General features: G+C 71.0%; 38 protein-coding genes (1 of these 38 only partly in view). 26 read left to right on the top strand and 12 right to left on the bottom strand.

The genetic code is table 11. From position 1 onward, the window contains the following. A protein-coding gene (gene ngg / locus QSG27_RS00510; RefSeq protein ID WP_306703158.1) for an N-acetylglutaminylglutamine synthetase crosses the window boundary here: on the top strand, positions 1–1,459 show its 3' portion. 332 nt of this gene lie to the left of the window's left edge; 1,459 of the gene's 1,791 nt are visible here — the last part of the coding sequence; its start codon lies off the left edge, out of view; its stop codon occupies positions 1,457–1,459. A gap of 17 nt (positions 1,460–1,476) precedes the next feature. Next, on the top strand, positions 1,477–2,640 hold the full coding sequence (locus QSG27_RS00515; protein WP_306703159.1) for an osmoprotectant NAGGN system M42 family peptidase: 1,164 nt from the start codon (positions 1,477–1,479) through the stop codon (positions 2,638–2,640). A 15-nt stretch (positions 2,641–2,655) separates the two neighbouring features. Here the strand turns inward: QSG27_RS00515 and QSG27_RS00520 are convergent, their stop codons facing one another. From QSG27_RS00520 to hutG, 3 genes are read right to left on the bottom strand one after another with little or no spacing between them, the layout of a single operon-like run. Next, a complete protein-coding gene (locus tag QSG27_RS00520; protein ID WP_306703160.1) occupies positions 2,656–3,444 on the bottom strand; it encodes an IclR family transcriptional regulator in 789 nt (262 codons plus the stop codon). After that, positions 3,441–4,829 (bottom strand): formimidoylglutamate deiminase, encoded by a 1,389-nt coding sequence (locus tag QSG27_RS00525; RefSeq protein WP_306703161.1) that lies wholly within the window; start codon positions 4,827–4,829, stop codon positions 3,441–3,443. Before QSG27_RS00525 ends, QSG27_RS00520 begins: the two co-directional genes overlap by 4 nt. 20 nt (positions 4,830–4,849) lie before the next feature. Further along, positions 4,850–5,650, bottom strand: coding sequence for an N-formylglutamate deformylase (gene hutG / locus QSG27_RS00530; RefSeq protein WP_306703162.1), 801 nt, complete (start codon positions 5,648–5,650; stop codon positions 4,850–4,852). Between the two features lie 287 nt (positions 5,651–5,937). On the opposite strand from hutG, the gene QSG27_RS00535 reads away from it, so the two are divergent. From QSG27_RS00535 to QSG27_RS00555, 5 genes are all read left to right on the top strand, one after another. Then, complete coding sequence (locus QSG27_RS00535; RefSeq protein WP_306703163.1) at positions 5,938–6,747, top strand: glutamine ABC transporter substrate-binding protein; 810 nt, start codon at positions 5,938–5,940, stop codon at positions 6,745–6,747. 31 nt (positions 6,748–6,778) lie between these two features. Next, complete coding sequence (locus QSG27_RS00540; RefSeq protein WP_306703164.1) at positions 6,779–7,441, top strand: amino acid ABC transporter permease; 663 nt, start codon at positions 6,779–6,781, stop codon at positions 7,439–7,441. Between the two features lie 4 nt (positions 7,442–7,445). Next, entirely contained in the window at positions 7,446–8,255 is an 810-nt protein-coding gene (locus QSG27_RS00545; RefSeq protein WP_306703165.1) for an amino acid ABC transporter ATP-binding protein, read from the top strand. Positions 8,256–8,268: 13 nt separating this feature from the next. Next, positions 8,269–9,462, top strand: a complete 1,194-nt coding sequence (locus QSG27_RS00550) for an MFS transporter (protein WP_306703166.1) — start codon at positions 8,269–8,271, stop codon at positions 9,460–9,462. A gap of 64 nt (positions 9,463–9,526) precedes the next feature. Continuing rightward, positions 9,527–10,723, top strand: a complete 1,197-nt coding sequence (locus tag QSG27_RS00555; RefSeq protein ID WP_306703167.1) for an ATP-dependent DNA helicase — start codon at positions 9,527–9,529, stop codon at positions 10,721–10,723. Positions 10,724–10,767: 44 nt separating this feature from the next. On the opposite strand, the gene QSG27_RS00560 is transcribed toward QSG27_RS00555, so the two are convergent. From QSG27_RS00560 to bla, 4 genes are all read right to left on the bottom strand, one after another. After that, positions 10,768–13,875 carry a molybdopterin dinucleotide binding domain-containing protein gene (locus QSG27_RS00560; RefSeq protein ID WP_306703168.1) on the bottom strand — a complete coding sequence of 1,036 codons (3,108 nt, stop codon included), beginning with the start codon at positions 13,873–13,875 and terminating at the stop codon, positions 10,768–10,770. A gap of 14 nt (positions 13,876–13,889) precedes the next feature. Then, positions 13,890–15,026, bottom strand: a complete 1,137-nt coding sequence (nrfD, locus tag QSG27_RS00565; RefSeq protein ID WP_306703169.1) for an NrfD/PsrC family molybdoenzyme membrane anchor subunit — start codon at positions 15,024–15,026, stop codon at positions 13,890–13,892. Beyond that, entirely contained in the window at positions 15,023–15,766 is a 744-nt protein-coding gene (gene dsrO, locus QSG27_RS00570) for a sulfate reduction electron transfer complex DsrMKJOP subunit DsrO (RefSeq protein WP_306703170.1), read from the bottom strand. The genes nrfD and dsrO overlap by 4 nt, the downstream gene beginning before the upstream one ends. Before the next feature lie 157 nt (positions 15,767–15,923). Further along, complete coding sequence (bla, locus tag QSG27_RS00575) at positions 15,924–16,814, bottom strand: class A beta-lactamase (RefSeq protein WP_306703171.1); 891 nt, start codon at positions 16,812–16,814, stop codon at positions 15,924–15,926. A 108-nt stretch (positions 16,815–16,922) separates the two neighbouring features. Here bla and QSG27_RS00580 point away from each other — a divergent pair, with 108 nt between their 5' ends. After that, positions 16,923–17,798: a LysR family transcriptional regulator gene (locus QSG27_RS00580; RefSeq protein WP_306703172.1), complete on the top strand. Its 876-nt coding sequence runs from the start codon at positions 16,923–16,925 to the stop codon at positions 17,796–17,798. 9 nt (positions 17,799–17,807) lie between these two features. Here the strand turns inward: QSG27_RS00580 and QSG27_RS00585 are convergent, their stop codons facing one another. Further along, complete coding sequence (locus QSG27_RS00585) at positions 17,808–18,794, bottom strand: aldo/keto reductase (RefSeq protein WP_306703174.1); 987 nt, start codon at positions 18,792–18,794, stop codon at positions 17,808–17,810. A 323-nt stretch (positions 18,795–19,117) separates the two neighbouring features. Between QSG27_RS00585 and QSG27_RS00590 the strand changes: the two genes are divergently transcribed. The 17 genes from QSG27_RS00590 (at position 19,118) to fes (ending at position 48,517) form a co-directional block, all read left to right on the top strand. Beyond that, on the top strand, positions 19,118–21,145 hold the full coding sequence (locus QSG27_RS00590) for a methyl-accepting chemotaxis protein (protein ID WP_306703175.1): 2,028 nt from the start codon (positions 19,118–19,120) through the stop codon (positions 21,143–21,145). A 350-nt stretch (positions 21,146–21,495) separates the two neighbouring features. Next, complete coding sequence (locus QSG27_RS00595) at positions 21,496–22,635, top strand: SbmA/BacA-like family transporter (protein ID WP_306703176.1); 1,140 nt, start codon at positions 21,496–21,498, stop codon at positions 22,633–22,635. A gap of 89 nt (positions 22,636–22,724) precedes the next feature. Then, the gene (locus tag QSG27_RS00600) at positions 22,725–23,897 is read left to right on the top strand and encodes an HPP family protein (RefSeq protein WP_306703177.1); all 1,173 of its coding nucleotides are present in this window, start codon (positions 22,725–22,727) and stop codon (positions 23,895–23,897) included. A 126-nt stretch (positions 23,898–24,023) separates the two neighbouring features. Beyond that, positions 24,024–24,311 carry a hypothetical protein gene (locus tag QSG27_RS00605; RefSeq protein WP_306703178.1) on the top strand — a complete coding sequence of 96 codons (288 nt, stop codon included), beginning with the start codon at positions 24,024–24,026 and terminating at the stop codon, positions 24,309–24,311. 3 nt (positions 24,312–24,314) lie between these two features. After that, positions 24,315–24,638, top strand: coding sequence for a hypothetical protein (locus QSG27_RS00610; protein WP_306703179.1), 324 nt, complete (start codon positions 24,315–24,317; stop codon positions 24,636–24,638). Positions 24,639–24,687: 49 nt separating this feature from the next. Then, positions 24,688–26,340, top strand: a complete 1,653-nt coding sequence (locus tag QSG27_RS00615; protein WP_306703180.1) for a PepSY-associated TM helix domain-containing protein — start codon at positions 24,688–24,690, stop codon at positions 26,338–26,340. A 202-nt stretch (positions 26,341–26,542) separates the two neighbouring features. Then, the gene (locus tag QSG27_RS00620) at positions 26,543–28,489 is read left to right on the top strand and encodes a TonB-dependent receptor plug domain-containing protein (RefSeq protein WP_306703181.1); all 1,947 of its coding nucleotides are present in this window, start codon (positions 26,543–26,545) and stop codon (positions 28,487–28,489) included. Positions 28,490–28,604: 115 nt separating this feature from the next. Continuing rightward, on the top strand, positions 28,605–29,867 hold the full coding sequence (gene entS / locus QSG27_RS00625) for an enterobactin transporter EntS (RefSeq protein WP_306703182.1): 1,263 nt from the start codon (positions 28,605–28,607) through the stop codon (positions 29,865–29,867). After that, positions 29,864–30,949, top strand: a complete 1,086-nt coding sequence (locus QSG27_RS00630; protein WP_306703183.1) for an efflux RND transporter periplasmic adaptor subunit — start codon at positions 29,864–29,866, stop codon at positions 30,947–30,949. The genes entS and QSG27_RS00630 overlap by 4 nt, the downstream gene beginning before the upstream one ends. 215 nt (positions 30,950–31,164) lie before the next feature. Then, positions 31,165–34,320 carry an efflux RND transporter permease subunit gene (locus QSG27_RS00635; RefSeq protein ID WP_306703184.1) on the top strand — a complete coding sequence of 1,052 codons (3,156 nt, stop codon included), beginning with the start codon at positions 31,165–31,167 and terminating at the stop codon, positions 34,318–34,320. Between the two features lie 403 nt (positions 34,321–34,723). Beyond that, a complete protein-coding gene (locus QSG27_RS00640) occupies positions 34,724–35,968 on the top strand; it encodes an isochorismate synthase (protein ID WP_306703185.1) in 1,245 nt (414 codons plus the stop codon). Further along, the gene (locus QSG27_RS00645) at positions 35,965–37,596 is read left to right on the top strand and encodes a (2,3-dihydroxybenzoyl)adenylate synthase (protein WP_306703186.1); all 1,632 of its coding nucleotides are present in this window, start codon (positions 35,965–35,967) and stop codon (positions 37,594–37,596) included. Before QSG27_RS00640 ends, QSG27_RS00645 begins: the two co-directional genes overlap by 4 nt. After that, complete coding sequence (locus tag QSG27_RS00650) at positions 37,593–38,468, top strand: isochorismatase family protein (RefSeq protein ID WP_306703187.1); 876 nt, start codon at positions 37,593–37,595, stop codon at positions 38,466–38,468. Before QSG27_RS00645 ends, QSG27_RS00650 begins: the two co-directional genes overlap by 4 nt. Next, a complete protein-coding gene (dhbA, locus tag QSG27_RS00655; protein ID WP_306703188.1) occupies positions 38,465–39,220 on the top strand; it encodes a 2,3-dihydro-2,3-dihydroxybenzoate dehydrogenase in 756 nt (251 codons plus the stop codon). The genes QSG27_RS00650 and dhbA overlap by 4 nt, the downstream gene beginning before the upstream one ends. A 25-nt stretch (positions 39,221–39,245) precedes the next feature. Beyond that, the gene (locus QSG27_RS00660) at positions 39,246–39,428 is read left to right on the top strand and encodes an MbtH family protein (protein ID WP_306703189.1); all 183 of its coding nucleotides are present in this window, start codon (positions 39,246–39,248) and stop codon (positions 39,426–39,428) included. A gap of 52 nt (positions 39,429–39,480) precedes the next feature. Beyond that, positions 39,481–46,722 (top strand): non-ribosomal peptide synthetase, encoded by a 7,242-nt coding sequence (locus QSG27_RS00665; protein WP_306703190.1) that lies wholly within the window; start codon positions 39,481–39,483, stop codon positions 46,720–46,722. Positions 46,723–46,948: 226 nt separating this feature from the next. Then, positions 46,949–48,517: an enterochelin esterase gene (gene fes, locus QSG27_RS00670; RefSeq protein ID WP_306703191.1), complete on the top strand. Its 1,569-nt coding sequence runs from the start codon at positions 46,949–46,951 to the stop codon at positions 48,515–48,517. Positions 48,518–48,579: 62 nt separating this feature from the next. On the opposite strand, the gene QSG27_RS00675 is transcribed toward fes, so the two are convergent. From QSG27_RS00675 to QSG27_RS00685, 3 genes are all read right to left on the bottom strand, one after another. Continuing rightward, a complete protein-coding gene (locus tag QSG27_RS00675; RefSeq protein ID WP_306703192.1) occupies positions 48,580–49,464 on the bottom strand; it encodes a ParB/RepB/Spo0J family partition protein in 885 nt (294 codons plus the stop codon). Next, a complete protein-coding gene (locus QSG27_RS00680) occupies positions 49,454–50,488 on the bottom strand; it encodes an AAA family ATPase (protein WP_306703193.1) in 1,035 nt (344 codons plus the stop codon). Before QSG27_RS00680 ends, QSG27_RS00675 begins: the two co-directional genes overlap by 11 nt. Positions 50,489–50,652: 164 nt before the next feature. Next, entirely contained in the window at positions 50,653–51,426 is a 774-nt protein-coding gene (locus tag QSG27_RS00685) for a M48 family metallopeptidase (protein WP_306703194.1), read from the bottom strand. Positions 51,427–51,645: 219 nt separating this feature from the next. On the opposite strand from QSG27_RS00685, the gene QSG27_RS00690 reads away from it, so the two are divergent. Further along, positions 51,646–52,365, top strand: a complete 720-nt coding sequence (locus QSG27_RS00690) for an RNA polymerase sigma factor sigma-70 region 4 domain-containing protein (protein ID WP_306703195.1) — start codon at positions 51,646–51,648, stop codon at positions 52,363–52,365. 10 nt (positions 52,366–52,375) lie between these two features. Here the strand turns inward: QSG27_RS00690 and QSG27_RS00695 are convergent. After that, on the bottom strand, positions 52,376–52,909 hold a 534-nt coding region (locus QSG27_RS00695), incomplete at its 5' end, for an AbrB family transcriptional regulator (protein WP_306703196.1).

Genomic DNA, 52,909 nt, shown 5'->3' on the forward strand with positions numbered 1-52,909 from the left:
GTTCCGACCGGGCATCGAGACGCGCGGCTTCACCATCGAGAAGCCGCGCCGCCGCCAGGACGCCGACGCCGTGAACCGCATCTACGGCGCCCGCGGCATGGTCACCATGGACCCGGAATTCTGGTGGGCGGAGCGCGACAGCCGCGTGCTGACCCACCTGATCGCCACCGATCCGGTCAGCGGGGCGGTCATCGGCTCGGTCACCGGGGTGGACCACGCCCGCGCCTTCAAGGACCCGCAGAACGGTTCCTCCCTCTGGTGTCTGGCGGTCGACCCGCAAGCCGCCTATCCCGGCATCGGCGAGGCGCTGGTCCGCGCGCTGGCGGAGCATTTCCGGGAGCGCGGGCGCAGCTTCATGGATCTGTCGGTCCTGCACGACAACGCCAACGCCATCGCGCTTTATGAAAAGCTGGGCTTCCGGCGGGTGCCGGTCTTCGCGCTGAAGACCAAGAACCCGATCAACGAGAAGCTGTTCGCCGGTCCGGCGGTGGAGGCCAGCCTCAACCCCTACGCCATGATCATCATCAACGAGGCCCGGCGCCGCGGCATCGGGGTGGAGGTGGTGGACGCGGACTCCAACCTGTTCCGCCTCAGCTTGGGCGGGCGCAGCATCCTGTGCCGCGAAAGCCTCAGCGAACTGACCTCGGCGGTGGCGCTGTTCCGCTGCGACGACAAGGCGGTGACCCGGCGCACGCTGCTGCGGGCGGGGCTGTCCGTCCCGGACCAGATGACCGCCGGCGGCATGGACGACAACGCCGCCTTCCTGGAACGCCACGGCAGCGTCGTGGTCAAGCCCGCCCGCGGCGAGCAGGGCCAGGGCATCACCGTGGACGTGCGCGACGCGGAAACCCTGTCCTGGGCCATCGGCAAGGCCCGGACGGTCTGCGACACGGTGCTGCTGGAGCGGTTCGTTCAGGGCCAGGACGTGCGCATCCTGGTCATCGATCACCGCGTGGTCGCCGCCGCGGTCCGCCGTCCGGCGGAGATCGTCGGCACCGGCGACCGCAAGATCGCCCAGCTCATCGAGGCGCAGAGCCGCCGCCGCGCCGCCGCCACCGGCGGGGAAAGCCGCATCCCGATGGACGATGAAACGGAACGCTGCGTGCGCGACGCCGGTTTCTCCATGGACTCGGTCCTTCCGGAGGGGCAGGCGCTGGCCGTGCGCAAGACGGCCAACCTGCATACGGGCGGCACGCTGCACGACATCACCGACCGCCTGCACCACCGCGTGGTGGAAGCGGCGGTGGAGGCGGCGCGCGCCCTCGACATTCCGGTGGTCGGGCTGGATCTCCTGATCCCCGACCTGCTGGGGTCCGACTACGCGATCATCGAGGCGAACGAGCGGCCCGGCCTTGCCAACCACGAACCGCAGCCCACCGCCGAACGCTTCCTCGATCTTCTTTTCCCCTATTCCGCGCCCTATTCGGCGCCCTATTCGGCGAACGATCCGCGGGCGTGATGCGTGCAGGAGGTGGCATGGAGCAGGCAGCCTTGACGCGGACCGGGATCGTCTGCCCGGTCATCGACATGGAGTATCTGACCGGCCTTCTCCGCCGCCTGCTGGAGATCCCGAGCCCGACCGGATACACCGACCAGATCGTGCATTTCTGCGGCGACGAACTGCACCGTCTGGGCATTCCCTTCGAGCTGACCCGGCGCGGCGCCATCCGCGCCGATCTGGCGGGGCGGCAATACAGTCCCGACCGCGCCGTGGTCGCCCATCTCGACACGCTGGGCGCCCAGGTGAAAATGCTGAAGCCGAACGGGCGGCTGGAGGTCGTGCCCATCGGCACATGGTCGGCGCGCTTCGCGGAAGGGGCGCGCTGCACCGTCTTCACCGACAAGGGCAGCTACCGCGGCACCATCCTGCCGCTGAAGGCGTCCGGCCACACCTTCAACGAGGAGATCGACAGCCAGCCGGTGGCCTGGACCAACCTGGAGATCCGGGTGGACGCCCGCTGCGAGACGCTGGAGGAGCTGTGCGGCCACGGCTTCAACATCGGCGACTTCGTGGCCATCGACCCGCAGCCGGAGTTCGACGCCGGCGGCTTCATCAATTCCCGCCACCTCGACGACAAGGCCGGCGTGGCGGTGATCTTCGCCGCGGCCAAGGCCATCCTCGACGCCAAGCTGCCGCTGCCGGTGGACTGCCACCTGCTGCTGACCATCTCGGAGGAGGTCGGGTCCGGCGCCTCGTCGGTGCTGCACAAGGACGTGGCGGAGATGGTGACCATCGACAACGGCACCACCGCCATGGGCCAGAACAGCCGCGAGTTCGGCGTGACCGTCGCCATGGCCGACAGCACCGGCCCCTTCGATTATCACCTGACGCACAAGCTGCTGTCGCTGTGCCGGGACCATGACATCGAGCACCAGCGGGATGTCTTCCGCTATTACCGCTGCGACAGCGCCGCCGCCATCGAGGCCGGCAACGACATCCGCACGGCCCTGGTCTGCTTCGGCATCGACAGCTCCCACGGCTACGAGCGCATCCACGCGGACTCGCTGCGCTCGCTGGCCGAACTGATCGCCCTCTACATGCAGAGCGACGTCGCGATTCCGCGCGACCGTGTCGGCATGGGACCGATGGGCGCCTTCCCCTGGCAGCCCACCGCCCCCGCGGCGGTTCCGGAGGAATAGCCGGCGGACCGTGCCTCAGCCCCGCGGCAGGTAGCCGAGCTGGTGCGAGATCGCGTCCGCCGTCTCCACCACCTTGGCCCGCAGATGGTCGAGCGTGGCGGGCTGGTCCATCACGGCGCTGGGGCCGGACAGGTTGATGGCGGCGATGACCTCCCCGCGGTGGTCGCGGATCGCCGCGGCGATGGCGACGATCCCCGACACGAAGGAGGAGCGGTTCATCGTCCAGCCGCGCTTGCGGTCCTCCGCCACCTCCTGGATCAGCGAGGTCAGCGTGACCGCGGTGGTGTCGCTGTAGCGGTCCAGCCGCACGCCGGTGTAGAGCTGCGCGATCGCCTCGTCGCCGAGCCCGCTCAGCAGCATCCGGCCCATCGCGGTGGCGTGGGCCGGCAGGCGGTAGCCGACCGCGATGTTGCTGGACAGCGTCATGTGCGAGTGGGCGCGGTAGACGTAGACGATTTCCGTCCCGTCGCGCACCGCCATGTGGGCCGAGATCTGCGTGCTGTCGCGCAGCCCGTCGATGTAGGGGATCGCCACCTCGATCCCGTCCAGCCCCGACAGGTAATGGTAGCCGAGCTGCATCGACCGCGGCGCCAGCCGGTAGGACTTGCCGTCCCCCGCCCGCCCGATGTAGCCGAGATGCTCCAGCGTGAAGACCAGCCGGTAGGCCGAGGCCCGCCCGATCCCCAGCGCCTTGGCGATGTCGGTCAGGGACAGCGTCCGGCGCTGCGGCGTGAACAGCTCCAGGATGGCCAGCCCGCGTTGCAGCGCCGGGGCGATGTAGGTGTTCGGATCGGTCTCGCTCATGTGTCCCGGCGCAACCCCTCGATGGCGCGCCGGTAGGCGGCCCGGATGGCGTCCTCCCGGACGTGGCGGCCCTCGCGCACCACGGTCCGCCCCGCGGCGACCACGTCGCGCACGGCGTGCCCGTCGCTTGCGAAGACATACGCGTCGAGGAGGCTGTCGTCGGCGCGAGAAAGCAGTTTCGGGTTGTCGGCGTCAAGCACCACGAGATCGGCGGGCTGGCCCACCCGGATGCCGCCGCCCGCCACCGGCTGTCCCAGCGCCTGCGCGCCGCCGGACAGCGCAGCCCGGTACAGGCCGCCGCCGATGGACGGGCCGTCCCCGGCGCGCAGCACGTTGCGCCGCCGCTGCACCAGCCGCTGGCCGTATTCCAGAATGCGCAGCTCCTCCGCCGCCGACACGCTGATGTGGCTGTCCGATCCGACGCCGAACCGCCCGCCCTGCGCCAGGAAGGGAATGGCGGGGAACAGCCCGTCGCCCAGGTTGGCCTCCGTCGTCGGGCAGAGGCCGGCGACGGCTCCGCTCGCCGCCAGCCCGTCCACCTCCGCCGGGGTCAGGTGCGTGGCGTGGACGAGGCACCAGCGCGGCCCCACCGGGGCGTTCTCCAGCAGCCATTCCACCGGGCGCCTGCCGCTCCAGGCGACGCAGTCGTCCACCTCCGCCGTCTGCTCGGCGATGTGGATGTGGATGGGCGCGCCGGGGTCGAGCGCGTCGAGACCGGCCAGCGCATCGCGCATCTCCTCCAGCGTCACCGCGCGCAGGGAATGCAGGGCGAGCCCGACGCGGCGGCCCGCCCGCTCCGCGCCCATCGCCCCTTGCATGGTCGAGACGATGGACAGCAGCCCGTCCACGTCGTTGATGAAGCGCTTCTGCCCGTCGGACGGCGGTTTTCCGCCGAAACCGCTGTGGGCGTAGAGCACCGGCAGATGGGTCAGCCCGATCCCCGCCGTGTCGGCGGCGGCGAGGATGCGGCGCGACATCTCCGCCCGGTCGGCGTAGGGCCGCCCGTCCGCGTCGTGGTGGAGGTAGTGGAACTCCGCCACCGCCGTGTAGCCCTGCTTCGCCATCTCCATGTAGAGCAGCGCCGCGACGGCCTCCGCCGCCTCGGGCGTCATGCGGCGGACGAAGCCGTACATGGCCTCGCGCCACGTCCAGAAGCTGTCCTCCGCGGGGCCGGCGTGCTCCGCCAGCCCGGCCATGGCGCGCTGGAAGGCGTGGCTGTGCAGGTTCGGCATGCCGGGGATCACCGGCCCGGCGGCCTGCGGCAGACCGTTCGCCGCCGCGTCCCGCTCCACCGCGGTCAGCGTCCCCCGCGCGTCGAAGCGCAGCGCCACGTTCGAGGCCCAGCCCTCGGGCAGCAGCGCCCGCCCGCAAAAAAGCCCGCTCATGCCGTCCATCGCCGCCTCCGTCACGCCCGGTCCTCCGCCCAATCCAACATAGCTTCGACGAACCGCCGCAGATGCGGGCGGACCCGCGCGGCGCGCTCCCCGGCAAAGGCGAAGGGCGCATCCTCGTTCATGTAGGTCACCTGCGCCATCTCAAGCTGCACGGCGTGCCAGTTCTCATCCGGGCGCCCGAAATGGCGGGTGATGTGGCCGCCCTTGAAGCGCCCGTCGCGCACATGGGTGAAGCCGTCCGCTCCGGCGGCGTCGCAGACGGCCTTCAACCGGTCGCTCAGGGCGGGGTCGAGGCTGCGCCCCTCGTTGGTGCCGATGTTCAGGTCGGGCAGCCGCCCGTCGAACAGCCGCGGCACGGCGGAGCGGATGGAATGGGCGTCGAACAGGACCGCGCGCCCGAACCGGTCGCGCAGCCGGGTCATCTCCGCCGTGATGGCGTCGTGATAGGGCGTCCAGTAGCGGGCGATCCGCTCCGCCACCTCCGCCGAGTCGGGCTCGGCGCCCGGCTGGTACAGCGGCGTCCCGTCGAACAGGGTGGTGGGGCACAGGCCGGTGGTGGCACCGCTGTAAAGCGGCGTGTCGTTGCTGGGGCGGTTCAGATCGACGACGTAGCGCGAAAAGCGCGCCTGGATCACCCCGACGCCAAGCTCCTCCAGGAAATCGTAGAGCCGCGGCAGGTGCCAGTCCGTGTCGGGCAGTCCCTGCGCCGCCGGCACCAGCCGGCCGACGAATCCGTCCGGCAGCGCGGTGCCGGCGTGGGGCAGGCTGACCAGCACCGGACGGCGCGCGGCGCGGAACCCGAAGACCTCCATACCCTCTCTCCCCTGCGACATCTGTTTTGTCTGCAAAACTTTCAGCATCCCTGTTGTCGCCCCACCGGCACCCCGCCGCGAGCGCGGTGTGGAACCGCAACGCCGGCGTTGCCATAAGGCGTCCGTCATGCTCCAGTATGACAAACGGCGTTGACGCAGCTGTTTTCCCTGGGCAACATATGTTTTATAGGCAAAACACGGCGCTGCCAAGCCGGTCGCTGCGCAGGGGCTCCTCCCGGCCTTCGGACATGGCAACGCGGGCGCAACGAACAGGGAAAAGCTGATCCATGAAGCCCATTGGGAAGTCCATCGGTAAGTTTCTCGCCGCCGCCACCTTCGCCGCCGCCGCGGTCGTCACCGTGGTCGGCGCCGGCTCCGTCCCGGCGCGCGCCCAGGACGCGGTGATCGCCTCCATCAAGCAGAACGGCACCTTCCGCGTCGGCGTGGACGCCACCTTCGCGCCCTTCGAATTCTCGCAGGACGGCAAGAAGACCGGCTTCGACATCGAGCTGGTCGAGGCCATCGCCAAGGAGCTGGGCGCCACCAAGGGCGTCGAGTGGGTGGACATCGACTTCAAGGGCCTGATCCCCGGCCTGCTCGCCAACCGCTTCGACATGATCGCCTCGGCCATGTACATCACCGAGGAGCGCCGCAAGGTCGTCGGCTTCTCCGACACCTACTATCCGGGCGGCCTCGTCATCATGGTCAAGGCGAACAACACCGCCGTGAAGGGTCCGTCCGACCTCGAAGGCAAGACCGCCGCCGTGCAGATCGGCACCAAGTCGGTCGCCCACCTGAAGGAGCACTTCCCCAAGACGAAGATTGTCGAGGTGGAGACCAACGCCGAGATGTTCGGGCAGGTCGAGACGGGCCGCACCGACGTTGCGGTGACCGGCAAGCCCGCCGCCAAGCTCTACGCCCAGACCCACCCGACCGTGAAGGTGCTGGACGAGCAGCTCACCACCGAAGACTACGGCTTCGCCATGCGCAAGGAAAACACCGAGCTGGTGACCAAGGTGAACGCCGCCATCGCCAAGCTGAAGGCCGACGGCACCTATCAGAAGCTCGTGGACAAGTGGTTCGAAGCCAAGAAGTGATTGTTATTTTTGTGAACGGAGGACCCCTCCCGTGACGCTCGACTTCGCCCCCGTCTGGGGAGGGTTGCCGGAGCTTCTGAAAGGCACCGTGGTCACCATCGAGGTGACCGCGGCGGCCTTCCTGCTCAGCGCCGTGCTTGGGCTGCTTGTCGGCATCATCCGCCTCAACCCGGCGCGGCGCGTGCTGTACGGCATCGCGTCGGCCTATGTCGCCTTCATCCGCGGCACGCCGCTGCTGGTGCAGCTGTTCCTGCTGTTCTTCGGCCTGCCGCAGTTCGGCATCCTGCTGCCGGCGTGGCTGTGCGGCGTGATCGGGCTCGGCATCTACAGCGGCTCCTACGTGTCGGAGGTGGTGCGCGGCGCGATCCAATCCATCGACCGCGGCCAGATGGAGGCAGCCCGCTCGCTCGGCATGTCCTACCGCGAGGCGATGTGGGAGGTGGTTCTGCCGCAGGCGTTCCGCCGCATGCTGCCGCCGCTGGGCAACGAGACCATCGCGCTGATCAAGAATTCGGCGCTGGTGTCTCTGCTGACCATCGACGACGTGATGCGCGAGGGCCAGCGCATCATCTCCACCAGCTTCCGCGCGCTGGAGGTCTACATCGCAGTGGCGCTGATCTATTTCATCCTGACCAACGCGGCCACCTGGATTCTGCGCCAGCTTGAAAAGCGCATGACCGTGGAAAGAGGGTAAGCCGGTGATCGAGATCCGCAACGTCTACAAGAGCTTCGGCAGCACCGAGGTGCTGAAGGACGTCAGCCTGACCGTCCCGCCGTCGCGCACCACCGTGGTCATCGGCCCGTCCGGTTCGGGCAAGAGCACGCTGCTGCGCTGCTGCAACTGCCTGGAGATCGCCGACCGCGGCGAGATCCGCATCAACCACCGCACCATCATCGCCGACGGCAAGCCCCTCCCCGACAAGGAGCTGAACGCGCTGCGCGCCGAGACCGGCATGGTGTTCCAGTCCTTCAACCTGTTCCCGCACATGACCACGGTGGAGAACGTCATGCGCGCCCCCGTGGTGGTGCGCCGCATGGCCAAGGCCGAGGCGCGGGAACTGGCCATGGAGCTGCTGCGCAAGGTGGGGCTGGGCGACAAGGCCGACGTCTATCCGTCCACCCTGTCGGGCGGGCAGAAGCAGCGCGCCGCCATCGCCCGCGCGCTCGCCATGAAGCCGAAGGTGATGCTGTTCGACGAGCCGACCTCCGCGCTCGACCCCGAACTGGTGGGCGAGGTGCTCCAGGTCATGAAGACGCTGGCCGAGGAAGGCATGACCATGATGGTGGTAACCCACGAGATGGGCTTCGCCCGCGAGGTCGCCGACACGGTGGTCGTGATGGCCGACGGACGCATCGTGGAATCCGGCCCGCCGGAGCAGATCTTCACCAACCCGACGCAGGAGCGCACCCGCGGCTTCCTGCGCGCCCTGGTGGACGGCCATCTGGCCGGCGCCCGCCCGCAGCCGCCGGCGGACGATCCGCTGGAGGCCCTGCCCGGCAACCACTGACCTTCCCGCGATCTTGCCCCACACCCATCGGGCGCCCGCCTCGCCGCTCACGGTTCTGGCCGCGCTGATCGTCGGCGTCTGCGTCATCCAGGTCGCCAACGGCATCCTGCAAATCCTGCTGCCGCTCCGCCTCGCCGAGGCGGCGGCCCCGCCGCTGGTCGTCGGGGCGGTGGCGTCGGCCTATTCGGTCGGCTTCGTGCTGGGCTGCTGGGCGGCGCCCTGGATGATCCGGCGGGTGGGCGGGGTGTGGTCCTTCGCCGCCTTCGGGCTGCTCGCCGCCGCCGCCACGCTGCTGCTGAACCTGCTGCCCGACGCGCGGGCCTGGGTGGCCCTGCGGGTGCTGATGGGGGTGTCCTACGTCGGGATGCTGACGGTGGCGGAAAGCGGGCTGGCCACCCTGTCCCCGCCGGGATCGCGGGGCAGCGTCTTCTCCCTCTACATGATCGCCTGCAAGGTGGCGGTGATCGGCGGGCAGATGCTGCTCGCCAACCCGGACCTGTCGGCCCTGTGGCTGACCGTTCTGGCGGCGGGCTGCTACGGCCTGTCGCTGGTGCCGGTGGCGGTGATCCGCCCGCCGGCCAGCGCCGCTCCGAAGGGGCCGGCGCCCTCGCCCTGGCAGTATGTGCGGCGGGCGCCCGTGGCCTTCGCGGGCTGCCTGATGGTGGGCCTGTGCAACACGGCGGTCACCGGCATCGGCCCGGCGTGGCTGGCCGGGCTGGACCTGCCCGCCGCGGGGGTCGCCCTGATCATGTCGGGCATCCAGGTGGGCAGCGTGGTGCTGCAATGGCCGATCGGGCGGCTGTCGGACCGGCACGACCGGCGGCTGGTCATCTGCGTGGTGTCCGCCGTGGCGACGGTCGCCGCCGTCCTGATCGCCGCCTTCGCCGACCCGCCCGGCGGAGCGGCGCCGCAGACCGTCCTGCTGGGGCTGTTCACCCTGTGGGGAAGCGCCGCCCTGTCGCTCTACGCGATCTGCGTGGCCCACGCCAACGACCATGTGACGGCGGAGGAAACGGTGCCGCTGGCGAGCGCGCTGCTGCTCGCCTGGGCGCTGGGCGCGGCGCTCGGGCCGCTGGTGGCGACGGCGGCGATGGAGTGGTTCGGGCATGACGCGCTGTTCGTCTATGTCGGGGTGGTGTCGGGCGGGCTGACGCTGTTCGCCGGACTGCGCCGCGTCATCAGCGGGCCGTTCCGGATGGAGCCGTAGGGCTTGGCCGCGGGGCGTGGGCGGGCTACTGTGCCCCGCCCAGCAGCCCCCTCCCCCGCGCTCCATGCCCAGCACCTCCGACACCCCGACCGACGAGCAGTTCCGGGCGATCCAGGCCATCGACGCCTGGTACGCCGACCCCGCGGCCCCCCAGATGTTCTGGCTGGCCGGAGAGGCCGGGACCGGCAAGACCAAGACGACCGTCTTCGCGCTGGACCATCTCCAGGAGCGCCGCCATCTGGAGAATTTCGTGGTCGGGGCGCCCACGGGGAAGGCCGCGCAGGTGCTCCGCCGCAAGGGCATCGACCGGGCGGCGACCCTGCATTCCCTGATCTACGCCCCGCAGCAGGACGACGACACCGGCGAGCTGTTCTTTGCCCGCCGCTCGCAGGGGAAGTTCGCCGAGGCCGACCTGATCGTCTGCGACGAGGGCTCGATGGTCGGGGACGACGTGGCGGGCGACCTGCTGCGTTCCGGCAAGAAGATCCTGATGATCGCCGACGACTACCAGCTTCCCCCGGTGACCGGACAGGGCACGCTGACCCGCGGCGAACCGGATTTCCGGCTGGTCGAGCCGCACCGCACGGCGCGGGAAAGCCCGGTGATCCGGCTGGCCCATCTGCTGCGCCGGCAGGAGCTGCCGCGGCGCTTCGGCACCGCCGGGAACGCCCATGTGCTGCCGCTGAACCGGGTGACCGAGCCGCTGGCCCTGCGGGTGGACACCCAGACCATCTGCGGCACCCACCGCGTCCGCACCGACTTCACCCGGCGCATCCGCACCCGCCACGGCTTCGACACGGTGATGCCCCAGGCCGGAGAGCGGGTGATCTGCCGCCGCAACGACCGCGAGGAGGGGCTGTTCAACGGCATGATCGGCACGCTGACCCGCCCGGCGGCGGAGGGGCGGGGCCGGCAGGACGGGCTGTGGTCGCTCGGCGTCCATATGGAGGACGAGGTGCGGCCCCGCGGCAAGCTGATGGTCCATCCCTGGATGTTCCAGGCCCACTACAACGGCGAGACCAAAGCCCCGCGGGTGGAGCGGGACGTGCAGCAGTTCGATTGGGCCTGGATGATCACCTGCCATTCCGCCCAGGGGTCGGAGTTCCCGTCGGTCACCGTGCTCGACGATTCCGCCGCCTTCCGGGAGCACCGGTGGCGCTGGCTCTACACCGCCGTCACCCGCTCCCAGGACGAGCTGTTCCTGCTGCTGCGCAACGCCGATCTGGGCGGGAACTGGCGGATGCCCGACCTCGGCGCGTGACGGATGGGGGATCGCGGCGTCCTTGCATCGCGCCCCCCAATGGATCACACCGCCGCGGCGACCCGCTCCAGCTTTGCGGGAAGCCCCTGGCGCACCGCCGTTCCCGCGATGGGGTCGAGCCAGACCGACGCGCCCGGACGGGTCGGGTCGGGCAGGCCCAGGTCGTTGATGTTCACCCCGGCACCGATCTCCGGCACCGCCGGCTGGCTGTGGCCGCCGATGACGTGGGGACGCGCGCCGAACTCCTTATGGCCGAAGCCGTGTTCGACGGCGAGCACGCCGGGCATCACGCCGTGCCGGACGATGGCCGTCGCCAGCTCCGCCCCGCCCGGCGTGGCGATGCGGATGCGGTCGCCGGTGGCGATGCCCAGCCGCCGCGCGTCCTCCGCGTTGATGCCCACCGGGTTCTCCGGGTGCAGATGGCGCAGGCGGCTGGCCGCAATGGTGTAGGCGCTGACCAGCACGGACTTCGAGCTGACGAGCTGGAAGGGCCAGTCCTCCACCCTGTGGACCTGCCGCATCGGCGTGCCGTCGGCGAAGGCCGGGGGCGTCCAGGCGGCGGTTCCGGTCCAGCGCTTGCCGGTCACGCTGCTCTTCGCTGCGCCGACCGCCTCGTTGTAGACCAGCAGCCCGTCCTTGAAACGGTGGGTGGCCTTGTCGCCCTCGAAGCCCTCCGACTGGTTCTGGTAGCGCCCGCCGCGCGCCAGGACGAAGGCGACCTTGCGCCACTCCTCCTCCTTCAGCGTTGCCTGGAGCGCCGGGAGGACGCGGGCCACGCCGGACAGGGCGATGTCCTCGTCCGTGGCGTCGGGCACCGGCTGCTTGCCCAGCCACGCGATGTTGGCGCCGCCGCGCAGGTACCAGTCCTCGGGCCGTTCCAGCGGGTAGGTCCTGCCGTCCATGTCGGCGATGGCGTCCGGGCCGAAGCCGGGCAGACCCAGCCGCTTCGCCAGAGCGATCAGGAAGCTTTCCATCTGGACGTGCCGCCCATCCGGCAGAGTGTCCGTGCGCGGCGTCACCACCGGCCAGCGGGCCGTGGAGGTCTTGGTCGGCACGCCCGCCCAGGGGGACGCCCAGCCCCAGGTCTCGTACAGCACCGTGTCCGGCACGATGTAGTCGGCGAAGGCCGTGGATTCGTTGATGAAGGGGTCGATGGCGACGATCAGCGGCAGCGCCTTCGGGTCGCGCAGCTTCGCCTCCACCTGGGCGCGGACGCCGGGGATGCCGTAGACCGGGTTGCTGTTCCACAGGAACAGGGCCTTCAGCGGGTAGGGATAGCCGTCCACGACGCCGCTGGTCAGATACTCGGTGGTGAGCTGCGGCGCGTTGGGGTACCAGGGCGCCTTGGCAGGATAGGGCTTGCCGGCCTCCTTCTTCGCCTTGAACTCGCTGGACTTCTCATAGGGGACGGGGCGGCTGATGGCGGTGCCGGAGGGCTTCACCTGACCGGGGAAGCTCGCCAGCCTGTAGCGCGGGCCGTCCTGCTCGTCCGGGAAGCGCCCGCCGCCGAAGATGGTGCCGCCCTTCCAGTTCAGGTTGCCGATCAGCGTGTTCAGCGTGACCACGCCGAAGGCGTTGTAGAAGCCGTTGCCGGCCATCATGCCGCCATGGGCGTTGGCGGCGGCCTTCTTGCCGTGGCTGGTGAATTCCTGCGCCAGACCGGCGATCACGTCGGCGGGGATGCCGCAGGCGTCGGCGTAGCCGCGCAGGTCGAGCCGCATCGCCTCCTCGCGCAGCAGGGTCAGGCCGGTCTTCACCGCCACGTCCCCCGCCGGGGTCGCCACCGTCCCGTCGTGGAACAGCGCGGCGGGTCCCATCAGGGCGTCGTGGGCCACCGGTGTCCCGGCGGGGTCGAGCACGACGAAGGCGTCCTTGGCGCCGTAGCGCTCCTTTTCATCCAGGGTCACCCAACCCAGGTCGGAGGCGCGCAGCATCCGCCCGTCGCGCGGGTGGCCCGCCTGCCGGATCACCAGATGGGTGGCGTTGCACCAGCCGGCCTCGCCCGCGGCTTCCGCCGCCTTGCCGTTGGGCTGGGACAGGTAGTTGGCGTCGATGCGCCCGTTCTCGAACATCCAGCGCATCATGCCCATGACGAGCGCGCCGTCGGTGCCGGGCCGGATGGGAATCCAGTTGGACCGCTCCGCCGCCGCGCGGTTGTCGGCGTTGGTCAGCACCGGATCGACGACGACGTAGTTCAGAACGCCGTCCGTCCGCCCCTTGGCGAGCAGCATGGCCTGCCGCTTGAACGGGTTGCCGGCGTTCGACGGGGCGGTGCCGATGAACAGCACGAACTCGGCGTTCTGCAGGTCCGGCTTGGCGTGCGGCATCTTCTTGGCGTCGCCGAACACCGCCCCCGACCCGGAGCGGTAGGCGCCGCCGCAATAGGAGCCGTGGCCGACGAAGTTGATCGTCCCCAGCGCCTGGTTGAAGAACCGCCGCACGAAGGGCTCCCGCCCGTCGTTGACCGAGGACAGCAAAGCCACCTGGTTGACCTTCGGCCCCAGCTCCGGCGCCGCCGGGTCGATGGGCGTCTTCAGGTCGCGCAAGGCCCGCAGGCCGGGCACCGGGCCTTCGCCGAACAGGTCGCCGCCCTCCGCGATCTCCTCCACGAGCCTGTCGAAGGCGATGGGTTCCCATTGGCCGGAACCGCGCGGGCCGACCCGCTTCATCGGCGTGGCGACGCGGAAGGGCGAGGTCAGCATCTCCAGCGCCGCGTTGCCCCGCCCGCAGGCGGTCGAACGGCCATTCAGCCCCTTCTCGTCCAGCCGCGACAGGGACTTGAAGCTTTCCTTGATCGGCGTGCCGTAGGGCAGGAACGGGTCGGTGGACAGCGGGCTGTAGGGGTTGCCGGCGACGCGCAGCACCTTGTTCTTCGCCACATCCACCCGGACGCGGACGCCGCACAGGGTGGTGCAGCCGAGGCAGGCGACGTTGGCGACGATCTGGCCCGGCGTCGGGACAAGGTCGCCGGTCGCGGGATCGACGCGGAATTCCGGGGCCGGGGCGTTGCCGGAGATGGCGTGGTCGGGCTTGTCCCCGGCCCAGGCGCCCTTCACGAGCTTGCGCCCGGTGTCGGAGAAGCCACCCGCGAAGGCGGCGAGCGCGCCGCCCGCGGCGCTGGTCTTCAGAAGAAGGCGACGTGACATGGACATGACGGTTGCTCCGTTCACTCGGCGGCGGCCACGGTTCCGGCGGGCGCGTAGGGCGCGCGGGCCGGACCGGGCGCCGGGCGGCGCGGGGAAGGCAGGATGGCGGTGATCGCGATCAGCAGAAACAGCCAGAGTCCCGCCGTTCCGGCGATCCCCAGCAGCCCGTCCGGACCGGCGGGCAGCGCGTATTCGTAGAAGCCGGCGCCGGTCTTCGGCACGGTCTGGCCGCCGATGAACACGGTCCAGCGGAACATCCAGGCGCCATGGATGGCGATCAGCCCGGTCAGCAGCCCCGTTCCGGCGGGCCTCGCGACGGCGATGACGAAGGGCAGAGCGGTGGCGGCGACGGCCCAGACGGCGGTGACGCGCCACGCCTCCGACCCGGCGACGCTGCCCAGCGCCTCCGCATGGATAGCATCGAGCCCGGACAGGCCCAGCGCCAGCCACAGCGCGCCGACCAGCATGACGGCGCCGAGGACGCCGGCGAGCAGCCGGTTCCCCCGCACCTCCACCGCGCGGTCGTTGCCGGCGGCGAAGCGGTTCAGCACCAGCACCAGACCGGCGGCGCCGGCCAGCGCGGTCAGCAGGAACTGCACGGGCAGGAAGGGCGTGTGCCACAGCGGGCGCGCCTTGACCACCGCGACCTCCGCCCCGGTGTAGAGGGCGACGAGAAGCGCACCGGCCAGGGCGAACAGGCCGGCGGCGCGGATCAGCGCGTCGTTGCGCCCGCCGTTCAGAGCGGCCAGCCGGTAGAGCGGGGCGAGGCGGCTGTCCACCCGGCCATGCGCCTGCAACTCCTCGCGGAAGCACGCCCAGGCGTAGAGCAGCAGGCCCGTGACGTAGAAGGGAATGAAGACGGAACCCCACCACATCCAGGAGGTCGGGCGGAACACGACGTAGAAGTGCCAGAAGCGGCCCGGCTGGTGCAGGTCCGACAGCAACGCCACCGGAGCGGCCAGCCCGCAGGTCAGCGCCACCAGCAGGGCGGTGCGCCCCAGCCTGCGCCAGTCCTCCCGCGCGAAGGCGTAGCCGGGCAGGCTGAGCAGCAGGCCGCCGACCGACAGGCCGATCAGGAAGAAGTATTGAACGGCCCAGGGAAGCCACGCGACCTCGCGGGTCACGTTGATGACCTCGACGATGTGGTTGTCCATCATGCGTGCTCCTTCTCCGCGTGGGATTGGCCGCTGGGCCGCCAGAGGGTCGGCGTGCCGTCCACCTTCCCCTGGAAGCGGGGGTCGAGGCCGACGTAGAAGACGCGCGGCCGGGTCCCCTGCTCCGGCTTCAGCACCTTGGGGCTCTCCTCGCGCACCAGGGTGGAGACGGCGCTGTCCGGGTCGTTCAGGTCACCGAAGACGCGGGCGCCGCCGACGCAGGTCTCCACGCAGGCGGGCAGAAGACCAGCCTCCACGCGGTGGACGCAGAAGGTGCATTTGTCGGCGGTCTGGGTCTCGTGGTTGATGAAGCGCGCGTCGTAGGGGCACGCCTGGACGCAATAGGCGCAGCCGACGCAGACCGTGTTGTCCACGACCACGATGCCGTCCCGGCGCTGGAAGGTGGCGCCGGTCGGGCAGACGGGAATGCAGGGCGGGTCCTCGCAGTGGTTGCACAGGCGGGGCAGCATGTAGCTCCCGGCCTTGCCCCGCTCCGTCACCTCATAGGTGGAGACGATGGTGCGGAAGCTGTTTTCCGGAACATCGTTCTCCATGATGCAGGCGACCGTGCAGGCTTGGCAGCCCACGCATTTGCCCACATCCACCACCATCGCCCAGCGGTGCGCCGGATCGCCGTCCCGGCGGCCCGGCGTCGCGTCGCCGGGTGCGGCGGCGGCGGGCATGGCCGCCCCTATCGTCGCGGCACCGGCGCCGAGGCAGAAGTTGCGCCTTGATCGGTCCATGGCTGGCCTCTTCGCACCTGAATCCTTCGGCCGCGACGAACCGCGGCCCCATGGTGCGAAGGGTACCGGCGCCTTCCTCCCCCTCCCATTGGGAGCATCCCTAGACTTCTTAGGGCAAACCCCAGCGACGACATGCCGCAGGCGGCCCGGACGGCGGTCAGCCGTCGAGGGCGTCGGCGACCGCGCGCGCCACGCCGGCGTGGATGGCGTCCCGTTCCTTGAAGCCGTCCGCCGTCTGGGTCAGGTAGCTGGCGATCAGCAGCGGCGCCCGCCCCTCCGGCCAGACGATGGCGATGTCGTTGGCCGTCCCGCGCACGCCCGTGCCGGTCTTGTCGCCGACGCGCCAGCCCTTCGGCAGGCCGGCGCGCAGCCGCTTGTCGCCGGTCCGGTTGGCGACCATCCAGGCGATGAGCCGCTCGCGCGAGGCCGGGGCCAGCGCGTCGCCCAGCATCAGCCGCTCCATGCTGTGCACCATCGCCGCGGGCGTGGTGGTGTCGCGCGGGTCGCCGGGGATGGCGCTGTTCAGCGACGGCTCGTTGCGGTCCAACCGGGTCTGCGCGTCGCCCAGGGTCCGCAGGAAGGCGGTCAGCCCGGCGGGGCCGTCCACCGCCGGCAGCAGCAGGTTCGCCGCCACGTTGTCGCTGAGCGTCATCGTCGCCTCGCACAGTTCGGCCACCGTGGGGGGTGGGCCGTCGAGGCGGGTTTCGGCGAAGGGCGCGTGGGGAACCAGGTCCGCCCTGGTCACCGGAACGCGCCGGTCCAGCCGCTCGCGCCCCTCGTCCACCCGCTTCAGGATGGCGCCAGCCAAAAGAAATTTGAAGGTGCTGCACATCGGGAACCGCTCGTCCGCGCGCCGCCCGAAGCGCTGCCCGGTGCCGGTGTCGAGCACCGCCACGCCCAGCCGCCCGCCGCTGCGCGTCTCCAGCGCGGCGATCGCGTCCGCCAGCCGTTTGCCGCCGAATTTCCTGGGTTTTTCCGCCCTCGCACCGGTCGCCGCAAGCACCGTCACGCCGCCCGCCGCGGCCAGGAAGGCCCGCCGTCCGATCATCGCATCCCTCGTTCCATGCCGTGTCGATGGGGGGACGATAAAAAGCTCCCGGCGCCGGAACAAACGATGATAGTTTTCACGAGCCACAAGAAAAACTAATGGTTCTCCATGGCCCGTCCGCAGCTTCCGCTCAACGCGCTCCGCGCCTTCGAGGCGTCGGCCCGCCATCTCAGCTTCACCCGCGCCGGGCTGGAGCTGTGCGTCAGCCAGGCGGCGGTCAGCCAGCAGATCCGCACGCTGGAGGCGCGGCTGGGCGTCACCCTGTTCCGCCGCCTGCCGCGCGGCCTCGCCCTGACCGACGAGGGGGCGGCGCTGGTCCCGGTGCTGATGGACGCCTTCGAGCGGATCGGCGCGACGCTCGACCGCTTCGCCGAGGGGCGCTATCACGAGGTGCTGACGGTCGGGGTGGTCGGCACCTTCGCCACGGGCTGGCTGCTGCCGCGCCTGCCCGCCTTCACCGCCACCCATCCGGCGGTCGATCTGCGCATCCTGACCAACAACAACCGCGTCGATCTGGCCGGCGAGGGGTTGGATTTCGCGATCCGCTTCGGCGACGGTTCCTGGCACGGGGTGGAGGCGGCGCCGCTGCTCGACGCCCCGCTGACCCCGCTCTGCGCCCCGGCGCTGGCGCAGCGGCTGGCCGCGCCCGCCGACCTCGCGCGGGAAACCCTGCTGCGCTCCTACCGGGTCGAAGAATGGCAGCGCTGGTTCGCGCTGGCCGGTGTGCCCTGCCCGGCCATCCGTGGGCCGGTCTTCGATTCCTCCCCGACCATCGCCGCCGCCGCCGCGATGGGCGCCGGGGTGGCCTTGCTGCCCGCGCGCCTGTTCGGGCACGACCTCGCCACCGACCGGCTGGTCCGTCCCTTCGCCGTCGAGGTGCCGGCGGGCCGCTACTGGCTGACCCGGCTGCAATCCCGCCCGGAGACGGCGGCGATGCAGAGCTTCCGCCACTGGATCGCCGCCGCCGCCCGCGCGGAGGACTAGGCCGGCGCTTCAGGCCGGTGTCGGAGCCTGCTCGGGCAGGACGCCCGCCTGCTTCAGCTCCCGCCAGAAGTCCGCCGGGATGGGCTGCTTCATCAGCGCCACATTCTCCTGCACGCGCGGCGGATTCTTGGTGCCGGGAATGACCGAGGCGACGACCGGATGCGCCGCGCAGAATTGCAGCGCCGCCGCCCGCAAATCCACGCCGTGCCGCCGGGCGATGTCCGCCAGCCGGTCGCGCGCCGCCACCTTGTCCGGCGGGGCCTCCTGATACTCGAAGGTCCTGCCCCCGGCGATGAGGCCGGAGTTGTAGGGGCCGCCGACCACCACATGGACGCCGCGCTCCCGGCAGCGCGGGAACAGCGTGTCCAGCGCCGGCTGGTTCAGCAGGCTGTAGCGCCCGGCGAGCAGGAAGACGTCGGGATCGGCCCGCTCCAGCGCCATCACGCAGGGCTCGACCCGGTTGACGCCCAGGCCCCAGCCGCGGATGACGCCTTCCTCCCGCAACCGGGTCAGCGCCACGGCGGCGCCGGTCATGGCGGTGTCGAAGACCTCCAGCCAGCGGTCGCCATGGGCGTCCTCGGCGCAATCGTGGATGTAGGCGATGTCGATCCGCGCCATGCCCAGCCGTTGCAGGCTGTCCTCGATGGAGCGGCGCACCCCGTCGGCGGTGTAGTCGTAATCCACGCGGAAGGGCAGCCCCTTCACGAAGGGGCCGTGCTTGCCGCCCTTGCTGGAATCGGCGCGCAGCAGGCGTCCGACCTTGGTGGACAGGACGAAATCGTCACGCGGACGGTTGCGCAGGGCATGGCCGAACCGGTGCTCCGAAATGCCGGGGCCGTATTCGGGGGCCGTGTCGAAATAACGGATGCCGGCGTCCCAGGCGGCGGCCAGGGTGGCCTCCGCCACGTCGTCCGGCACCTCCTCGAACATGTTGCCGAGCGGGGCGCCACCGAATCCGATGGGTCCGGGCGGAGCGAAATGCGGGCTGTCCGGCATGGTCGACCTCTCGTTGTTCCGTGCCTGCGCGGGGCTTCGTTCGGCGCGCCGACGGCGCTCCCCTCGACACCGGCCCTCAACATGGCGATGGCCGCGGCGTTCCCGCGCGCCGCCGCCCGCGTGGCGGATTGCAAAGCGGATGGGAGCGCGTTGGCATTTTGCAACGGGATTGGAAGGAACAACCGCGCCGTTTGCTCGGGAATTTTGCTGGGTGGAACAGCAATTGCGCAGGGATTGGGAGTTGGTACGATTTTTGAGAATGATCGTGTCCGGTGCGGGCAACCGCCGCCGAACCAGGAAAGCCCAAGTCAGGACATCCCATCATGACAACCCCCCTTCGCGCCTTCGCCAACTTGCGCACCGCAACAAAGATCTACACCGGCTTCGGGGTTACGCTGGCCCTTCTGGTCACGCTGGGGGCGGTGTCCTGGAGCGGTCTTCGGTCCAGCGACGATGCACTGCACAACTACGCGGCCCAGTCCGACGTGACACTGACGCTGGCCGAGGCCGACACCGCGCTGTCCGACGCGCTGGGCGCCGCGGACGAATTCCTCGTCTCCGGGTCGCCGGGGGCGGCCAACCGGTTCCGCACCACCGCCGGAGACTTCCGCCGGCATCTGGACAAGGCGGCCCCCGGCATCGGCGACGCCGCCGACCGGCAGGCGGTGGAGGAGATCCGCGGGCTGGAACAGGATTTCCTGACCGGCTTCGACCGTCTGGTCGCCCTGCGCACCGAACGCGACGGCATCGTGGCGGAGGTGGTGAACAAGCTGGGCGCCGACATCCGCCGGACGCTGAGCGAGCTGGTGGCCGCGGAACGGGAAACCGGCGACCTCGACCACACCATCCAGGCCGCGGGCGTCAGCGAGCAGTATCTGCTGGTGCGCGTGCTGGTCGCCCGCTTCGTGGCCGAAACCAAGGCGGAGGATCTGGTGCGCATCCGCCAGGATCTCGCGGCGGTCGTCCGCGACGTCCGGACGGAAGCGACGAGCTGGACCGACAGCCCCGGCTCCGCGAAGCGCGCGGAGGTCCTCGCCAAGCTGCCGCAGTACAGCGCGGGAATCGAGCGCATCGCCGCCATCGCCGAGGAGATGGGGCGCGTCCACACCGACACGCTGGCCCGGGCCGGCGCGCAGATCAACGGAAAGATCGGCGCGATCCGCAAGCACTCCACCGGCATCCTGAAGGAGCTGGAGCGCAGCGCCGCCGCCGCGGTGGCCGCCGCCGAGCGGAAGGGGGCCGTCGTGACCGCCTCCGCCCTGGCGCTGGGCCTGCTGCTGGCCTGGATGATCTCGCGGGCGATCACCCGCCCGCTCGGCACCATCACGGGGGCAATGGGCCGGCTGGCCGAAGGCGACCGGACGGTGCGGGTGGACGAGGGCTGGCGGACGGATGAGATCGGGGCGCTGGCCCGCGCGCTCCTGGTCTTCAAGTCCAACGCCGAGGAGATGGAGCGCATGCGCAAGGCCCAGGAGGAAGCCGAACGGCAGGCCGCCGAGCAGCGCCGTGCCACCATGATCCGCATGGCCGACACCTTCGAGGCGACCGTCCAGGGCATCGTCGAGACCGTGGCCAGCGCCGCGGGCGGCATGCACGACGCCGCCAGCACCCTGTCCGGCACCGCGGCGGACGCCAGCGAGCGCGCGCTTCTGGTCGCCTCCGCGTCCGAACAGGCGTCGGCCAACGTGCAGACCGTCGCCACCGCGACCGAGGAATTGTCGGCCTCCATCGCCGAGATCGGCCATCAGGTGGACATCTCCACCCGCATCGCCGATCAGGCGGTGACCGACGCCGAGGGCGCCGACCGCACCATGCGCGCCCTGGTCGCCGCCGCGGACCAGATCGGGCAGGTGGTGGAGATCATCAGCGGAATCGCCGCCCAGACCAACCTGCTGGCGCTGAACGCGACCATCGAGGCGGCCCGCGCGGGCGAGGCCGGAAAGGGCTTCGCCGTGGTGGCGGGCGAGGTCAAGGCGCTCGCCAACCAGACCGCCAGGGCGACCGACGAGATCCAGTCGAAGGTGCAGGAGATCCAGCAGACCACCGGCGGCGCCCAGAAGGCCATCGGCAGCATCGGCCAGACCATTGGCCGCATGAGCGAGATCGCCACCACCATCGCCGCCGCCATCGAGGAGCAGGCCGCCGCGACCCGCGAAATCGCCAGCAGCGTGACCCAGGCCGCCCAGGGGACGGAAGAGGTGTCGCGCAACATCGCCGGCGTCAGCACGGCGGTGCACGAGACCGGCAACGCCGCCAGCCACGTCCACGGCACGTCGGAGGAGCTGGCCGTCGAGGCGGAGCGCCTGCGCGGCGAGGTGCGCAGCTTCATCGCCACCGTCCGGGCCGCCTGATCCGGCATAAAGGGGTAGGGTAACCGCTTGAGGAGGGGGCACCGCTTGGTTGGGGGCAAGACCGACACGGATTTCACGGATTTGAACACGGATTCCACGGACGTCCCTGTGCCGGCCGCACGCCAAGGGCATCGAGCCGCTCGATTCCGTGAAATCCGGTCATGATCCGTGAAATCCGTGTCGGTCTTGCCAGCGTCTTACGCACATTGCGTTCAGGCGATTGCCCTGCATAAAGGAGGATCGCCGCTTGTCCCGGTCACCACCCGGCGGAAGGGTGCTAGGCTGACCGGAGGGCCGGAGCGTCGGCCAAAGGCGCCGGCCAAGGTGCCGGAAGGCCGGGATGGACGGCCATGGCGAAAAGGATTGCCCTGAAGAACGCTTTCGGCTTCGCCCGGCGCTTCGCCGGGCTGGCCGGCGGCCACTGGTCGGGACGGGACCGCTGGACCGTTCGGCTTCTGGCGGCGGCCCTGCTGGCCCTGACGGTGGCGCAGGTGTCCGTTCCCGTCATGATGAATCTGTGGAGCCAGCGCCTGTTCGACGCGCTGGAGCAGCGGGCCATGGACCGGCTGCCGGTCATCGCCGCGGCGGCCTGCGGCATCATGCTGTTCAACATCGCCGTCACGGTGGCCCATCTGTGGGTGAAGCGGCGCATCCAGTTCGGCTGGCGGGCATGGCTGACCCGGCGGCTCCTGGACGACTGGCTGTCGGACGGACGGGAACAGGCGCTGGCCGCCCGTCCCGGCAACCACGACAACCCGGACGGGCGCATCGCGGAAGACATCCGCATCGTCACCGAACTGGCCATCGACCTGGGCCATTCGCTGACCTACTGCCTGCTGCTGCTGGTCAGCTTCGCCAGCATCCTGTGGCGGCTTTCCGGCACGCTGGTGGTGGAGCTGGGCGGCTTCGCCCTGGCGGTGCCCGGCCATCTGCTTCTCGCCGCGCTGGCCTTTTCCGCCGCCGGGACCGCCGCCGCCTTCGCCGTGGGGCAGCCGCTGGTGCGCGCGGCGGAGCGGCGGCAAGGGCTGGAGGCCGACTTCCGCTTCGGTCTGGCGCGGGTGCGCGAGAACGCCCCCACCATCGCCCGGCAGAACGGCGAAACCGCGGAGAGGGGCCGCATGGCCCTGCTGTTCGGCGGGGTGCGCCGCGGCTGGGAGCGGCAGACCGGTGCGTTGGTCCGGGTGATGGCCTTCGGCGCGTCCTATTCGGTGCTGTCCACGGTGCTTCCCATCCTGGTGGTGGCGCCCCGCTATGTCGCGGGCACCATCACGCTGGGAATGATGATGCAGACCGCGCAAGCCTTCCAGCAGACCGTCGCGGCGTTGTCCTGGCCCATCGACAATCTGGCGACCGTCGCCCAGTGGAAGGCGTCTGTGGAGCGCGTGCTGGGCCTGAAGGAGGCGCTGGCCGGGATCGCCCCCTTGCCCCCGGTCAAGGCGCGCATTCCCGAATCCCTGTCCGATGGCGGCAACACCGTGCGGAAACGGTGATGCCGTCCGGCACTTTCCGTTTGACCTCAACCTAACTTGAGGTTTTATCCTGCCGCCGCACACCGAAACCTTGGGAGGGACCGGGCAGAATGCACCAGAAGAAACGGCTCCTGCTGCGCCGCTGGAAAACGATTGTGCTGAAGAAACGCGAAAACCGCCGCCGTCTCGCCCTTTTCAAACCCATCCTTCCCGGTGCGAACCTGAAGGACCGGCTGATCGCCTGCTGCGGCGCCATGCTCGGCCTCGCCGCGACGGGCCTGCTGTGCCACAACCTGCTGACCCACATCACCAGCGCGCCGGCCCTGGTCGCACCCATGGGGGCGTCGGCGGTGCTGCTGTTCGCCGTGCCGGCCAGCCCGCTGGCCCAGCCCTGGTCGATCATCGGCGGCAACACCCTGTCGGCCCTGGTCGGGGTGATGGTGGCGGCGCTGATTCCCGACCCGATGCTGGCCGGCGGCGTGGCGGTGGCGCTGGCCATCGCCACCATGTCGATGACGCGCTGCCTGCACCCGCCGGGCGGGGCCGCCGCGCTGACCGCGGTGATCGGCGGGCCGGCGGTGGCGGCGTCGGGGATGCAGTTCGTGCTCTATCCTGTGGCCGTCAACTCCATCCTGCTGGTGCTGGCGGGCTGGACCTTCCACCGCTTCTCCGGCCATTCCTACCCGCACCGGGCGCCGCCCAAGCCGGCCAACACCCACGGCACCGCCGACCCGCCCGCGCAGGCGCGCACCGGCCTCACCGCCAACGACCTGGACGAGGCGATCCGCGAGTTGGGGGAGGCGCTGGACGTCAACCGCGACGATCTGAGCACCCTTCTGGAAAAGGCGGAGCTTCACGCCATGGAGCGGATGCACGGCGGAATCACCTGCGGCGACATCATGGCCCGCGACGTGGTGGCGGTGAGCGCGGACGCCCATCCGGAGGTGGCCCGCGCCCGGCTGATCGAGCACGCCTTCCGCACCCTGCCCGTGGTGGACCGGCGCAACGTGGTGGTCGGTCTGGTCGGGCACCAGCATCTGGTGAGGGACGCCGCCACGGTCGCCGGCCTGATGGCCCCGCCGGTGACCGCCGGTCCGGAAACCCCGGCCTTCCGCCTGCTCGGCCCGCTGTCGGACGGACGCACGCACGAGGTGGCGATCGTGGACGGCGGCGGCGGGCTGCTGGGCGTGGTCACCCAGACCGACCTGCTTCTGGTGATGGCCCGGACCAATCTTCTGCAATCGCTGGAAAGCGCCAAGCGCCCCGCCGGGCTGGTGGCGTAGCGCCGCGCCGCCGCGGAAAGACCCTATATCGCAAATAAGAATCAGTTGCAAAATCAATCGGAGATAGGCAAACCATGACGCCTTCCATCCGCAAAGGATGGGCTGGACATGCATGGAAGCGCTCCGATGGCAGACATTCTCCTTCATGGGCTGGCGCTGGCCGCGACGGTGGCCGGGGTGACCTGTTTCTATCTGGCCGCCCCCCGCCAGCAATGGCTGGCCCGCCCCCTTCCCGCCCGTCCCTACCGCATCGCCGGAACGCTGGCGCTGCTGGAAGGGTGGCTGCTGTGGTCGGCGGTGATGCAGCCGGCGACCGCGCTGTTCACCAGCCTCACCGTGGCGATGGTCCTGCTCACCGCCCTGCCCTTCGCCGCCGCCGCCCGCGGCGCCGCGCTCGCGCGGCGGGAGGGTTGAGCGATGACCGCCGCGCCCGCCGCCTCCGTTTCCAAAACGCCCACGCCCATCCGCCCCGACTGGTGGAGCAAGACCCTGGCCGGGGTGATCCTGGGCTTCCTGCTCGCCATCGCCCTGGCGGGGCTGTTCTCCTGGATCGGTCCCGGCGGACCGTCGGCGGTGAACAAGCTCCAGCTCATCATGTGGATGGTCGCCCCGATCTGGCTTGGGGTGGTCAGCGCCTGCTTCCTGTTCCGCAGCGGGCGCCAGGCCTGGCTGTGGCTGGGCTGCGCCACCGTCCTGGCCCACACGGCGCTGCTCGCCGCGCGCAGCCCGCTGCTCCACTGACCGCCCGCCCGCTGTCCGCCCGCCCCACTCCACAGCCGCGATCCGAGCCATGGCCATCCGCACCGACGTCGTCCGCATCTACCGTCAGGTCCACACCTGGACCGGCATCCTGACCGGGCTGATCCTGTTCGTCTGCTTCTATGCCGGCGCCCTGACCATGTTCAAGGAACCGCTGGAGCGCTGGATCACGCCGCCGGTGGAGGTGACCCCGGCGACGCTCGACCGGGCGGAGGAGCTGGTCGCCGCGACGCGCGCCCTGCGCCCGGAGGTGCGGGACTTCACCCTGGCGGTGGAACCGGCGCTCGCCGGGGAGGCGCCGCTGCGCCTGACCTGGACGGAGGAGCGCTTCGACCCCGCCCCCTGGGCCGCCACCCTGGCGCCGGACGGAAACGTGGCGGTGGAGCAGCTCAACCCGTCCGGGATCGGGCTGCTGGTGGACTTCCTGCACCGCACCGTGGGCATTCCGGGCGATCTCGACATCGGCACCACGGTGACGGGGGTCGCCAGCGCGCTCTATGTGGTGGCGCTGGTGTCGGGCGTGATCATCCTGCTGCCGTCGCTGGTCAAGGACTTCCTGATCCTGCGCGTCACCAGGAACATCAAGCGCCTGTGGCTGGACGCCCACAACGTGCTGGGGTTGATCAGCCTGCCCTTCCACATCGTCATCGCCCTGACGGCGGTGGTGTTCGGGCTGCACGACCACATCTACGACACGCTGGACCGGGTGGTCTACGGCGGGCAGATGCGGCAGGTGGCGGCGGCCAGCAGCCCCTTCCGCACCGTGTCGAAGGACATGGGGCCGGCGGTCATGCTGCCGCCGAAGGAGTTCCTGGCGCGCGCCCACACGCTCGCCCCCGGCTTCCACCCGATCAGCCTGGAGTATCACGACGCCGGCACCGGGGCCGCCACCGTGCGCGTCTGGGGCCACGACCCGCGCTATCTGGTGCGGCGGGAGGGCTTCGTGCTGATGGGCGCGGTGGATGGCCGGATCATCGACACCCAGTACATGCCGGGCCACCAGAACGGATGGTCGGCCACCGTCTCCGCCATCTTCGCGCTGCATTTCGGCACCTTCGGCGGCGGCATCGTGCGCTGGTCCTACTTCCTGCTCGGGCTGGCCGGGGCGGCGCTGTTCTACACCGGCAACCTGCTGTGGATCGAGTCGCGCCGCCGCACGGAGCGGCAGGCGAAGGGACAGCGGTCCGGCGGTCCGGTCGAGCAGAGCCGCTCCACCCGCCTGCTCGCCGCCGGAACGGTCGGGGTCTGCCTGGGCTGCGTCGGCGCCCTGTCGCTGACCATCGCGTCCGGAAAATGGCTGAACGGGCTGGTCGACGACCTGCACGCTTGGCATTGGGGAATCTACTATGCCGCCTTCCTGGGGGCCTGCGCCTGGGCCTTCCTGCGCGGGGCGCCCCGTGCGGGGGTGGAGCTTCTGTGGGCCTGTGTGGCGGCCACCGCCGCCATCCCGGCGACCTCGCTGCTCGGCCTTGTTCTGCCGGGGCCGTGGGTGTCGGACGGGCTGATCGGCGTCGATCTGGTGGCGCTGGCCGGCGCGCTGGCCTTCGCGGCCATGGCCCGCAGCGCGGAGCGGCGCGCCCGCAGCGGCCCGCGGGACAGCGTCTGGTCCGCCCCGCAGAGCGGTGCCGAGGCCGGTCCGGAGCCACGCCTGCACGCCCCGCCGCTGGCCAACCCGGCGGAATGACCCGGCTCATCTGAAAAGCAACTTATCCGAGTCATATCCCTTGCAGCGAAAAGGGATATGCACTAACAATCGAAAGCGGTATTTGCGAATGAGTCGCATTTGCATTTCCGGCATTGTGTAATCAGGGGATACGGACATGACCAAACGCACATCGGGGGCGTGTGCAAAGAAGGGGGCGGCAGCGGGCCGTCCGGTTGCTGCGGTGAAGACCACGGCCGTGGTGGGTGCGGCGCTGGTGGCCGCGCTGGCGGGGGGAACGCCGGCGCTGGCCCAGGAGACCGCCCAGGCGCCTGCCCAGACGAACGTCGCGCCGGTCCAGACGCTGGGGCCGGTGACGGTCACCGCGACCGGCACGTCGGAAAGCACGCTGACCGCCCCCGCCTTCACCACCGTCATCACGTCGGAGGATCTGAGGAGGGAGGGCGTCTCCACGACCGGCTTGCCGGAGGTCCTGAACCGCACGGTCGGCGTCAACGACAGCACCGACGCCACGGGCCGCGACGAGGTGGTGATCCGCGGCATGGGCGCCAACTATTCGCTGGTGCTGGTGAACGGGCGCCGGGTGTCGACCTCCGACGCGCTGTGGCGCGGCGGCGACTTCGACTACCACTCGATCCCGATGTCCGCCATCGAGCGGGTGGAGGTCGTGCGCGGCCCGATGTCGGCGCTCTACGGCTCCGACGCCATCGGCGGCGTGGTCAACATCATCACCAAGAAGCCGACCGACGCATGGTCCGGCGAGATCAACGGCGACTACCGCCTCGTCCAGCCGGGCCGCGGCGGCACCCAGTACCGCACCGGCCTGTACGCCGCCGGCCCGGTCACCGACAAGGTTTCGGCCACCGTCGCCGCCGAGTATTTCCATCGCCAACCCTGGTACACCAACTCCCGCTACAACGGGCGGGTGCCGGCGCTGGAGAAGAAGGATCTGGCGAACTTCCTGTCCACGGTGGCCTGGGACGTCACCGAGAACCAGACGCTGGAGGCCAATTACGGCCTGAACCGCGACTACCGCCCGCGCGGCGTCTACGACCGCTGGTTCTCCTACCAGGAGCAGGAGATCGTCCGCAACACCATCGGCGCGGCCCACCGCGGCAACTGGAGCTGGGGCGACACGCTGCTGGAGGCCAATTATGAAGATGGCCGGATCGACGACTTCAACACCTCCTTCAACGCTCCGCAGCAGCGGCATTTGAAGGAAAAGAACCTCTTCCTGCATGGCCGCAGCAACTTCCAGCTCGGCTTCAACCGCCTGACCGCGGGTGCGGAATACCGCAAGCAGACGGTGGAGGACCCCAACACCTTCCTGCGGTCCGGAAAGTCGGAGATCGGGCAGAAGGCCGTCTATCTCCAGGACCAGATCGGCCTGACCGACGCGCTGACGCTGACGCTCGGCACCCGCTACGACCACCACGAGATCTTCGGCGGCAACTTCACCAGCCGCGCCAACGTCGTCTACGCGCTGACCGACACGCTGTCGCTGAAAGCCGGCGTCAGCCAGGGCTACAAGGCGCCGGACGCCTACCAGCTCAGCCGCGAATACCGCATCGTGAGCTGCGGCGGACGCTGCTTCCTGTCGGGCAACCCGGATCTCGAACCCGAGACCAGCACCAACTACGAAATCGGCGTGGAAACCCGCCATGACCGTTGGGACGGCAGCGTCGTGCTGTTCCACAACAAGGTCAAGGACATGATCCAGGCGGTCTACGACCCGGTGGCCGTGGCCCGCAATTGGCGCAACATCAACAATGTGGACATCTCGGGCGTCGAGGTGACGGGCTCCGTCAGCCTGACCCCCAAGCTGCTGCTGTCGGGCAATTACGCCTACCTCTACACCGAGCAGACCAGCGGTGCCGAGCTGGAGAACCGTCCGCGCCACAAGATCAACGCCTCGCTGACCTGGCAGGCGCTGGACAACCTCAGCACCACGGTGTCCACGACCTACACCGGCCCGCAGCTTGAGGGCGTTTCCAAGATGCCCGGCTACACGCTGCTGAACTGGGGCCTGAGCGCCGACGTCACCGACGCGCTGACCGTCGGGACCGGCGTGAAGAACATCACCAACGTGATTCTGAGCGAGAAGAACACCGGCTTCCAGTCGGTGGAGGTGGGACGCAACTACTACGTCTCCGCCAACTACCGCTTCTGATCCGCTGCCGCCCGCCTCCGGTTCCATCGGGGGCGGGCATGTTTTTTTCAAAGCCGCCCCCGGTCCTGCCGCCGCGGGTGCCGGTGCCGGGAAGGCCCGCCCAGGAAGGCCAGCCATGACCCTGTCGAACCTTTTCGTCGATGTCAGCCTTCTGAAGACCAACCCCGATTTCCGCCGCGTGCTGATCGCCCGGACCATCTCGCTGATGGCGCTCGGCCTGCTGGCGGTGGCGGTGCCGGTCCAGGTCTACGGCCTTACCGGGTCCAGCCTTCAGGTCGGGATGGCCGCCGCCTGCGACGGTGTCGGCATGTTCCTCGGCCTGCTTCTGGGCGGCGTGCTGGCCGACCGGATGGACCGCCGCCGGCTGATCCTGTTCGCGCGCAGCGTCTGCGGCCTGGGCTTCCTCGGGCTGGCGGCCAACGCGGCGCTGCCCTCTCCATCCCTTTTGGCGATTTACGGCCTGTCCTTCTGGGACGGCTTCTTCGGGGCGATCGGCGTCAACGCGCTGATGGCGGCGATGCCCCATCTGGTCGGGCGCGCCAATCTGGTGCAGGCCCGCGCGCTGGGCATGCTGTCCATGCGCATCGCCACCATCCTGTCGCCGGCGCTGGGCGGCCTGCTGATCGCGGGCATGGGGGTCGGCTGGGTCTATCTTCTCACCGCGCTCGGCACCGGGCTGACCGTCCTGACGCTGCTCGGCCTGCCGCGGATGATGCCGGAGGGGGACGCCGGGGAGAATCCGCTGCGCGCCATGGCGCAAGCCCTTGCCTTCCTGGCCGGCCACAAAGTGATTTTGAGCGTGGTCGCTCTCGGCTGCCTGACCACCGTCGCCACCTCCATCCGCATCCTCTTCCCGGCGCTGGTCGAGGAGGTGTTTGGCGGCGGCGCCTTCAAGACCGGACTGATGTACAGCGCCGTCCCCGTTGGGGCCACGCTGGGTGCGGCGCTCAGCGGCTGGGCCGCGCGGGTGGAGCGTCCGGGGCTGGCGATGGGCGGCGCCTGCATGGGCGCCTTCGCCTGCATCGCCGTGATCGGCGCCGCCGGCAGCCTCCCCGGTGGATTCCATGTGGCGCTGCCCGTGCTGGTGCTGTTCGGCTACGCCACGTCCATCGCCTCGCTTCTGGAATACAGCATGGTCCAGGGCCACACGCCCGACCATCTGCTGGGCCGCGTCAACAGCCTGTGGACCGCCCAGGACGTGTTCGGCGACAGCGCCGGAACCATCGGCCTGGGCCTGCTGGCCAACCTGCTGACCCCCGCGGCGGGAATCCTGACGCTCGGCCTGGGCGCACTGGCGCTCGCCGCCGCCGTGACCGCCGCCGCCACCACGATGCGCCGGGCGCCGATGAGCGATCCCGCCCTGGAGGGAACCGGATGATGATGCACGCCATGCCGATCCTGCTGTCCGCCGCCCTGCTCGCCGCCGCCTTTCCCGCCGCCGCCCAGACGCGGGTGAAGGTGACGGCGGTGGTCGCCGCCCCCGTCCGGCAGGCGCTGCACCTGCCCGGCACGCTGGTGTCGCCGCGGAGCAGCGCCCTGTCCGCGCAGGTCGAGGGCCGGGTGGACAGCCTGCTGGCCGAGGCCGGCGACCGGGTGGAGGAGGGGCAGCTCCTGCTGCGGCTGGACGACGCCGTCGCCCGGCTGGAGCTGGAGCGCCTGGAGCATGCGCTGGCCGAAGCGGAGCATCTGCACCGCGACGCCCAGCGGCTGGCCCGCGAGGCGGAGGCTCTGGCCGGCGTGCAGAGCGTCTCGCAATCCCGCTACCGCACGCAACTCGCCCAGGCCGCCATCGAGGAGGCCAAGGTGCGCCAGCTCCGCGCCTCCGTCGCCATCCAGCGGGAGCAGGTGGCCCGCCACGGGCTGACCGCCCCCTTCGCCGGGGTGGTGACCGAGCGGCGGACCGAGCGCGGGCAGTGGGTTGGCTCCGGCGGTTCGGTGCTTCAGCTCACCGCCACCGACCCGCTGCGCGTGGTGGTCGACGTGCCGGAGCGCCAGCACGGGCGCGTCAAAGCCGGAACCCGCGTCACCGTCTTGGCCGCCGGCGCGGAGGACGGGGCCGGGATCGACGCCGCGGTCGAGCGGGTGGTGCCCGCCGCCGATCCGGTCAGCCGCAGCTTCCGCGTCCACATCGCGCTTCCCAACCCGGACGGGCGGCTGATGCCCGGCATGTCGGCGCGTGTGAGCGTCGCGCTCGGCCCGGCGCCGGGCACGGCGGAGATCGCGCTGCAGGTCCCGGCGGACGCGGTGCAGCGCCATCCCGACGGCAGCGCACGCGTCTGGGTGGTCCAGCGCGGCGGCGACGGGGCCGTGGCCCGCCCGGTGGCGGTGCGCACGGGGCGCCATTCCGGCGACCGCGTGGAGATCCTCAGCCACGAGCTTCGCCCCGACGATCTGGTGGTCGTCCAGGGCAACGAGGGTCTGCGCCCCGACCAGCCGGTCGTCCCGGACATGGTGGGGTGAGGGGATTTTCCTTAAAGCGAACGTCCGTTCGCTTCAGACTCGTATCGCCTCATTCGCCGGCTCTCAGCGGATGCCAATGGCATCCGCCTGCCGCCAGCGGGAACTGTGTTCCCGCGAAAGGCGGGCTTCGGCCGCATGGGCGGCCGGGACCGCCGTCGCGGTCCAAAGCGGATCGCAATCCGCTTTAAGGGCTCGAACCTTTCACCGGAGTCGCCATGACCCGCCTGATCCTGCGCAACCCGCTGGCCGCCCTGGTGACGGTCCTGATCCTGTGCCTGCTGGGCGCGGTGTCGGTCTTCCGCATTCCCGTGCAGATGATCCCCGACATCAGCCCGCGCCGGATCATGGTGGAGACCAACTGGCCCGGCGCCACGCCGCAGGACGTCGAGCAGGAAATCCTGATCGAGCAGGAAAAACACCTGCGCGCCATCCCCGGCCTCGTCCGCCTGTCCTCGAGCGCCGAGTTCGGCGGCGGTCAGGTGGAGCTGGAGTTCCCCTCCGGCGCTTCCATCGACGAGGCGCTGATCCACATCGACAACGCACTGTCGCAGGTCGCCGACTATCCGGAGACGGTGGACCGCCCGCGCATCGTCGCCGAATCCGCGACGGCGGAGCCCTTCCTGTTCTACGGCGTGGAGCGGCGGGACGGAGCCACCGACGCGGCGTCCATCCAGCGCGAGACCAACTGGATCGAGAGCGTCCTGCGCCCCCGGCTGGAGCGGGTGGCCGGCGTGGCGAAGGCCGAGGTGATCGGCGGCGCCGGGCAGGAGATCCACATCCTGCTCGACCCGCTGAAGCTGTCCGCCCGCAACCTGAATGTGGGGACGGTGCGCGACGCCGTCCGGGCGCGCAACCGCGACGTTTCCGGCGGCGACCGCGATTTCGGCAAGCGCCGCTATTTCCTGCGCACCATCGGGCGCTTCGCCGACCTGGAGGATCTGGCGGACCTGATCGTCGCGCGGGAGAACGGCACGGCGATCCGCCTGCGCGACGTCGGTTCGGTGACCATGGCGACCCAGGAGGCGCGCAGCGTCGCCTTCGCCGACGGGCGCCCCACCCTGCTCGTCACCATCGGCAAGCGGGCCGGCGCCAACGTCATCGCCGTCAAGGACGCGGTGACCGAAGCGGTGGAGGAGCTGAACCGCCACGCCCTGAAGGAGCGCGGGCTGTCCATGCGGCTGCTGTCGGAGGACGTGCGCTACATGGAGCGGTCCATCGACAACGTGCTGAACAACCTGATCGCCGGCAGCGTCCTGGCCGCGGTGGTGCTGCTGCTGTTCCTGCGCTCCATCCCGGCCACCGCGGCGGCGGCGGCCAGCATGCCGGTCTGCACGCTGGCGACCCTGCTGGTGCTGGCAGCCAGCGGGCGCAGCATCAACGTGATCTCGCTGTCCGGCGTCGCCTTCGCCATCGGCATGACGCTGGACAACAGCGTGGTCGCGCTGGACAGCATCGCCCGCCATCTGCGCATGGGCAAACCGCGCGCCGCCGCGACCGAGGACGGCATCGCCGAGGTGTGGCCGGCGATCCTGTCCTCCACCCTCACCACCGTCCTGGTCTTCCTGCCGGTGCTGTTCATCACCGCGGAGGCGGGGCAGCTCTATTCCGACATCGCCATCGCCATCACCGGCGCCGTCGTCATGTCGATGTTCGCCGCCCTGGTCCTGGTCCCCGTCGTCGCCGGGCGCTGGTCGGTGATGCCCGCCAGCGCTGCGCACGGGCCGGAGACGGAGGGCGCGCTGGGTGCGGCGGTGCGCTGGATGCTGCGCAGCGCCCGGCGGGAGCTGGCGATCCTCGCCGCCTCCGCCGCGGCCATGGTGGCCGTGCTGTTGCACATGGTGCCGCCCGCCGAATATCTGCCGGAGGGCGAGGAGGCGACCGTCTTCAGCTTCATGGCCGCCCCGCCCGGCTACACCATGGACGCGATGCTGGAGGTCTGGCGGCAGATCGACCCGCTGCTGAGCCGTCAGGTGGGCGCCGCGGACACCGATGCGCAGACCGGCATTCCGCCGCTGCGCGTCAACCTGAGCTTCATCCGGCCCGGCTTCATCCGCTTCGTGACGGAGCCGCTGAACCCCGCCGACACCGACGCGATGATCGCCAACGTCACCAAACGGATGCGGGCCATCCCCGGCATGCGGGGCTTCGCCGCGCGCGGGTCGATCTTCTCCGGCAACAGCGGCGGCGCCCGCGCCATCCGGCTGGAGCTGAGCGGCGGCGACCTGACCTCGCTCTACGCCACGGCGCTGGCGGTGCTCGACCGCGCGGGCGACCTGTTCCCGGACGGGCAGGTGAACAGCGACCCCTCCCCGCCCACGCTGGCCATGTCGCAGCCCTTCCTGGAACTGCATCCCGATTGGGAGCGCGCGGGCGAGATGGGCATCGGGCTGGCCGAGCTGGGCTACACGCTGCGCGCCTATTCGGACGGGGCCTTCGCCGACGAGTATCTGCTGAACGACGAGAAGCTGGACATCTATCTGCGGGTGGCCGGGGGCTTGGGCCGCGACCGCCAGAGCTTCGCGGATCTGGTGCTCCACACGGGCCGCGGCGCGCCGGTGCCGCTGTCCAGCCTTGCCGAGCTGAGGGAAACCGTGGGGTCTTCCAGCATTGCGCGGATCGACGGGTTCCGGACGGTCACCCTGACCATCATCCCGCCGCGGTCGATGGCGCTGGAAACCGGAATCGCAGCGGTGCGGACCGATCTGGTGGAAAAGCTGCGCGCCGAGGGCGTGATTCCCGATGGGACGAGCACCCGCATCACCGGGGCCGGCGGGGCGCTGGACGAGCTGCGCTCCGCCCTGACCGGCGAGTTCCTGCTAGCGCTCGCCATCACCTATCTGGTGCTGGTCGCCGTCTTCTCGCACTGGGGCTATCCGCTGATCATCATGGCGGTGGTGCCCACGGGGATCGGCGGCGGGCTGGTCGGCCTGTGGCTCTACAACATGGCCGCCGGCCTGCCGTGGGGCTTCGGCCCGCCGCAGCCCTTCGACGTGCTGACCATGATGGGCTTCCTGGTGCTGGTCGGGACGGTGGTGAACAACCCCATCCTGATCGTGGAGCAGGCCGCGGCGAACCGCCGGACGCGCGGCATGTCCGGGACCGACGCCATCGCCGACGCCTTGCAAAGCCGCCTGCGCCCCATCCTGATCACCACGGTGACGACCGTCGCCGGCCTGATCCCGATGGTCGCGGTGCCCAGCGCCGGGACCGAGCTGTACCGCGGGTTGGGGCTGGTCGTGCTGTGCGGCCTGCTGATCTCCAGCCTGGTGACGGTCACCGTCCTGCCCGTGGTGCTGTCGCTGGTTTTCCGCCTGTCAGACCGGTTGGGCGCGCTGGCGCGGGGCCGGCAGGCGGGGGAAGCGGGAGCTTGAAGCGGATTGCGATCCGCTTCGGACCGCGACGGCGGTCCCGGCCGCCCATGCGACCGAAGCCCGCCTTTCGCGGGAACACAGTTCCCGCTGGCGGCAGGCGGATGCCATTGGCATCCGCTGAGAGCCGGCGAATGAGGCGATACGAGTCTGAAGCGAACGGACGTTCGCTTTAAAGCCGAAAAAGAGAAAGTCCCGCGCCGGTTGCAAAAAGAACTTGCGCGGGTTCGGACATACTCCTATATTGCGAATGAGAATCATTCGCAAGTAAATGCAGGCGCATTCAAGGGCTACGGCAGAAGGCCGGCGATGGTTCCCGCGCCCACACGGACCGATGACGGCGCGCCTTTTCCCAACATGTCAACATCGTCCGCGGTGGCGGATGGACAGTGGAGGCCCGGTTTCCATGGACGTTCTACCCCTGCCCGCCGGAGAGCGGCTGCCCGGCGGCCGTTCCGACCCGGATTTCGCCTTCGCCTCGCGCGGCCGCGTCCTGAAAGCCTACGGCGTGGATGAACGGCTGGACGTGGCGCTCGACGACCGCAGCTTCGCCGACGGACGGTGGGAGGAGGCGCTGGACCGCGCCTTCCGCCGCCGCAAGGCCCAGGGCGTCGAGAATCCCATCCTGGTGGGCGCCGTCCCCTTCGACGGGCGGCAGCACGCGCGCCTGTCGATTCCCCAGCATTACGATCACGAGGACGCCGGCCTCATGGCCGCCGATCCGGACGCCGCCTCGCTGAACGCCGCCGCGCTGAACGCCATCGAGGAGACGGTGGGGCGCAGCGCCTTCGAAGCGGCGGTGGCCCGGGCGATCGGGCTGTTCCGCGACACGCCGCTGAAGAAGGTCGTGCTGTCGCGTCCGCTCGACGTGGAGGCGCGCGAAGCCTTCGCGTCGGGGCGCCTGCTGCGGGCCTTGCTGCGGCAGAATCCCGGCGCCTACGTCTTCTCGGCCCCGGTCGCCTATGGGCAGACGCTGGTGGGGGCGAGCCCGGAGCTGCTGATCCGCAAGACCGGGCGGACCGTGGTCAGCAACCCGCTGGCCGGCTCCGCCCCGCGCAGCACCTCCGCGGAGGCGGAGCGCCTGCGCACCGCCGCCCTGCTCGCCTCGGCCAAGGACCGGACGGAGCACCGCTACGTCGTCGATGCCGTGCGCGCCGCCCTCGCCGGCCATTGCAGCCGCCTGTCGGTTCCGGACGCCCCCAGCGTGATCCACACCCCGACCATGCTGCACCTGTCCACCGAACTGACCGGGGAGTTGGCCGATCCGACGGTGTCGTCGCTGCGGCTCGCCCACGCGCTGCATCCGACACCGGCGGTCTGCGGCACGCCGACCGGCCTCGCCCGCGACGCCATCGCGCGGCTGGAGGGCTACGCCCGCAACTGGTACAGCGGCATGGTCGGCTGGATGGACAGCCGCGGCAACGGCGAATGGGCGCTGTCGATCCGCTGCGGGCTGGTCCAGGGCCGCCGGCTGCGCCTCTACGCCGGGGCCGGCGTCGTCGCGGACTCCACCCCGGCGGCGGAGTGGGAGGAAACGGCGGCCAAGCTGACCACCATGCTGAACCTGTTCGGCGTCGGGGCCGCCCAGCCGTCCAACGCCGCATCGAACGCCCCGTCCAACGCTGATGTGCCGGTGGGGATGGCGTCGTGAGCGTTGCCTTCACCCCCTGGCCCGCCGATGTCGCCGAGCGCTACCGCGCCAAGGGCTATTGGACCGGCGACCCGCTGACCGACGTGATCGACCGCCACCGGGGCGCCGCGGCGGAGGCCACCGCGATCCTCTGCGGGGAGCGCCGGTTCCGTTACGCCGACGTGCAACGCCTGTCGGCCCGGCTGGCGGCGGCCTTCCGCGCCCGCGGCCTGCGGCCCGGCGACACCGCGCTGGTCCGGCTGCCCAACCGCGCGGAGTTCCATCTGGTCTTCTTCGCCCTGCTGCGCTGCGGGGTGGTGCCGGTCAACGCGCTGAACAGCCACGGCCTTTATGAGCTGACGGCCTACGCGCGCCAGATCGAACCGAAACTGGCCGTGCTGGCGGCGGGCGGCGCTGCGGACCCGCTGGCCGCCCGGATGGCGCAAACGGTCGGACCGGAGCGGCTGCTGTTGCTCGGCCCCCCGGCGGAGGATGCGGTCGGTGGCTTCGCCTGGGCCGACGGCGACCCGCTGGCGGAGGACGACGGCGAACCGGGCCATGCCGCCGACCCGTCCGGCGTGGCCTTCTTCCAACTGTCCGGCGGCAGCACCGGCACGCCGAAGCTGATCCCGCGCACCCACGACGATTACCTCTACAGCGTCCGCCGCAGCGCCGAGATTTGCGGGCTGGACGGGTCCTGCCGCTTCCTCTGCGCCCTGCCGGCGCCGCACAACTTCACGCTCAGCTCGCCCGGCGCGCTCGGCGTGTTCCATGCCGGCGGCGCGGTGGTGATGGCCGGCGACCCCGGCCCCGCCACCTGCTTCCCGCTGATCGCGCGCCACCGCGTCACCTGGGCGGCGCTGGTCCCGCCCATGCTGTCGGTCTGGCTGGAGGCGGTGGGCGGCGGCGAGGACCTGTCGAGCCTGGAGGTCGTGCAGGTCGGTGGCGCCAAGCTCAGCCCCGCCGTGGCCGAACGGGTGCCGGAACGGCTGGGCTGCCGTCTCCAGCAGGTGTTCGGCATGGCGGAAGGGCTGGTGAACTACACGCGGCTCGACGACGATCCCTGGACGGTGGTCAACACCCAGGGCCGCCCGATGAGCCCCGGCGACGAGATCCGCATCCTCGACGCCTCCGGGCATCCGGTCCCGCCCGGCGCGGTGGGGGAGTTGTGGACCCGCGGCCCCTACACCTTCCGCGGCTATTACAAGGCCGACGCCCACAACGCCCGCGTCTTCGACGCCGAGGGCTTCTATTGCAGCGGCGATCTGGTCAGCCTGGCGCCGGGCGGCAACCTCGTCGTCTGCGGGCGCAACAAGGATCAGATCAACCGCGGCGGCGAGAAGATCGACGCGCAGGAGGTCGAAGACCTGCTGGCCGCCCACCCCGCGGTGAGCCACGCCGCCGTCGTCGCCATGCCCGACGCGGTGATGGGGGAACGGTCCTGCGCCTTCGTGCTCGCCCCGCCCGCCACCAAGCCTTCGGAGCTGCGCCGCTTCCTGCGCGGCCAGGGGCTGGCCGATTTCAAACTGCCGGACCGCTTCGTCTTCGTCCCCGACCTGCCCAAGACCGCCGTCGGCAAGATCGACAAGCAGACCCTGCGCGAGCGGGTGAAGACCGAATTCGCCTTCATGGAAACAACCGCAACATGACCATCCGATCCATTACCCCCTACGCCCTGCCCACCGCCGCGGAGCTGCCGCAGGACAAGGTGTCCTGGAGCTTCGACCCCGCCCGCGCGGTTCTGCTGATCCACGACATGCAGGACTATTTCGTGGCCTTCTACGGCGACGCGAACCCGGCCATCGTCAATTGCATGGACACGATCGTCCGGCTGAAGCGCCATCTGAAGGCGCTGGGCGTGCCGGTCGTCTACACGGCCCAGCCGCCGGTCCAGTCCGACGCCGACCGCGGCCTGCTGAACGACCTGTGGGGGCCGGGGCTGACGGCCAAGCCGGAGCGGGCAAGCATCGTCGCCCCGCTGGCCCCGGAGGCCGGCGACCGGGTGCTGACCAAATGGCGCTACAGCGCCTTCTTCCGCGCCCCGCTGGCCGAGATCCTGGCGGAGTCGGGGCGCGACCAGCTCCTGATCTGCGGGATCTACGCGCACATCGGCGTCATGCAGACGGCGGTGGAAGCCTTCATGCGCGGCATCAAACCCTTCCTGGTCGCCGACGCCATCGCCGATTTCACGCGCGAGGACCACATGATGGCGCTGCGCTACGTCGCGCGCAACGCCGGGCGGACGCTGCATTCCGACAGCGTTCTGGCCGCCCCCGCCGACGCCCTGAGCAAGGAGGGGCTGCGGCGCATCCTTCTGGCTTCGCTGGACGAGGTGCCGGGCGACGACGACAACCTGCTGGATTTCGGGCTGGATTCCATCGCGGTCATGCAGGTGGTGGACCGCTGGAAAGCCGCCGGGGTGGAGGTCGGCTTCGCCGAGCTGGCCGCGCAGCCGAGCATCGACGGCTGGTGGGCGCTGATCCAGCCCCGGCTGGCCGCCGCCGGGCGCGTCGCGGCATGATGGACTTCGCGGGCCGGACCGTCTGGGTGACCGGCGCCGGGCAGGGCATCGGGCGGGCGGTGGCGGATCTCTTCCACGCCCGCGGCGCCACGGTCGTCGCCTTCGACCACCGCTGGCACGACGGCGGCGAGCGGCCCTACCGCGCCGTGACGTTGGACATCGCCGACGCCGGCGCGGTGGCCGGGACCTGCCGGGCGCTGTTCGCCGAGGGCACGCGGATCGACGTGCTAGCGAACGTCGCCGGCATCCTGCGGGTGGGGCCGGTGGAGGCGATGACCGACGACGACTGGCGCGACACCTTCGCCGTCAACGCCGCCGGTCCCTTCCACATGATGCGGGCGGTGATTCCGGCCTTCAAGAGCGGCGGGAACGGCGGCGCCATCGTCAGCGTGTCGTCCAACGCCGCCCATGTGCCGCGGACCGGCATGGCCGTCTATGGCGCGACGAAGGCGGCGCTGACCAGCCTGACCATGACGGTGGGGCTGGAGCTGGCGCCCTACGGCGTGCGCTGCAACGTCGTCTCCCCCGGTTCCACCGACACGGCGATGCAGCGCGCGCTGTGGAGCGGGCCGGACGGCGCGGCGAAGACCATCCGGGGCAATCCCGACCAACACAAGCTGGGCATTCCGCTCGGCAAGATCGCCACCCCGCAGGACGTCGCGGAGACCGTCGTCTTCCTCGCCTCCCCCGCCGCCGGCCACATCACCCTGGCCGATCTTCTGGTGGACGGCGGGGCGACGCTGGGGCGGTAGGTATTTCCTTTTCAGGGATCATCCGATGACCAACGACCATTACGTGAACCCCTTCGACGACGAGCGCCACGACTTCCTGGTGCTGGCGAACGCCGCCGGCCAGTTCAGCCTGTGGCCATGTTTCGCCGCCGTGCCTGAGGGGTGGAGCGGCGTCTTCGGCCCCGCCGCGCGTGCCGCCTGCCTCGACCACATCGAAACCGCGTCTTAGCCCTCTCCCCAGAGGAAGAGGGAATTCAACAGTCGACATCGAGGACAGGGCCATGCGCATCATCCCCCTGCTGGGCACGCAACTGGGCATATGGCTGGCGGATCAGGTCGCGGCCCGGAAGAACGCCTACGTCATCGCCCACGCCGTCGAGCTGAACGGCCCCATCGACGCCGCGCGCCTGTCGCGGGCCATCCGCGACGGGCTGGCGGAGGCCGACACGGTGACCGCGCGCTTCGCCGAAGGGGAGGATGGCGGCGTCGTTCAGATCCTGGGCGGCGGCGATGCGGCGGCGGAGCCGGAGCGCATGGACCTGACCGCCGCCCCCGACCCGGAAGCCGCCGCACGCGCCGTCATGGCGGAGGATCTGGCCGGCGACCTGCCTGCCGACGGAGGGCGCCCGCTGTGCCGCCAGATCCTGTTCGAGGTCACCGGGGCGGACGGGGCGCCGCGCTGGATCTGGTACCAGCGCCACCACCACATCATGCTGGACGGTTACAGCTTCAACGCGCTGACCCGCCGCATCGCGGATCTGTATGGCGCCGCGGTCCAGGGGCGCACGCCGCCCCCCTGCCCCTTCGTCTCCGTCGCCGCGGTGGCGGAGGAGGAAGCGGCCTATCTCGCGTCCGACGCCATGGCCGGCGACCGCGCCTTCTGGAGCGGGCTGTGCCGCGACGTCCCGGCGCCGCTGACCCTCTCCGTCCAGGGCGCCAAGCCGACCGAGCAGCAGGCCACGTCGGAAGTGGTGGTCCACGCCGCCGCCCTGCCCGATCCGCTGGCCCGCGCGCTCGCCCGTCTGGCGGAGGGTTGCGGCGTGTCCGCCGCCGATCTGGCGATGGCCGGAATCGCGGTCTATCTGCACCGGCTGTCCGGCGATCCCCGCCCGGTGGTCGGCGTTCCCTTCATGCGGCGCATGGGCTCCGCCGCCGTCCATTCGGTGGCGCCGGTGGTCAACGTGCTGCCGGTGCGCATCGACCTGACCGGGGCCGACACGCTGGCCGAGGCCGCCAAGCGGGTGCGGGCCGCGCTGAAGGAGGCGCGCCGGCACCAGCGCTACGACGCCGAGCGCATCCCCCGCGACCTGGGGCAGGTCGGGTCGGGCAAGGCGCTCTACGGTCCGGTGGTCAATTACCGGATGTTCGACTACGACCTGGATTTCGCGGGGGTGGAGGCGGTCACCCACCATCTGGCGACCGGCCCGGTCGATGACTTCGAGTTCGGCCTGATGACCCGCGGCGGCGGCATCGCGCTGGAGCTGCGCGCCGACCGCAGCCGCTACACGGTGGCTGAGTTGGTCCGCCACGCGCGGCGCCTGATCCGGCTGCTCGACGCCGCGGTGGCCGGCGTTCCTCTGGACACCCTGCCGGTGATGGCCTGGGACGAGGAAACGGCCATCGCCGCCTGGTCCGCCGGCCCCGTCTTCGCCGCTCCGGAGCGCCCGGCCACCCTGGTGGAGGTGCTGGACCATCAGGCCGCCGAGACCCCGGAGGCGGCGGCGCTGGTCTTCGGCGAGACGCGCATCACCTTCGCGGCGCTGTCAGGCACGGTTTCCCGGCTGGCGCGGCGGCTGATCGCGCGCGGCGTCGGCCCCGGCGACGTGGTGGCGGTGGCGGTTCCGCGCTCCGCCGACGCGGTGGTTGCCATGCTGGCCGTGCTGGCGAGCGGCGCCACCCATCTGCCGCTGGACCTCGACTACCCCACCGAGCGGCTGGCCATGATGTGCGAGGACGCCGGGCCGCGCTGCGCCCTGACCTGGACAGCGGTGGCCGGGCGGCTGCCCGCCGGGCTGGAGGCGCTGTGCCTGGACGACGCCGGCCTGCTGGCCGCCTGCGCCGCCCTGCCCGGCGCGCCCATCGCGACGGCGGAGCGGACGGCGACGCTGACGCCCGCCCATGTCGCCACCATCATCTTCACCTCCGGCTCCACCGGGCGCCCGAAGGGGGTGATGAACACCCACGGCGCGCTTCTGAACCTGCTGCTGTCCCACACGGCGACGGTCTACGGCCCGGCGCTGGAGGCCGTGCGGCGGCGCCACGGCGCCCGCGCCCTGCGGGCCGCGCACACCCACTCCTTCGCCTTCGATTCCTCCTGGCTGCAAATCTTCTGGATGCTGCTGGGGCAGGAGCTTCACGTCTTCGACGAGGAGATGCGGCGCGACGCCCACGCCCTGGTGCAGGAGGTGCGAAGCCGGCGCATCGACGCCATGGACCTGCCGCCCTCCTTCTGCGCGCAGATGCTGGCCTGCGGCCTGATGGAGCCGGGCCACCACCACCCCACCCTGATCCTGATCGGCGGCGAGGCGGCCTCGCCCGCCCTGTGGACGGACCTGCGCGCTCATCCGGACCTGATGGCGGTGAACCTCTACGGCCCGACCGAGAACACCGTGGACACGCTGCGCGCCCCCGTGACGGTGGCGGAACGGCCGGTGGTCGGGCGCCCGGTCGGCAATGTGCGGGTGCATGTGCTGGACGCGCGGCTGCGCCCGATGCCGGTGGGCGCCGTGGGTGAGCTTTACATCGGCGGGGCCGGTCTGGCCGCGGGATATGTGGGCCGCCCGGGGCTGACCGCCCAGCGCTTCGTCGCCAATCCCTTCAGCACAGGCCCCTTCAGCACAGGCCCCTTCAGCACAGGCCCCTTCAGCACAGGCCCCTTCAGCACAGGCCCCTTCGGCTCGGGCGGGCGGCTCTACCGCACCGGCGATCTGGTGCGCTGGACCGGTGACGGGCAGATCGACTTCATCGGGCGCGCCGACCACCAGATCAAGGTCCGCGGCTACCGCATCGAGATCCCGGAGGTGGAGGCCGCCCTGCACCGCCTGCCCGGCGTGTCCGGCGCGCTGGTGGTGGCGGAGGCGGTGAACGGCAGCCACCGGCTGATCGCCTATTGCACCCTGTCCGATCCCGCCGCCGGGCCGTCCCGCGCCCTGCTGCACGGGCTGCGCGAACGGCTGCCCGATTACATGGTGCCCGCGGCGCTGGTGGTGCTGGACGCCTTCCCGCTGACCGTCAACGGCAAGGTGGACCGGGCGCGCCTGCCCGCCCCGGCGGCGGAAACCGGCGGCGAGGCCCCCGCCACCCCGGCGGAGGTTCTGCTCTGCCGGGCCATGGCGAAGGTGCTGAGGCTGCCCGCGGTGGGCGCCGACGCCGACTTCTTCGCTCTCGGCGGCGACAGCATCAGCGCCATCGCGCTGGGCAGCGAGCTGCGCGCCCACGGCTTCGAGCTGCGCCCCCGCGACGTCTTCGCCGGACGCGACCCGCGGCGCATGGCGCTCGCCCTGAAGGCTCCCGTTGCGGAGAAGCGCGCGGACCCGGCGCGGCCCACCGCCGATCTCGCGGCACTGGAGGCCCGCCATGGGCCGGTCGCCGCGGCGGTGCCGCTGCTGCCCTTGCAGAAGGGCATGCTGTTCCAGAGCCAGCTCGGCGGGAAGGCCAGCGCCTACAACGCCTTCACCGCCCTCGACCTCGACGGGTCGCTGGACGCGGAGCGGCTGTGCCGCGCCTTCGACGCGGTGCTGCGCCGCCACCCGCAGCTTGCCGGGCTGTTCGACCATGACGGGCGCGGCGAACCCCTGCTGGTCGTCCCCGCCCTGCCGGACGGCGGCGAAGGGCTGTGGCCCGTCGAGCGGCACGACCTGTCGGGGCTGGCGCCGGAGGCCCGTGCCGCGGAACTGGCCCGCATCGAGGCCGCGGCGGCGGAACGCGCCAACCCGACCGACCGCTTTCTGGGGCTGGTCAAGGCCGTTCTGGTGCGGACCGCACCGGACCGCCACCGGCTGTTGATCGCCGTGCATCATCTGGTGGTGGACGGCTGGTCCACGCCGCTGCTGCTGCGCGACCTGCTGACCGCCTATGGCCGCGGCCCGGAGGCGCTGACGCCGCCCGCCATCGGCTATCCGGTGGTGGTGGAGGGCCTGCTGGCCCGCGACGGCACGGACAGCCGGGCCGCCTGGAGCGCCGCCCTGTCCGGCGCCGTTCCCACCGTTCTGTTCGACCCCGCCCGGACCGGCGGCGACGCGCCGATGATCGAGGCGGAACTGGCCCTGCCGGCGGACCTGACCGACGCCCTGCTCGCCCGGCTGCGGGCCGACGGGCTGACCCTGAACGCGCTGATGCAGGCGGTGTGGGCGCTGGTGCTGGGCAATCTGGCCGGGCGCGACGACGTGCTGTTCGGCACGCCGGTCTCCGGACGCTCCGGCGCCGTTCCCGGCGTGGAGGAGCAGGTCGGCCTGTTCCTGAACACCCTGCCGGTGCGGGTGGCGCTGGACCCGGCGCGGCCGCTGTGGGCGCAGCTTCCGGCCATTCAGGACCGTCACATCGCGCTGATGGAGCAAGACGGGCTGGGCCTGTCGGAGCTTCAGGCGATGGCCGGCGGCGGCGCGCTGTTCGACACGCTGCTGGTCGTGGAGAACTACCCGGACGGCGGATACGAGGCCCTCGACCTCGGCGGCGTGCGGGTGGCCGGGGTGCACAACCGCGGCTACAGCCATTATCCGCTGGCCCTGCTGGTCCTGCCGGGCCGCGAGCTGACCCTGCTGGTGGAGAACCGCGGCGCGGTCCCCGACGCGCGGGCGCTGGCGGAGCGGGTCCGCGGCCTGCTCGACGCGCTGGTCCGCTGCCCGGACATGCCGGTCGCCGCCCTGCCGATGCCGACGGAGGGGGAGCGGCGCCGGCTCGCCGCGGTGAACGCCACGGCGCGGGCGGTACCCTGGACGACGCTGCGCGGTCTTCTGACCGCCCAGGCGGCGCGCACGCCGAACGCCGTCGCCCTGGTGGACGAGCGGGAGAGCCTGACCTTCCGCGAGGTGCGGCGGCGGGTGGCCGGTCTGGCCGGGCGGCTGCGCGCCATGGGGGTGCGCCCCGGCGACGTGGTGGCGGTGGGACTGCCGCGCTCCGCCGCGCTCAGCCTGTCGATCCTGGCGGTGATCGAGGCGGGGGCGGCCTATCTGCCGCTGGACCTCGGCTATCCGGCGGAGCGGCTGGGCTTCATGCTGTCCGACGCCCGCCCGCGGGCGCTGATGACCGACGCCACGTCACGCGCCCTGTTCGGCGATGCGGTGCCGGTGCTGTCCGTCGATGAGGCCGCGGGGGAGACGGAGGACTCGCTTGCCCCCGCGGATGGACTGACGCCGGACCATCCCGCCTACGTCATCTACACCAGCGGCACCACCGGGCGGCCCAAGGGCGTGGCGGTGTCGCACGGCGCCATCGTCAACCGCATCCTGTGGATGCAGAACGAATACCCGCTGGGGCCGGAAGACGCGATCCTGCAGAAGACTCCCTGCGGCTTCGATGTGTCGGTGTGGGAGTTCTTCTGGTCCTTCCTGGTCGGCGCAAGGCTGGTCATGGCGCCGCCCGAGGCCCACCGCGACCCGGCGGCGCTGGTCCGGCTGATCGAGGACCACCGCGTCACCACCCTCCATTTCGTGCCGTCGATGCTGGCCCTCTTCACCGCCAGCGTGATCGAATCCCACGGCCCCGACGCCCCGGTTTGCGCCAGCCTGACCCGTGTCTTCTGCAGCGGCGAGGCGCTGGGGCGGAGCCTGTCGCGCGCCTTCACCGACCGCTTCGCCGCGGAGCTTCACAACCTCTACGGCCCGACCGAAGCGGCGGTGGACGTCACCTATTGCCCGGCCTCCGGCGCCTGGATCGCGGGGGACGGCGGCGTTCCCATCGGCAAACCGGTGTGGAACACGCAGCTCCGCATCCTCGACCACGCCCTGCGCCCGGTCCCGCCGGGAGCGGTGGGGGAGCTGTATCTGTGCGGCGACCAGCTCGCCATCGGCTATCTCGGGCGGCCCGGCCTGACCGCCTCGCGCTTCGTCGCCGATCCCTTCGACCATGGGCGGCGGATGTACCGCACCGGCGACCTCGCCCGCTGGCTGCCGGACGGTTCGGTCGAGTATCTGGGCCGCACCGACCATCAGGTGAAGATTCGCGGCCAGCGCATCGAGCTGGGCGAGATCGAAAGCGCGCTGGCCGCCCTGCCCGGCGTGGCCCAGGCGGTGGTGACCGCCGCGGTGCTGGGCGACGGCGCATCCGAGCCCGGTATGGACCAGCGCCAGCTCGTCGCCTACCTCGTCCCGGCGGCAGATCATGCCTTGGATGAGGGAGCCATCCGCACCGCCCTGCTGGACACGCTGCCGCCGCACATGCTGCCCGCCGTCTATGTGACGCTGGCCGCCTTGCCGCTCTCGCCGAACGGCAAGCTGGACCGCAAGGCGCTGCCCCTGCCCTCGGTGGGAAACACGGCGGGCCGGACAGGCCGCGCCCCGGCGCCGGGGCTGGAAAGCCGGCTGGCGGTGCTCTTCGCCGAACTGCTGGACCTGGAGCGCGTCGGCGCCGACGACGACTTCTTCGCCATCGGCGGCCATTCCCTGCTGGCGATGCGGCTGGCGGCGCGCATCCGCCGCGACCTGGGTCAGCCGGTGTCGGTCAGCCAGATCATGGTGGCCCCCACGGTCGCCCGGCTCGCCGCCCATCTGTCCGAAACCGGTTCGTCGGAGGAGCCTGAAAATCTGGGCTTCGCGCCGGTCATCCGTCTGCGCGACGGGGCGGGGCCGCCGCTGGTCTGCCTCTATCCGGGCTCCGGCCTGTCCTGGCAGTACAGTGTGCTGTCGCGCTATCTGGGCGGCAACCGGCCCATCGTCGGGCTGCAATCGCCCCGCCCCAACGGCCCGCTGGCGCTCAGCGCCGACCTCGACGAGCTGTGCGACCGCCAGCTCGCCATCCTGCGCGAGGTGCAGCCGCGGGGTCCCTACCATCTGCTGGGCTATTCGCTGGGCGGCACGGTGGCCTACGGGCTGGCGGTGCGGCTGCGGCGGCTGGGGGAGCGGGTGGATTTCCTCGGCCTGCTCGACACCTACCCGGCGGAGGCCCACGACTGGAGCGGGCTCGGCCGCACCGACGCCGATCAGGCGGCGGAGCGCGAGCAGGAACAGTTCCTCGGCGACGCCCTGGCCGACGTGATGGACGAGGATCTGCGGCGGGAGAAGGTGGAGATGTTCGGCCACATCTTCGGCAACTACAAGGACGCCGTGCGGATTCTGTCGAAGGCCCGCACCCCGTTCTACGGCGGCGAGCTGACGCTGTTCGTGGCGGAGAAGTCGATCCCGCCGGAAATCGACCCCGAGGGAAGCTGGGCGGGCCGCGTCGGGCGGCTGTCCGTCCACCGCCTGTCCCATTGCTCGCACGAGGACATCATCGCCCCGGCCTCCCTGCGGATCGTCGGCCCCCTGCTCGACCGGGTGATCGCGGCGGCGGAGGACGCGGAACCCACCCGCGCGGTGATGGGTGGGTGATCTGGCCTCATATCCCTCTCCCGCCCCGGGAGAGGGTGCCCGCGAAAGCGGGCGGGTGAGGGTAGAACCGAGGATCAAGGCGCCAGTCCACTGCCGACCCCTCACCCTTCCCACGCTTCGCGTGGGCCCCTTCCCTCTCCCGGGACGGGAGAGGGGATGTCAAATGCGATAGATATGGAATGTGTGCTTGCCTCGATTGACACGTTTGTTTCTGGCTGGAACGGTGATGATGGGTCTGAACGCCTGCGCAGGTGGAACGGACGGTTCCCCGCTGGCTCTCGACGCTCCGGTGTCCGGCGCGGATCGCAATGCCGTCCACACCCTGGCCCTGGACGATGGCGACTATGTGGAAGGCACGCTGGATTCCGGCACGGAGGCGGCGGAACTCCGGCTGATCGACAAGGACGGTCGCCCCATCCGGCTGCTGCTGAACGGCACCGCGGGGCGGGAGAGCTTCCGCTTCGTCGCCCGGCCCGGCATGGCGGCGCTGCGGGTCACGCTGCGCGGGTCCGGCGCCTACCAACTGGCGCTCACCCGCCGCATCCCCGTGCAGGACCAGCATCCGGTTCTTCAAGGCCACCTGAGCCCGGCCATCGCCGCCCTGGCGGGGGAGCTGAAGCGCGGTGGCGGCACCGGGGCCTTCTGGCGGGAGGTGGCCCGGCGCGGCACGCCGCTGGTGGAGCCGCTGGGGCCGGACCGGGTGGTGATGACCTTCCTGGCCCGCGGTGCGCGCCACAACGTGCGCCTGCTGGGCGGGCCGACCTCCAACCACGAGACTCTCGAACGGCTCGGCGGCAGCGATGTCTGGTTCAAGAGCTTCACCGTCCCCTCCTCCACCCGGCTGTCCTACCAGATCGCGCCGGACGTGCCGGAGTTCCCCGGAACCTGCCGCGAATGCCGGATGGCCATCCTGGCGCAGCTCCAGGCCGACCCGCTGAACCACCGCCCCTGGCCGGCGGACGCGCCCGACCCCTACAACCAGCTTTCCCTGATCGAGCTGCCCGGCGCCACGCCCCAGCCGGGCCTTGAGGACGGCGTGGCGGAACCGGCGGGACAGCTGGTCACCGAACGCTTCGCCAGCGCCCTTCTGGGCAACACGCGCGAGGTGGCGGTCTATGCGCCGCCCGGCGTCGATCCGGCAGGGAAGGACACCGTCCTGCTGCTGCTGTTCGACGGGCCGGACTACCGCGACCGCCGCGCGCCGGTGCCGGCGATCCTCGACCGGCTGACCGGGGACGGGCGGCTGCCGCCGGTGCTGGCCGTCTTCATCGCCAACCCCAGCGCCGAGGCGCGGGGGCACGAGCTTCCCGGCAATCCCGCCTTCGCGGCGATGCTGGCCGACGAGCTTCTGCCCTGGCTGGCGGAGCGCACGGGCGTCCGCCCCCGCCCCGACCGGACGGTGCTGGCCGGGTCCAGTTACGGCGGGCTGGCGGCGGTGACCGCGGCGCTCGCCCGTCCGGAGCGCTTCGGCAACGCGCTGTCGATGTCCGGTTCCTTCTGGTGGCACCCCACCGGCACCCCGCCCGAGCGTCCGGAGCATGTCGCCACGCTGGTGGCGTCGCGCGAGCGGCTGCCGGTGCGGCTGTTCCTCAGCGCCGGGCTGTTCGAAAGCTCGATCGACGGGGAGATCGGCATCCTCGAAAGCTCCCGCCATCTTCGGGACGTGCTGGAGGCCAAGGGCTACGACGTGATCTACCGCGACTATGCCGGGGGGCACGACTATTTCGTCTGGCGCGGGGCGCTGGGCGACGGGCTGCTGGCGCTGTTTGGGAAAAATACTCCGTCAACCCGTTGAAAAAAAACAAAAGCCAAGCCGGCGCTCCGCGAGAAAATTTTCTCGCGGAGCGCCGGCGTTTCTCAGCCCCCTGCCCTCCCCTGCCCGGCGTTCAGGATCGCGTCGATGTCGTCGCGGATCGCGCGGAGCGTCTCCCGATCGATGTCCGCCAGGGCCAAGCCCTGTTCGCGGACCGCGGCGACGGTCTGCCGCGCCCCGAACACCGCCTTCGCCAGCGGCTTCGGCAGGGCGCTGCCGGTGGGGGCGGCGCTCGGGCGGGACCGCACCGCCGGGGATGCCGGGGCCTCCTCGTCCGCGTTCCGCCGCACCATCTCCGCCACCAGCGCGTCCCAGGCGCGGAGTTGCTCGGCCTCCCCCTTCAGCCGGGCGATCTCCACCAGACGGTAGCGCGCCGGGCGGTGCAGCGGGTATTCGTCGCGGATGCGCGGCGGCAGGCGGCTGATGAGAAGCGCGCGGGAGATGTCCACCCGGTCCTTCCCGACGATCCGCCCGACATCCTCCTGCCGGTAGCCGTGGCGCTCCATCAGGCGCGCGTAAGCCTCGCCCTCCTCGAAGGGGGACAGGTCGGCGCGGACGACGTTCTCGATCAGCGCCAGCTCGTCCGAGGCGCCGGTGACGGTCACCGCGTAGATGGTCGGGTGGCCGAGCGCCCGCACCGCGCGGAAGCGCCGTTCCCCGAAGACGAGCTGGAACCGCCCGTCGCCCAATTGCTGCACGCCGACCGGCTGGGCCAGGCCATGCTGCGCGATGGAGGATTTCAGCGCCTCCATGTCCGCCTCGTCGAAATGGCGGCGGGGCTGGTCGGGGTTGGTGACGATCCGCCCGACATCGATCTCCACGACCACCGGGCCGCGGCGGTTGAAGCCCTGCCCTTCCTCGCGGGCCTGCCGCTCCGCCGCCGCGGTGGTCAGCACGCCGGTGTTCGTCCGGGCCAGTTTACGCGACATGGGCCATCACCTCCGGCAAACGGGCACGTTCCTGGATCAGCGCATCGGCGACGGCCTGATAGACCTCGTAGCCCGGCGCGTCCGGCACCGCCTCCAGCGCGGCGCGCCCGGCGGCGACCGCCTGGGCGTAGACGGTAGCCCGCGGGATCGGGCCGAAGACCCGCAGCTTCGCCCCGAACAGGTTGCGGATGTCGTCCAGCGACGCCTGATCCTGGGTCAACCGCGCGTTGTACATGGTCGGCAGGATGCCCAGCACGCTGACCCCCGGGTTGGCCCGGCGGCGGATCATGTCCAGGTTCTCCAGCAGGAATTCGACGCCGGCCACGCTCAGCATCTCCGTCTGGCAGGGGATGGCGACGGTGTTGGCGGCGGTCAGGGCGTTGCGGGCCAGCATGCCGAAATGCGGCGGGGTGTCCACGAAGATGAAGTCGTAGCTCTGCCGCGCCCCGCCATCCAGGCATTCGCGAAGCGCGCAATCGCCCGACGACTGGCTTTGCAGTTCCGCCTCCGCGTCGCCCAGCCGCATGCCGCTGGGGATCACGTCCAGCCCGCTGTCGGTGGTGACGATGTAGTCGCCGAGGTCGAAGCCCTTGCCCCGCGACTTCAGCGCCTCCACCGACGCCTTCAGCGCGTAATAGAGGGTTTTCTCCTCGCGCTCGCGTTCGATGGAGTTGATGCCGAGATGGATGGTGGCGTTGGCCTGCGGGTCGGCGTCGATCAGCAGGACCTTGAAATGCCGGGCGAGCAGGGTGGCCGTGTTGACGGTGAAGGCGGTCTTGCCCACCCCGCCCTTGCGGTTGGCGGCGGCACAGATCAGCGCCGGGCCATGCCGCGTCACCGTGCCGATCTTTTCCTGAAGGAGCAAGGAGATGACCGGGGCCGGCACCTTCTCGCTGCCGTTCTCCCAGCGCGAGATCTTCGCCTTGTCGTATTTCCGGCCCAGCTTTTCGTTCAGCCAAGCCGCGAAGTCCGGCTGGTTCAGCGTCCGGCCTTCCCGGAACGCCTTGATGTCCTCGCCGCGCATGGTCCAATCCCCTGCCTTGCCCCGCCGCCACTTTTGCGCGGCGGCGGAGTCCGGTCAAGCCGGAATGTTGACTCCGGGGAAGGGGAGGGGAGTCAACTTGCGGCGAGAAAATTTTCTCGCGGGAGAAGCCCCGGCGGGGACGCGGCACGCCCCCGCCGATCCGCTCAGCCCGGCTTGTAGGCCGCCTTCGCTTCGGGCAGCAGCTTTTGCAGGGCGGCGATGCGGTCCGCCGTGCCGGGGTGGGTGGACATGAAGGTCGGCGGCTGGTTCCCCGCCTGCTTCATGTTCTGCCACAGATCGATGGCCGCCTGCGGGTCGTAACCGGCGCGCGCCATCATCAGCAGACCGGCCCGGTCGGCCTCAAGCTCCTGGTTGCGGGAATAGGGCAGGAGCAGGCCGTACTGTGCGCCGGTGCCCAGCGCCGCGGCGATCATCTCGCTGCCGCCGACCCCGCTCGCCCCGGCCACGGCCCCCAGGATGCTCGTGCCCGCGTCGGTGGCCATCTGGGTGCTCACCCGCTCGGCGGCGTGGCCTTCCAGATTGTGGGCAATCTCGTGGCCGATGACCGCGGCAAGCTGCGCGTCCGTCTTGGCGTATTGGAACAGCCCCTCGTAGACGCCGATCTTCTGGCCGGGCAGGGCGAAGGCGTTGGCCTCCTGACCCTGGAACACGCGCACCTCCCAACCCGCGGGGTCGAGCGAGGCGACGCGCAGAAGGCGGGCCGAGATCTGTTGCGCGCGGCGCTGGTAATCGGCGTTGGCGGTGGCCGGGGTCGATTGGGTCAGGCGCTGCCAGTCCTGCTGGCCAAGTTCGACGAGCTGCTCCTGCGAGACGAGGTTCAGCCCGAGCCCCGTCGCGTTTCCGGTGCATCCGGCCAGCGCCAGGGACCCGGCCAAGGCCGCGGCAAGGCACAGGGGTCGGACGGTCGTGGTTGGCATCGTTCTTCCTCCGCTGTGGTTCTGTCCGGCGCATCCTATCCGATGGCGGATGGGCTTCGCCGGGGCAATTCGGTGGCAGAGCGGCCCGGGGGCGTCCGCCGCATTAGACGTCTAATAACCCTGTGACCAGGGAACACGCTACTCAACCGCCCGCGCGATTCCATGTATAGTCGGCGGTGCGACGGCATCGTTGCGGGTGGATGGCGGCAGGAGGAACGGGTGACGACGCTCAAGGAGTTCGAGGAAGCCTTGAAGACGGCGGGCAACACGGAGGCCCTGGAGATCCTGGGGAAGCTGCGGGAGCGCGACAAGGCCCAGCGGTCGATCCGCCCGGCGCGCCGCGTCGTCGGCAAGAAGATGACGCCGGAACTGGCCGGGCAGATCCTGGAGCTTCACCGCACGACCGACATGACCCAGCAGGAGATCGCCTTCCAGCTCGGCGTCAACCAGGGCCGCGTGAACGAGGTCATCAAGCGCGGGAAATGGCTGGACAGCGACCCCAACGCGCCGGAGGCCATCGCCCGCGACAAGGCCAAGGCCCGCGCCAAGGACGGGGTGGGCATCGACCCGCGCCCCAGCCGCCCGAAGAAGAAAAAAGCGGTGACGCCGGCGGACGAGGTGCCGGTGACGGACGCGCCGGCAGCAGAGGAGGCCGTGGCGGTGGAGGCCGTGGCGGTGGAGGCCGTGGCGGTGGAGGCCGTGGCGGTGGAGCCGGTTCCGGAGGAACCCGCCCCCGTCCAGACCGAAGCCGTCCAGACCGAAGCCGTCCAGGCCGAAGCCGCCCCGCCCGAACCCGCGCCGGCGCCGGTCGCACCGACCGAACCGGCGCCGGGCCTGGAGGCCCAGGAACAGCCGGCTCCGGAGAAGAAGGCGGCGAAGGAGAAGAAGAAAAAGCGCTCCGCCGGGCCTCCGGCGCAGCTTCTCTTCGACGGGCTGTAAGGCGCCGGGCTCAGCCGCGGCGGGGCTGCCACCAGCGGGCCAGGAAGCCCAGCCCGGCGAAGCGCACGACGTGGTGGGTGCCGACGAAGGCGGTGTCGAGGCCGAGCACGAAGGCCACGATGGTCATCGCCTCCACCCCGCCCGGCGCGTAGGCGAGCCAGAGCTGGCCGAAGGGAAGCCCCAGCCCCCACGCGCCCACCCAGGCGAACGCCGAGGAGAGGGCGAGCGCCAAAGCCACGCTTTCCAGCGACGGGCGCAGCGCCGCCCGCAGGGACGCCAGCGAGACCCCGCCGAAACGCGACCCGATCAGTCCCCCCGTCACCACGAAGCCCGCGTTCAGCAGCCAGCCCGGCAACCGGTGATCCACGAGGCCGGAGCCATGCAGCAGCGCGCTCGCCAGCATGGCGCCCAGCAGAACGCCGCCGGGCACGCGCAGCCGCTGGAACAGCAGGCCCGACAGGGCGCTGCCGGCGACCAGCAGGGCCATCTCGGGCAAGGCGCCCGCCGGGTCGGACGGGGCAGGGCGGGGCGGCAGGCCGGGCGC

Origin of the sequence: Azospirillum isscasi (assembly GCF_030849505.1) — a bacterium.
GTDB classification, from domain to species: Bacteria; Pseudomonadota; Alphaproteobacteria; order Azospirillales; family Azospirillaceae; genus Azospirillum; species Azospirillum isscasi.

Bases quoted from the DNA above. Each gene is read 5' to 3' on its own strand.
- QSG27_RS00515 (WP_306703159.1), top strand. From the start codon at position 1,477: ATGGAGCAGGCAGCCTTGACGCGGACCGGGATCGTCTGCCCGGTCATC.
- QSG27_RS00520 (WP_306703160.1), bottom strand. From the start codon at position 3,444: ATGAGCGAGACCGATCCGAACACCTACATCGCCCCGGCGCTGCAACGC.
- QSG27_RS00525 (WP_306703161.1), bottom strand. From the start codon at position 4,829: ATGAGCGGGCTTTTTTGCGGGCGGGCGCTGCTGCCCGAGGGCTGGGCC.
- hutG (WP_306703162.1), bottom strand. From the start codon at position 5,650: ATGGAGGTCTTCGGGTTCCGCGCCGCGCGCCGTCCGGTGCTGGTCAGC.
- QSG27_RS00535 (WP_306703163.1), top strand. From the start codon at position 5,938: ATGAAGCCCATTGGGAAGTCCATCGGTAAGTTTCTCGCCGCCGCCACC.
- QSG27_RS00555 (WP_306703167.1), top strand. From the start codon at position 9,527: ATGCCCAGCACCTCCGACACCCCGACCGACGAGCAGTTCCGGGCGATC.
- QSG27_RS00560 (WP_306703168.1), bottom strand. From the start codon at position 13,875: ATGTCCATGTCACGTCGCCTTCTTCTGAAGACCAGCGCCGCGGGCGGC.
- nrfD (WP_306703169.1), bottom strand. From the start codon at position 15,026: ATGATGGACAACCACATCGTCGAGGTCATCAACGTGACCCGCGAGGTC.
- dsrO (WP_306703170.1), bottom strand. From the start codon at position 15,766: ATGGACCGATCAAGGCGCAACTTCTGCCTCGGCGCCGGTGCCGCGACG.
- bla (WP_306703171.1), bottom strand. From the start codon at position 16,814: ATGATCGGACGGCGGGCCTTCCTGGCCGCGGCGGGCGGCGTGACGGTG.
- QSG27_RS00580 (WP_306703172.1), top strand. From the start codon at position 16,923: ATGGCCCGTCCGCAGCTTCCGCTCAACGCGCTCCGCGCCTTCGAGGCG.
- QSG27_RS00585 (WP_306703174.1), bottom strand. From the start codon at position 18,794: ATGCCGGACAGCCCGCATTTCGCTCCGCCCGGACCCATCGGATTCGGT.
- QSG27_RS00590 (WP_306703175.1), top strand. From the start codon at position 19,118: ATGACAACCCCCCTTCGCGCCTTCGCCAACTTGCGCACCGCAACAAAG.
- QSG27_RS00595 (WP_306703176.1), top strand. From the start codon at position 21,496: ATGGCGAAAAGGATTGCCCTGAAGAACGCTTTCGGCTTCGCCCGGCGC.
- QSG27_RS00600 (WP_306703177.1), top strand. From the start codon at position 22,725: ATGCACCAGAAGAAACGGCTCCTGCTGCGCCGCTGGAAAACGATTGTG.
- QSG27_RS00605 (WP_306703178.1), top strand. From the start codon at position 24,024: ATGGCAGACATTCTCCTTCATGGGCTGGCGCTGGCCGCGACGGTGGCC.
- QSG27_RS00610 (WP_306703179.1), top strand. From the start codon at position 24,315: ATGACCGCCGCGCCCGCCGCCTCCGTTTCCAAAACGCCCACGCCCATC.
- QSG27_RS00615 (WP_306703180.1), top strand. From the start codon at position 24,688: ATGGCCATCCGCACCGACGTCGTCCGCATCTACCGTCAGGTCCACACC.
- entS (WP_306703182.1), top strand. From the start codon at position 28,605: ATGACCCTGTCGAACCTTTTCGTCGATGTCAGCCTTCTGAAGACCAAC.
- QSG27_RS00630 (WP_306703183.1), top strand. From the start codon at position 29,864: ATGATGATGCACGCCATGCCGATCCTGCTGTCCGCCGCCCTGCTCGCC.
- QSG27_RS00635 (WP_306703184.1), top strand. From the start codon at position 31,165: ATGACCCGCCTGATCCTGCGCAACCCGCTGGCCGCCCTGGTGACGGTC.
- QSG27_RS00640 (WP_306703185.1), top strand. From the start codon at position 34,724: ATGGACGTTCTACCCCTGCCCGCCGGAGAGCGGCTGCCCGGCGGCCGT.
- QSG27_RS00650 (WP_306703187.1), top strand. From the start codon at position 37,593: ATGACCATCCGATCCATTACCCCCTACGCCCTGCCCACCGCCGCGGAG.
- dhbA (WP_306703188.1), top strand. From the start codon at position 38,465: ATGATGGACTTCGCGGGCCGGACCGTCTGGGTGACCGGCGCCGGGCAG.
- QSG27_RS00660 (WP_306703189.1), top strand. From the start codon at position 39,246: ATGACCAACGACCATTACGTGAACCCCTTCGACGACGAGCGCCACGAC.
- QSG27_RS00665 (WP_306703190.1), top strand. From the start codon at position 39,481: ATGCGCATCATCCCCCTGCTGGGCACGCAACTGGGCATATGGCTGGCG.
- fes (WP_306703191.1), top strand. From the start codon at position 46,949: ATGATGGGTCTGAACGCCTGCGCAGGTGGAACGGACGGTTCCCCGCTG.
- QSG27_RS00675 (WP_306703192.1), bottom strand. From the start codon at position 49,464: ATGTCGCGTAAACTGGCCCGGACGAACACCGGCGTGCTGACCACCGCG.
- QSG27_RS00680 (WP_306703193.1), bottom strand. From the start codon at position 50,488: ATGCGCGGCGAGGACATCAAGGCGTTCCGGGAAGGCCGGACGCTGAAC.
- QSG27_RS00685 (WP_306703194.1), bottom strand. From the start codon at position 51,426: ATGCCAACCACGACCGTCCGACCCCTGTGCCTTGCCGCGGCCTTGGCC.